Source organism: Limnohabitans sp. 2KL-1 (genome assembly GCF_003063435.1).
Taxonomy (GTDB): Bacteria; Pseudomonadota; Gammaproteobacteria; order Burkholderiales; family Burkholderiaceae_C; genus Limnohabitans_A.
In genome coordinates this window covers 1-57671 of the sequence record NZ_NESL01000004.1, presented here as the reverse complement: position 1 = coordinate 57671, position 57671 = coordinate 1, and the positions used below count along the sequence as shown (strand labels likewise).

Genomic DNA, 57671 nt, shown 5'->3' with positions numbered 1-57671 from the left:
TGTTCGGTGTGCCAGCGAGAAGCGCTGGCAACTTCAACTGCGCTGGCGCAGTGCCTCGTACAGGCACACACCACTGGCCACCGACACGTTCAGACTCTCTACCGCCCCGCGCATGGGGATGCTGACCAGCTCGTCGCAGTTTTTGCGGGTCAGCTGGCGCATGCCCGCGCCTTCGGCACCCAGCACCAGGGCTGTCGGCACTTTCAGGTCAGCTTGGTAAATCGTCCGGGGAGCGTCGTCACTGGTGCCCACGATCCAGATGCTGCGTTCCTTGAGCTCGCCCAAGGTCCGCGCCAGGTTGGTGACCATGAAATAAGGCATGGTTTCGGCCGCGCCGCTGGCCACTTTGGCCACAGTGGCATTGATGCCGGCCGCGTGGTCTTTGGGGGCGATGACGGCATGTGCGCCCGCGCCATCGGCCACGCGCAGGCAAGCGCCCAGGTTGTGCGGATCGGTCACACCATCCAGCACCAAGAGCAAAGGCGGGCCTTCGACGGTGTCCAGCAGGTCGTCCAGCGAATGGTTCTGCGGAATGGGCGCGACCATGGCCACCACGCCTTGGTGACCATGGCCACCAGCCAGCTTGGCCAGTCGCTCGCCATCGGATTCGATCAGGCGCATGCCCGAATCACGGGCCTTGTCGATGAACTGCCGCATGCGGGCATCGCGGCGCGTGACCTCGTAATGGATTTCAACAACGGATTGGGGGGCGATCTTGAGGCGAACGCCCACGGCATGAAAGCCGAACAGCACTTTATGGGATGACATCCGGGGATTATCGTTGGTCTGCCGATGCGCCCGACGCCTCAGACAGCCGCCCCGCCTGAATCACCAGGCTGCGCTCGCAACGCGCAGCCAACTGCCGGTCGTGCGTAACCAACACCAGGGTTGTGCCCTGCTCGCGGTTGAGCGCGAACATCAAATCCATGATGGCCTCGCCCGTGGCGTGGTCCAGGCTGCCCGTGGGTTCGTCGGCCAAGAGCAAGTCAGGTTGAACCACAAAAGCGCGGGCCAGGGCCACGCGCTGTTGCTCGCCACCTGACAGCACTTTGGGCAGGTGCTTGAGCCGTTCGCCCAAGCCCACGCGCTGCAGCATGGCCGTGGCGGTGCTGCGGGCGTCTGGGCGGTCGGCCAACTCCAGCGGCAGCATGACGTTTTCCAAAGCGGTGAGGTTGGGCATGAGCTGAAAGCTCTGGAACACAAAACCGACGTGCTGGGCACGCACCGCCGCACGTTCATCCTCCGACAAATCAAACAGCGATTGCCCGGCCAAAACCACTTGCCCGGCGCTGGGCGTGTCGAGGCCCGCCAAAATGGCCAGCAAGGTGCTTTTGCCCGAGCCGGAAGCACCGACAATAGAGGCTGTCTCGCCCGCGTTCAAAGAGAAATCGATGTCGCGCAAAATGTCCAGTTGCCCACTGGCATCTTGCACACTTTTTGAGACGCCACGCACGGCAATGATGGATTCAGGCATGCACAAACCTTTGTTAAGACGACGTCACTTTAACTGGACCCTGCTGGCCCTTGCCGGCTGGGGCTTTGTGGCACCCGCGCATGCGGTAACGCCTCAGCGCATTTTGGTGGTGGGTGACTCCCTGAGCGCCGAATACGGCTTGGCCCGGGGCACGGGTTGGGTGGCCTTGCTGCAAAAGCAACTGACCCAACAAAAGCCCGGCGTGGAGGTGATCAACGCCAGCATCAGCGGCGACACCACCTCGGGTGGCCGCTCACGCTTGCCCGCCCTGCTGCAAAAGCACCAACCGAGCCATGTCGTGATCGAGCTGGGCGGCAACGACGCCCTGCGCGGCCTGCCTATGGCCATGACCCAAGACAACTTGCAAGCCATGACACGCCAAGCCCAGGCGGCAGGTGCCCAAGTCACGCTGCTCGGCATGCAAATGCCCCCCAATTACGGCCCCGACATGGCCCGCCAGTTTGAAGCGGCCTATGCGCAGGTGGCCAAAAGCCAAAAAGCTGCGCTGGTGCCTTTCTTTTTGAAAGGCATTGGCGATGACCCGGAACCCCTCAAATGGTTCCAGGCCGACCGCATCCACCCCAATGAAGCCGCGCAACCGCGCATGCTGGCCAATGTCTGGCCCACTTTGAAGAAACAACTGAAATGAGCGTTCACCTGATCTCGGCCTTTGACGCCATGGCCAAACTCAACCAGTTTGACGCCATCCTGGACGCACGGTCTGAAGGCGAACACGCCGAAGACCACCTGCCGGGGGCCCTCAACTGGCCCTCGCTCAACAACGAAGAACGCATCCGCGTGGGCACGCTGTACAAGCAAGTCAACCCTTTTGAAGCCCAAAAAGTGGGCGCGGCGCTGGTGGCCAAAAACATCGCCCGCCACATCGAAACCCAGGTGATGGACAAGCCCCGCAACTGGCAACCGCTGGTGTATTGCTGGCGTGGCGGCAAGCGCAGCAACTCGCTGGCGCTGATCTTGGGTCAAATCGGCTTCAAGGTGCACCTGATCGAAGGTGGCTACAAGGCGTTTCGCAAAGAAGTGATGGAAGACACGCCGCGTCAGGCGCAGCGCCTGCAGTTTCAGGTGCTGTGCGGCCCGACCGGCTCGGGCAAAACCCGCTTGTTGCAGGCTTTGGCGCAAGAAGGCGCCCAGGTACTGGACCTGGAGGCCATCGCCTGCCACCGCAGCTCGGTGCTGGGCTTGATTCCGGGCACGCCGCAACCCACCCAAAAAGCCTTTGACACGCAAGTGTGGGATGCGTTGCGCGGTTTCAGCGCTGACCGCCCGGTGTTTGTGGAAGCCGAAAGCAAAAAAGTGGGCAACCTGACCGTGCCTGCCGAACTGATGGTGGCCATGCGAGCCAGCCCCTGCCTGCGGGTGGACCTGTCGCTGGACAACCGGGTGAATCTGCTGCTGGAAGACTATGCGTTTTTCACGCAAGACCGCGCCCTGTTTGCCGACCGGTTGGAGCGCTTGACGGCCTTGCGCGGCAAAGCCGTGGTGCAAGGCTGGCAAGAAAGAATCGAACGGGGAGAAATGCGCGAGGTGGTGACCGAATTGCTGTCAGGCCACTACGATCCGGGCTACGAAACCTCGACGGGGAATAACTTTGTGCATTACGCCCAAGCCCCCTTGATCACGCCTGCCAGCCACAGCATGGCAGACATGCTGGCACTGGCCCGCGAACTGGTGGAGGGCTCGCCTGGAAGCGGCCTATGAGCTTTCGGTGAGCGGTCGCAGCAGGCGTTCAGACGGTTGGCGTTAGACGGGAGGCGTTAGACGGGAGGCGTTTGCGCGTCAGCCGCATCGGGCGCGGCAACGGCGCTGTCGGCATCGTCGGCAACATCCGGGTCGGACCCGTCTTCGGGTAAGAGGCCTGATTTGCGGTCAGACTTGGCTTTGAGCTTGTCTTCTTTTTTGCGTTTCTTGGCCAATTCTTTCTGGCGCTTTTCGAATCCGTAGTTGGGTGTGGCCAAGATGGCTCCTTTAATTTGAGCTGCCCAATGTAACAGCTTCCGACGCGGTTTCTTCCCACTCGACGCTGCCACGGTAAGCGTGCCAACTGGCATGGCCCAACCAAGGCCCCACCACAATGATGCCCAAGGCCCATGGCCACAAGGCGGCCAGCACCAGAACGCTGAGCAACAAGCCCCACAAGAGCATCACACCGGGATGGGAAAAAACCACCCGCATGCTGGTGAGCACAGCCGATATCGCATCGGTGTCGCGGTCCAAAATCATGGGAATGGACACCACGGACAGCCCATAGACCAACGCGGCAAAGACGCCACCAACCCCGAGGTAGACCAGCAAAAATTCGATGTTTTGCGGATTGAACACGGCTTCGATCACACCGGTGGTCGAAGGCATGCCGGTGTTGAAGAACACCGCAAACACCACCAGCGAAGCCCTGCCCCACAGCAACTCCAGCACCATGAGCACCAGAATCAACATGGCCATGCTGCGGATGTGCTGGTCCCAGCACATCAGCGATGTGGCCATGTCGGGCACTTCGCCCCGCGCTCTTTTGCGGCTGACTTCGTACAGACCCATGGCCAAAAATGGTCCTACCAGCAGACAACCCGACACCAACGACAAGGTGTATTCGGGCTTGTGCTTGAACACCAGGGCCAACACTTGCGCCATGAACCAGAAGCTCAGGCCATAAAACAGCGCGATGCCCGGATGACGGATCAGGTCTTGCCAGCCTTGGGCCAGCCAACGAAAAGGATCAACCCAACCCAGTGGCCGCATGTGAGACTGCGGGCCTTTAGGCGGTGGCGGCACATAAGGTGCGGCCATGGTGGGCAAATCAGCGCTGTCGGCAGCGACTGGGGCAACGGACTTGGCGTCAGCGGTCATGGCAATCCGGAAATCTATGATGAGTTCAGATTACCCGGCCTGCTCTTGCTTGAACAGTCAGGAAACTACCAAGATGGTGAACAAATAGCAGGTATGGCCAGCCCGACAAAGGGCTTTGTGGCTCAGGCCAAGGGCAAGTGGGCTTGCGCAGATTGATGCAAGTCAAGAATCAAATCGTGCGCAGACTCCAGACCCGTCGAAAAACGCACCAAGGTGCCACGCTTCAAATGCGCAGGCCAGCTCTGGCGCATGGAGCCCAGGTCATAAGGCACGACCAGGCTCACCGGGCCACCCCAGCTGTAGCCAATTTTGAACAATCTCAAGTTGTCGCAAAACGCATCCACCTGCGCTTGGCTGTAGCGCGTATCGATCATGACGCTGAACAAGCCTGCCGCCAGGCCTGTACCGGGCGTGCGATCACACACCGCTTGCCAATGTGCGTGCCCGGGTGATCCCTCAAAAGCCGGGTGCAGCAACTGTGCGCATTGGGACTGAGCCTGCCACCACGCGGCCAACGCACGGGCAGTCTGGTCGTGTGCTTTGTAGCGCAAATCAATGCTGGGCAAAGAACGCAACACGGCTTCGGCATCGTTGGCCGCCACGCCCAAGCCCAAACGCATGTGGCACAGTTTGATTTTCAGATGCAACGCCGGGTCTTGGGTGATGATGCTGCCCATCAGCACATCGCCACCGCCGCTGGGGTATTTGGTGAGCGCATGGGCGCTGATGTCCACAGAAAGACTGCCCTGCCCGCCAGCGCCAAGCGCGTCCTCCAGCAAGTCAAAGGGCTTGAACGCCAAGCCCGCTCCCCAAGTGTTGTCCAGGGCGCACAGCACGCTTTGGGCCTGACAGATGCGCACCATCTCTGGCAAATCGGGAAACTCCATACTGACCGAGCCGGGTGACTCCAACCACACCAGGCGTGTGCGGGGGCTGATCTTGCTGGCCAGGTCTTGCGGACTCATCGGGTCATAAAACTGGTGCGTGATGCCGAAATGCCGCAACTCGCCTTCGGCCAGGGCCTTGTTAGGGCCATAGGCGTTGTCCGGAATCAGCAACTCATCACCCGTTTGCAACATAGCCAACGCCACCGTGGCCAACGCCGCCAGGCCACTGGGCACCAGCACGCACTGGCGACCGCCTTCGAGTGTGCACAAACGCTCTTCCAGGGTGTACGTAGTGGGCGTGCCGTGCAGACCGTAGGTATAGGCCGACTTGTCTTTCCATTCGCGCTGGCGCATGTCGGCCACCGTTGGAAAGTAGACCGTAGAGGCCTTGAAGACACCTTGCTGGGGCGCGTTAAAACCGGCGGGAGGGGTATAAGGATGGTGAATCAGGCCCGTGATGTGGTGAACGGGCGCAGCACTTTGAGGTTCGTCTTGCATCTGCACATCCTAATGCAAACAGCCTCCCAAAGGAGGCTGTTTGAAGGTCATTCAGGGTATGTCCGAAGGCGCTCAGACGCTCCACTTTTCCATCAGTTTTTCGGGGCGCATGCTGTCATACGGCTCGAAGGGCTGGTGAATCCAGGGGTTGGTCGGCAGGTCTTCGATCGAGTAATCGGGCTTGAAGGTGGACACGCCCTTGGTCCAGATCACGGCCGTGCGCAGTTCGGTGATCGGCGCGTAGTTGTTTTTGAGCTGGTCCACCACCGCACGCAGGGTGTGGCCGGTGTCGGCCAAATCGTCGACCAGCAACACGCGACCAGCGATTTCGCCTTTGGGCGTGGTGATGAAACGGGCGATGTCCAGGTGGCCCTGCACCGTGCCTGCATCGGCGCGGTAAGAGCTGGTGGACATGATGGCCAGTGGCTTGTCGAACACGCGCGACAGGATGTCACCGGGGCGCATGCCGCCACGGGCCAGACACAGGATGGTGTCAAACTGCCAGCCGGACTGGTGGATTTTGATGGCGAGTTTTTCGATGAGGTTATGGTACTCGTCGTAGCTCACGTACAGGTGTTTGCCGTCTTCGGTCAACATGGGGGGGCTCCGGTCAAAAAAGGGTTGAGGTCAGTGGGTTGGCGCTGAATCAGGCGCCAAAGGGGTTGTGCAGCAAGATCGTGTGGTCACGGTCAGGGCTGGTGGACACCACGTGCACCGGCACGCCGGTGACTTGCGCGATGCGCTCCAGGTAGCGCCGCGCTGTGGCGGGCAGCTTGTCCATGTCGGTCACGCCCACGGTGGTCTCGGTCCAGCCGGGAATCACTTCGTAGATGGGCTTGCAACGGGCAATCTCGTCCGCGCCCATGGGCAGGATGTCGATGATTTCACCGTCCAATTCGTAGCCAGTGCACAGCATCAGCTCTTTCAGGCCGTCGAGCACATCGAGTTTGGTGATGCACAGGCCCGACAAGCCATTGACCTGCGCGCTGCGCTTGAGCAAGGCCGCATCGAACCAGCCGCAGCGGCGTGAACGGCCGGTGGTCACGCCTTTTTCAGCGCCCACGGTGGACATGTGGTAGCCCGGTGTGCCGGGGGTTTCCCAGTCCAGCTCGGTGGGGAATGGGCCGCCGCCTACACGGGTGCAATAAGCCTTGGTGATGCCCAGGATGTAATGCAGCATGCCCGGGCCCACGCCGGAGCCTGCAGCGGCATTGCCCGCCACGCAGTTGCTCGATGTCACAAAGGGGTAAGTGCCGTGGTCCACGTCGAGCAAGGTGCCTTGCGCGCCTTCAAACAGCAAATTGGCACCAGCCTTGTTGGCCTCGTTCAGTTCACGCGAGACATCGGCCACCATGGGCAACAGCGCTTTGGCGTAGGCCATGGCTTCGTTGTAGGTGGCATCAAAGTCAACCGGCTCAGCGCCCAGAAAATTGACCAGCACCTGGTTGTGCAGGGCCAGGTTCTCGCGCAGCTTGGTGGCGAAACGCTCGGGGTATTTGAGGTCTTGCACGCGGATGGCGCGGCGGGCCACTTTGTCTTCGTAAGCTGGGCCAATGCCGCGACCGGTGGTGCCGATCTTGGCCGTTCCGGCTTTTTCTTTGGCGGCTTCACGGCCCACATCCAATGCTACGTGGTAAGGCAAGATGAGTGGGCAAGCTTCGCTCACGCGCAGACGCGAGCGCACTTCGACACCGGCTTTTTCAAGACCGGCAATTTCTTCGAGCAGCTTGGGCACCGACAGCACCACACCGTTGCCGATGTAGCACTTGACGCCTGCACGCATGATGCCGCTGGGGATCAGGTGCAAAGCGGTTTTGACACCGTTGATCACGAGGGTGTGACCGGCGTTGTGACCGCCCTGAAAACGGACCACGCCCTGGGCGCTTTCGGTCAGCCAGTCGACCAGTTTGCCTTTGCCCTCGTCGCCCCACTGGGTGCCCACGACGACCACGTTACGGCCTTGCGTCTTGTTCATGCTTGAAATCTTCTTTCTCAAAGAGCCTGTACCACCCACTGCCCGGCCGCTTCAGTCAGCTCGCGGTCGCAGTGGAATTCATCAACTTCGCTTTCATGGCCGGGCAAGACGCAGACCACGGTTTCGCCCCGGCGACGCAGCGCCGCAATGGCGGTGCGCAAAGTGGCCGAGTTGCCCCAAGGGGCCCGGATCGCTGCGCGCAAAGCCAATGGCTTGACGGCTGCGACCACTTCTTTCAAATCAAGGCTGAAACCCACCGCCGGACGATCGCGGTCGATGCGGTGACCGAACACTGCACCCACCCCGTCGTAACGACCGCCGCGGGCCAGGGCATCGGATGCCCCTTTGGCATAAATGGCAAAGCGCATGCCGCTGTAGTAGGCATAACCGCGGGAATCACCCAGGTCGAAACTGATGGCCGCACCCGGCACCTGCTCGGCCAGCCAGCGCAATTGCGCCAGCGACTGCGTGATTTCGGCCGTCGCAGGCAAGCGTGCAGCGGCTTCATCGAGCACATGCACATCGCCATAGAGCCCCACCAGAGCGCGCAGACCGTCACGCACGACAGGTGCAAAGTCAGACGTCAAGCGGTTCAGCGTACTGGCGTCCTTGATGGCCAAAGCCGCATGGATCTCGTGGCGCTGCGCCTCGGACGTGTCCTGGGCTTGCAACAAACTGGCCGGGATGCGGGCATCGGCCAGATCCACCTGCAAATCGCTCACACGGGCAACACTCAGGCAATCCAGGGCCAACTGCAACACTTCCAGGTCAGCCTCGGGGCCGGCATGGCCGTAAATTTCGGCACCCAACTGCAAGGGTTCACGCGTGGCGTGAGGCCGTGCCGGACGGGTGTGCAAGACGGGGCCGCAATAGCACAGGCGCGTCAGCGACGTACGGCCCAGCAGGTGGGCGTCGATGCGCGCCACCTGAGGCGTGGTGTCGGCGCGCAAGCCCAAGGTGCGTCCCGACAGCTGGTCCACCAGCTTGAAGGTTTGCAAATCAAGCGCTTCGCCCGTGCCGGTCAGCAAGGACTCCAAATGCTCCAGCAGCGGCGGCATGACCAGCTCGTAGCCATAGCCACGGGCGGTGTCCAGCAATTCGCGGCGGAGTTCTTCGATGTGACGAGCCTCGGAGGGCAAGACATCGGCAACGTGATCCGGGAGGACCCAAGCAGACATGAGGGATGGGGGAGACTGTTAAAAATGGGATTTTACCGGGTTGGCATGGCCATTTCCGGGAATGCGAAGGGCAAATCTGCCCCATGCCATTGAAAGTGCCTTTTTGGGTGGCACCTCGTGGCTTCAAGCCACGAGCCAAAACAAGACCAAACCAAGCAAAACCATGAACATGCCGAAGAAACGGATCTGTCCATCATCGAGTTTGAGAATTTTCTCAAACCATTGACGCCAGCTGCCGGGCGACAGCATGGGCATCAAACCCTCCAAGATGAGCATCAGTCCCAACGCCAGCAGGAGGGTGTCAAGCAAGGCTTACTTTCTGGCTGATGAACCTGTGCCTGCGCTGCGCATGCCTTTGAAAAACTCGGAGCTGCCCGGATCAAGCACCATCACGTCGTTTTTGCTGGCAAAACTGGCTTTGTAGGCTTCCAGGCTTCGGTAAAACTGGGCGAACTGAGGATCACGACCAAAGGATTCGGCATACAAGCGCGCGGCCTGAGCATCGCCCTCGCCTTTGATTTTTTGCGCATCCCGGTAGGCATTGGCCACAGCCACTTCCCGCTGACGGTCGGCATCGGCCCGGATTTTCTCGCCCTCGGCCCCACCGGTTGAACGCAATTCGTTGGCCACCCGCTTGCGCTCGGCTTCCATGCGTCGGTAGACCGACTCGGTGATGGTGTCCACATAGTCGGCGCGGGTGATGCGCACATCGACCACATCCACCCCCCAAGGCTTGGCACCCTTGACCACATCCAGAACGGCTTTTTTGACATCGTTCATCAGCTCTTCACGCTTGAGGGACAGCAGCTCCTTGACGGTGCGCTTGTTGATCTCCTCCTGGAAGGCGTTGCGCACCACCCGATTGAGCTGGTTGGTGCCGGCTTTTTCATCCAACCCCACGTTGCGAATGTAGGCCTGCGGATCGGTGATGCGCCAGCGCACGTACCAGTCGATCACCACCCGCTGTTTTTCTGCCGTGAGCATGGGCTCATTGTCTGGGCTGTCCAACGTCAGCAGGCGCTTGTCGATGTAGTTGACGTTTTGCAAAGGCGGCGGCAACTTGAAATGAAGCCCCGGCTCGGTGATGACTTCCTTGATTTGACCCAAGGCATAGACCACGCCAAACTGGCGCTGGTCCACGACAAACAGTGTGGAGCTGAGCAGCACAAACGCCACCAGCAAACTTGAAACCCACAATCCGATGCGATTCATTTTGTTTGTCCTTATCGTGGGTCGCGATCACGCGAACGCTGCAGGTCGCGTGAGCGTGTGTCGACGGCACCGGTGTTGGCGCCGTTGGTGTTGGCTGTTGAACTTGCGCTTGGCGTGTCCACGGCCGGAGGTGCCACCGCAGTCACCTGTTGCATGATTTTGTCCAGCGGCAAGTACAGCAGGTTCGACCCCTGTTTGCTGTCCACCAAGACTTTGGTCACACTGCTGTAAATTTGCTGCATGGCATCGGTGTACATGCGGTCACGCATGACTTGTGGGGCCTTTTGGTATTCGGGCAGGATGGTCTTGAACCGCTGCGCATCGCCTTCGGCCTGCGCCACAATCCGCTCGCGGTAAGCATCGGCCTCTTCCTTCAGACGGGCTGCGGCACCCACGGCGCGCGGAATCACATCGTTGGCATAAGCCTGCGCCTCGTTCTTGGCGCGCTCTCGCTCCTGACCGGCCTTGAGCACATCGTCAAAAGCGGCTTGCACCTGCTCAGGCGGACGCACGCCGCCTTGTTGCAAGTTGATGCTGACCACTTCAATGCCGACTTTGTAACGGTCCAGGATGGTCTGCATTTTTTCACGCACACGGGGCGCAATCTGGTCACGTTCTTCAGCCAGGGCCGAGTCCATCTTCATTTTGCCCACCACCTCGCGCACCGCTGTTTCGGCAGACTGCACCACGGCTTCTGTCGGGTTGCGGCTTTCAAACAGGTAAGCACGCGCGTCATTCAGGCGATACTGCACCGCGAATTTGATCTCAACAATGTTCTCGTCTTCGGTCAGCATGGCCGATTCACGCAGACCCGTGGCCTTGATGATGGTGTCGCGCCCAATATCCACCGAGCGGATCTGGGTCACAAAGACCAATTCATGGCGCTGAATGGGGTAAGGCATGCGCCAGTTGAAACCCGCCCCCACTGTGGAGTGGTACTTGCCGAACTGCGTGATGACCGCCTGCTGACCTTCTTGCACGATGAAAAAGCCCGTGCCCAGCCAAACCAGCAAGGCAGCGGCCAAGATCACACCCACACCCAGATTTTTGAAGAAAACAGGGATACCGGGTCCTCCAGAACCGCCGCCCGGGCCGCCAGAAACCGGGGGCTTTTGTTGGCCACCTTTGCCGCCAAAGATCTGGCCCAACTTGCGGTTGAAATCACGCCACAGTTCATCCAGATCGGGTGGGCCGTTTTGTTGTTGCTGTGAACCGCGCCCGGGCGGTTGTTGCCAAGCATCCGGCTTGGAACCTGGCGGCGCATCTCCTGCAGGCTTGTTGCCCGAGTCAGATGCAGATTTGTCGTCGTCCCGACCCCAACGTGGGTCATTCAGATTGAACATGCCTCGGATCTTTGCAGGAAGCAAGGACCATCTGAGGGCTGGCAGTTGAAAATTCATAGTGAAGTGTCTTTGTCAGAATGACGAATCTGCATTGTGCCGAATTCGGTTGAACTTCAATGCAGATCACCAGGATATTCCCGGGCCAAGTCACGGGGATCTGCGGCGTCTGGAGCCACAAGCGGCATGGCCGCTTTGACGATATCCGACAGTGCCGAACGCAACAGGTCCAGACCTTGGCCGGTTTGTGCACTCAAAAACACGCGGGGTGTGGCGAGACCGTCAAGCTCGTACTGATCCTGCATCTGCAAAGGATAGCGTTCGGCGTCCATCGCATCGAGCTTGTTGAACACCAGCAACTGAGGAACCGTATCGGCGCCAATTTCAGCCAGCACTTTTTGCACTTCGGCCATCTGCTCAGGAAAATCCGGGTTGGATGCATCGACCACATGCAGCAGCAAATCGGCCTCGGTCGCTTCTTGCAATGTCGCCTGAAAGGCCTCCACCAGACCGTGTGGCAAATCACGAATGAAACCCACCGTGTCAGACAAGGACACCGAACGCCCTGCTTCGCCCAAGTACAACTGGCGCGTGGTCGTGTCCAAAGTGGCAAAGAGCTGGTCGGCAGCATAAGCGCGGGCCTTCACCAACGCATTGAACAACGTCGATTTGCCCGCGTTGGTATAGCCCACCAGCGAAATATTGAAGGTGTCGCGCCGCTCGCGTTGGCGGCGCTGGGTGTTGCGCTGTTTTTTGACCTTGACCAGGCGTTCCTTGATGCGCTTGATCGAATCGTTGATCATCCGGCGGTCCAGCTCGATTTGCGTCTCGCCCGGGCCACCGCGCATGCCGATGCCTCCGCTTTGCCGTTCCAGGTGCGACCAGCGGCGCACCAAGCGGGTGCTCAGGTACTGCTGACGGGCCAGCTCAACCTGCAGCTTGCCCTCGTGGCTGCGTGCACGCTGACCAAAAATTTCCAGGATCAGCAAAGTGCGGTCGTTCACCGGCAAGCCGATGTGCCGCTCCAGATTGCGCTGCTGCGCCGGGCTCAGGGCTTGGTCAAACAAGACCTCGACAGCCCCGTGCATCAGAGCCAGTTCCTTGATTTCGTCGGCTTTGCCGCTGCCCACAAAAAGCGCCGGATCGGGTGCTTTGCGTTTGCAGGTCAGGCGGGCCACAGGCTTCAACCCACCCGATTCGGCCAGCAGCCCCAGCTCCTGAAGTTCGCCATCGAAATGCGGCAGCCCAAAGTCAACGCCGACCAATAAGGTCGGCGCGGGCTTGTTGGAAGATGTTTCAGACAATGTCAGCAACCTGCAGCGACGGGCTTGAACCCGCCGTTCGAAAAAAACCGCATCAAGCGGTGATTTCACCCGTTTCGGGTGTGCTGAAAGTCACAGAACGACCGGGAACGATGGTCGAAATAGCGTGCTTGTAGACCATTTGGGTCACGGTGTTGCGCAAGAGAACCACGTATTGGTCGAAGGATTCGATCTGGCCTTGCAGCTTGATGCCGTTCACCAGATAAATCGAGACAGGCACATGCTCTTTGCGCAGTGCGTTCAGGAAGGGGTCTTGCAAAAGTTGACCTTTGTTGCTCACGATATTCTCCGTGTTCAGAAGTTTTGAAGCCGTGACCTTACCACAGGGCAAGGTGCTGAGATTTGATAGAAACCGATTTCCTCAAATATCAACTGGATTCCTTGTCGGCATACGGGTTGGTGGATGTTTTCATCTCAATGCGCAAGGGCGTGCCCGACAAATTGAAGGCTTTGCGAAAGCGGCCTTCCAGAAAACGCTTGTAAGTGTCGGTGACGTGCTCCAGCGAATTGCCGTGGATCACGATGACCGGCGGGTTCATGCCCCCCTGGTGGGCATAGCGCATCTTGGGGCGGAACATGCCGCCGCGCTGTGGGCTTTGGAACTGCACGGCTTCGAGCAACAAGCGCGTCAGAATCGGGGTGCTCATCTTGCACATGGCCGATTTGTGGGCCTGGACGATAGAAGCCCAGACAGGGCCCAATCCCTGGCGTTTTTTGGCCGAAATGAAGTGCATGTTGGCAAAGCTCAAAAACGGCAAGCGGTTTTCAATCGATCGCTGAACCAACTGGCGCTGGTATTCTTCGATCGCATCCCACTTGTTAATGGCCAACACCATGGCGCGGCCACTTTCAAGAGCGTAGCCCGCAATGTGGGCATCTTGATCGGTCACGCCCTGCTCGGCATCGAGCAAAAGCAAGACCACGTTGGCCGACTCGATGGCCTGCAGGGTTTTGACGACCGAGAACTTCTCAATGGCTTCAAACACTTTGCCCTTGCGGCGCAAACCGGCGGTATCGATCAGTTCGAACTTCTGGCCTTGGCGCTCAAAGGGCACCGAAATCGCATCACGCGTGGTGCCCGGCATGTCAAAAGCGACCAGTCGCTCTTCACCCAGCCAGGTGTTGATCAAGGTGGACTTGCCCACGTTGGGACGCCCGGCCACAGCCAACTTGATGACCGAAGGGTCTTCCTCGGTCTCTTCCGGTTCGTCGGGCAGGTTGAGCAACTCGAAAGCCAGCTCCACCAGTCCGCGCGTGCCTTGGCCATGGGCTGCCGAGATGGCTATCACCTCACCCAGACCCAGCTCATAAAACTCGGTCAGCTGAATGCCTTCGAGCATGCCTTCGGCCTTGTTGGCCACCAGCAGGCAGGGCTTGCCGATCTTGCGCAAGTATTTGGCGATGTCATGGTCCTGGGCGGACAGGCCGCCCCGGGCATCGACGACAAAAATGACCACATCGGCCTCAGCCACCGCTTGCTGCGTTTGCTTGGCCATCTCTTTGTAGATGCCGCTGCTGGCGTCGGGCTCAAACCCCCCCGTATCGATCACGATGAATTCTTGACGACCTTGCTTGCCATTGCCGTAATGGCGGTCACGGGTCAAGCCAGCAAAGTCGGCCACGATGGCGTCCCGGCTCTTGGTGAGGCGGTTGAACAGCGTGGATTTGCCCACATTGGGGCGGCCAACGAGGGCCAGTACAGGTTTCACTTAAAAATTTTCCGATCCATCATTCAGGGCGAAATCCGAAGACGCCCCCGGTGCGTGTCACCACCACCAAAGTTTGGCCAGCGGCCACCGGTTTGCCCGTGATGGCACTGCCATCGGTCGAGATACGTTGCAAGGCTTGGCCATCCGAAGGCGACAGGAAATGCACCCAACCGTCCTGGTCGCCCACCACCAACGTGCGACTCCAAGCCAACGGCAGGCTCAAACCCCGAAAACGCAAGGCATCTTGAGTCCAAAGGGGCGCGCCTGTGGCACGTTGCCAAGCCAACACCTTGCTGTCCGACTCGACGCCCCACAAGGTTTGTCCGTCGCCGTCCAACCCCTGATGCCCCTGGGCTGAACGGCTCCAGGCCACCCGGCCGTTGAGACCATCCAGACAGGCCACCGAGGCCTGAAAAGCACGCACGCAAACCGAGTTGCCCGAGCGACTGACTCCGGCCACCAAATCGACCAAGCGTTCAACTTCATTGGTCCCCCGGGTGGTGCCGATCAGGGTCTCCCAGCGAACGGCACCCGTCAGCGGGTTCAGTGCCACCAGCCGCCCACCCCAGCCCACCAGCAATTGATCGCCCACGGGCATCAGCAAACCTGCTTGGCGCAACACCAGTGGGTCACCAGGGCGCTGTTGCGTCCAGAGTTTTTGGCCTGTTGCCCCATCAAAAGCAGTCACAGCCCGATCACCAGTCAGCACGAACACCCGCTCACCGGCCACCAGCGGCGGCGTGTAAGACAAAGCGGACAATGCCTGGCGCCAGATCACTCGGCCCGACTCGACAGCCACCAATTCGTTGTTTTGTGTGACCACGGCAAAACGCTGGCCATCACCGCCCACGCCAGCCTGAATGGGTGCACCCAAATTCAGACGCCAGACATCGCGCCCGCTGGACGCATCCAACAAAGCCAGCTGACCCGAGGTGGAGGCGACCGCCAGCTGCTGGCCATGCACCGAAGCGAAGAGGGGCGTATTAACCACGCCCACCTGATTCGACCAAACCTTTTGCACCTTGAACGCCCCACTCAGCGCAGGCAAAGGCGCAGGTTGGGGTTTTTCCGGCGCGCTGGAGCAAGCCGACAACACCCCGAGGCTGGCAATGGTCAACCAACGGGTCCAGGTGGGTAGGAACAAGGAATTCACTTGGTATTTCCAGTCGTGGCATCGGAAGCTGTGGCTTGAGGATCCACACCCAAGGCATTGAGTTTGGCTTCAACCACTCGGCGGTAATCCGCGCTGTCGGTCAGTTGTTGCCATGCCGTTTGGTACGCTGCAACGGCTTCGGTTTTTTGTCCTTTGGCCTGTAGCACATCACCTCGCAAATCGGCGGCCAATCCGGCCATGGCTGGCGTAAAGGGCAACGCCAGTTGAGCCAACGCGTCATCGTTCGAACCGGCATCGAGCAGCAAGGCCGACAAGCGCAAGCGCGCAATGTCACGGTAAGCGGCATCCGACGCACCATCGGCCACCCACTTCAGTGCTGCGCGGGCGGCATCGGCCTTGCCTTGAGCCTGCAAGCTCTTGGCGGCCAACAAACCGGCCTGGTGAGCGTAATGCGTGCCACCGAATTTGTCTTTCATGTCAGAAAAACTGCGCTCTACCCGGGCGATGTCTCCAGAGCCCACGGCACGCTCGACTTCGTCAAACAAAACCGCAGCCTTGCCCGCCTGATCACGTTGCCAATAGTGGTAACCATTCCAGGCCGCGTAACTGCCCAATACGGCAATCAAGGCCCACAAAATCAGGTTGCCATACCTTTTCCAGAAATGCTTGAGTTGGTCAAGTTGTTCTTGTTCTTCAAGATCGAGTGCATTCGCCATGGTGTGTTTACTGCTGTGGTCGCTTCAAAGCGTGGATTGTAGGCTGTGGGCCCAGTCGGCCACGGTGCTCAAAGACGCGGTGCGCTGGGCACCTTCGCCGTCGCGCAGTGACTTGATGGCCACCAGCCCCTGAGCCAGTTCTTCGGCCCCGAAAACCAGGGCAAAACGGGCACCCGAGCCATCGGCCTTTTTGAACTGGGACTTCATGCTGCCCATGCCTTCTCCGCTGCCAGCGTGCATTTGCGCCGACACGCCACAGGCGCGCAAGGTCTGCAGCACCTGCATGGCCACCGGCAAAGCAGCGGTTTCGGGAATGATGGCGTACACATCGGGGGTCAGATCGGGCAAAGCCTCGCCCTGCTCCTTGATGAGTTCGAGCACGCGCTCCACCCCCAGCGCCCAGCCTACGGCGGGCGATGGCTTGCCGCCAATTTGCTCAATCAGGTAGTCATACCGGCCCCCGCCGCAAATGGTGCCCTGCGAGCCCAGGCTGGTGGTGATGAACTCGAACACCGTGAGGTTGTAGTAGTCCATGCCCCGCACCAGACGCGGGTTGATGCTGTAGGCCACGCCGTTGGCATCCAGAATGGCCTTGACCGCATTGAAGTGCGCCAAAGACGCCTCCCCCAGAAAGTCGAGCAATCGGGGGGCGGCCTCGACCACGCTTTGCATGGCCGGGTTCTTGGTGTCCAGAATGCGCAGCGGGTTGCTGTGCAGGCGGCGCTTGGCTTCTTCGTCCAGCACATCGCTGTGTTTTTCCAGGTGGGCAATCAGCGCGGCGCGGTGGGCCTGACGCTCGGCAGGCTGGCCCAGGCTGTTGAGTTCCAGGCGCACATCCTTGAGACCCAGCACTTTCCACAGGTCGTTGGCCAACAAAATCAGTTCGGCGTCGACCTCAGCCCCGCCAAAACCCAGCACCTCGGCACCGATCTGGTGGAACTGGCGGTAGCGGCCGCGCTGCGGCCGCTCGTGGCGGAACATCGGTCCCATGTAGTACAGGCGCTTGCCGCCTTCGTACAGCAGGTTGTGCTCGACCACAGCGCGCACCAGACCGGCCGTGCCTTCGGGGCGCAGGGTCAGTTGCTCGCCATTCAAGCGGTCTTCAAAGGAGTACATCTCTTTTTCGACGATGTCGGTCACCTCGCCCAAGCCGCGCACAAACAGCGCCGTAGGCTCGACGATGGGCAAGCGCACGTTGCGGTAGGCGTAACGCGCCATCAAAGAGCGCACCTGGCCCTCCAGCCATTCCCAACGGGCGGAGTCAGGCGGCAGGATGTCGTTCATGCCCTTGACGCCGACCAGCTTCTGGGGCTTGGCGACCTTGTCGGCTTTCAGGGGGGCGTTTTCTTTCAGAGACTCGCTCATTTTTTCTCAGCAGATCCGGAACCAAAACGGTTCTCAATGTAGTTTTCAACCAGCACCTGAAACTCTTGCGCAATGCCTTCGCCGCGCAAGGTCAGGCGCTTTTCGCCGTCGATGAAGACCGGGGCCGCAGGCGCTTCGCCCGTGCCAGGCAAGCTGATGCCGATGTCGGCATGCTTGCTCTCGCCGGGGCCGTTCACGATGCAGCCCATCACCGCCACTTTGAGGTTTTCCACCCCGGGGTAGCGCACGCGCCAGACCGGCATCTGGGCACGCAAAAAGTCATCGATCTGTTTGGCCAGCTCCTGAAAGGTGCTGCTGGTCGTGCGGCCGCAGCCGGGGCAAGCCGTCACGCTGGGCACAAAAATGCGCAAGCCCAGCGACTGCAAAATTTCGGAGGCGATCACCACCTCTTGCGTGCGCGCTTCGCCCGGCTGGGGGGTGAGCGAGACACGGATGGTGTCGCCAATGCCTTCTTGCAGCAAGATGGACAAGGCCGTGGCGGAGGCCACTGTGCCCTTGGTGCCCATGCCCGCTTCGGTCAGGCCCAGGTGCAGCGGGTAATCGCAGCGGCGTCCCAACTCGCGGTAGACAGAAATCAGATCCTGCACGCCCGACACCTTGCACGACAAGGCGATTTGCGCGCCGTTCATGCCCATGGCTTCGGCGCGTTGCGCAGAGCTGATGGCCGAGGTGATCAAGGCTTCGTACATGACCTGCCGCGCTTCCCAAGGCTGGGCACGCTGGCTGTTGGTGTCCATCAGCTCGGCCAGCAGCTCTTGATCGAGGCTGCCCCAGTTCACGCCGATGCGAATCGCTTTGTCAAAACGCATGGCCGCTTCGATCATCTGACCGAACTGAACATCGCGTTTGTCGCCCTTGCCCACATTGCCGGGGTTGATGCGGTATTTGGACAGCGCTTCGGCGCATGCCGGGTAATCGGTCAGCAGGCGGTGGCCGTTGTAATGGAAGTCGCCGATCAAGGGCACATCGATGCCCATTTTGTCGAGCTGGTCGCGGATGTGCGGCACGGCCTCAGCGGCTTCAGGCGTGTTCACGGTGATGCGCACCATCTCGGAGCCAGCAATCGCCAGTTCCTTGACCTGGATGGCGGTGCCGATCACGTCCACCGTGTCGGTGTTGGTCATGGACTGCACGCGCACGGGTGCGCCACCGCCCACGGTGACCACGCGCGAACCCCAGACCACTTTGGACTGGCGGCTGGTTCGGACGGCAGGTCTGGCGATGGCAATCGCGGACATGGGCGTGGGAGCAGCGTCAAATGACATGGTCATTCCTTCACTTCAAAACGGGCAACAGTCACCTGCGTGTGGGGCTTGAGGTCAAAAGGCTGCCCCCGTAAAGTCACGTTGACCGCCTGGGCGCGGCCAATCACCACACTGACAGGCAAGGGACTCTGGATTTTGCTGGTTTCACCGGCCTTGAGCACCCCCATCCAGACCACGGCTTTTTGCGCGTTGCGCATTTCAAGCCAGCTGTCGTCCTTGGCGGTAAAAACCCAGTCAGAAACCTGCCCAGAAGCCATTGACGAAGCCGCTGCCGCGCCAGGTGCCGTTGGCACCGCCACAGGGGCCGTGGTCTTGGGCGTCTGCGCGGCCGAGGCAGACACGACGGGCATGGTCGCGACAGGACTCTGAGCCAGACTCACCACAGGGCTCATCGGCGCGCCAATCACCGTCTCATCCGAAGGAGGAGGTACCTGGGCTGCAGGCGGAGGCATCAACGTATCGGTCGCCAACGTGGCCACGGCCGCAGGCGGTGTGGGCACCACCACGGACGGCGTGGTCAGCTCGGACATCCTGGCTTTGGCAGCGTCCAGCCATGACCATTGGGCAGGCGCGGGCATCCAGACCAGTGCCCCGATCAATAACAGCATGGAGGCAGCCCCCCAAAACACCCGCGAGGACTGAAACCGCCGCAAACTCGGGCCACTGATTTTCAGCGTCCGCTCGGGCATGGACGGTCCAGCTGCAGTGTGGTACGGCTCGAGTTGCCCGCTGGGTTGCGGCAACAGGGCCAGAACCGGTGCCGGATCGGCATTCAAATGCCGACACACGCTGGAGGCCAACCCACGCAAAAACACAGCGCCTTTGGCAAGATCCAGCCGGTCAGCTTCCAAAGCCTCCAGCTGGCGCACGGGCACCTTCAAAGTCACCGACAAAACCGCCAGGTGAACGCCCGCCTTCAGGCGGGCTTCCCGCAACAACTGACCAGCGGTCTGCGGCTTGGCTGCGGCATCGGCGCTTTCCGTCATGGAGACAGGTTGATCATTCTGGTTTGTTGCGGTCATGACGAGGCTCTGGGTAGGACACGGAAGACACAGGCACCAGTGCAATGCTGCGTTGCTGGGCCATGCGGGATTGCACTTGCGTTCGGTCTTTCACATCACCGGCCAACTGACCGCAAGCGGCGTCAATGTCGTCACCACGGGTCTTGCGCACGGTGGTCACGAGGCCGGCATCCTGCAATTGCTTGGCAAAGGCCTGCACACGGGCATGGGGCGATCGCAGCAAGCCCGAAGCCGGGAAAGGATTGAAAGGAATCAGGTTGAACTTGCAACGCAAACCCTGACGGGCATGCCGTTGCACCAGATCAATCAGCTGACTGGCGTGCTCGGGCTGGTCATTGACGCCATCGAGCATGCAGTATTCAAAGGTGATGAAGTCGCGTGGCGCATGGGCCAGATAGCCGATGCAGGCTTGCATCAGCTCATCCAGCGGGTATTTGCGGTTGAGCGGCACCAGGTTGTCGCGCAAAGCGTCATTGGGGGCGTGCAAAGACACCGCCAAAGCCACCGGGCAGTCGGCCGACAGCCGCTCGATCATGGGCACCACACCCGAGGTGGACACCGTGACGCGGCGACGCGACAGGCCATAGCCATGGTCATCGAGCATGGCGCGCAAGGCAGGCACCAATGCCGAATAGTTTTGCAGCGGCTCGCCCATGCCCATCATCACCACGTTGGAGATGACGCGCTCCTCGGTGTTCAGGTGCTTGCGCAAAAAGTGCTCGGCAAACCACAGCTGGGCGAGGATTTCGCCGGTGGTGAGGTTGCGACTGAAGCCCTGATGACCGGTAGAGCAAAAACGGCAGCCCACAGCGCAACCGGCCTGCGAAGACACGCACAAGGTGCCCCGGTCGTCTTCGGGAATGAACACGGATTCGATGGCGTTGCCATCGCCCACATCGAACAGCCACTTGATGGTGCCGTCGGCCGAGATGTGTTGACTGATCACGGACAGCGCCGAAACGTGCGCGTGAGATTTGAGCTTTTGGCGCAAGGACTTGGCCAGATCGCTCATCTGATCGAAATCAGAAGCGCCCCGCTGGTGAATCCAGCGGAACAATTGGGTGGCTCGGAAGCGCTTTTCGCCCAGACCGTCACAAAAAACGGCCAGACCTTCCAGGTCAAATTCGAGAAGGTTGGCCGTCATGGTGTTCAAGGTCGCGCTGGAGCCGCGACGCGATCAGCGTGCGTAAACGTTCATGCCGGGGAAGAAGAAGGCAACTTCAGCGGCAGCAGTTTCAGGAGCGTCAGAGCCGTGCACAGCGTTGGCATCGATGCTGTCAGCGAAGTCAGCACGGATGGTGCCAGCAGCGGCTTTCTTGGGGTCGGTAGCGCCCATCAGGTCACGGTTCTTGGCGATGGCGTTCTCGCCTTGCAGGGCTTGAATCATCACGGGGCCGGAGATCATGAAATCAACCAGATCCTTGAAGAAAGGACGCTCTTTGTGCACTGCGTAAAACTGCTCGGCTTCGCCGCGCGACAGGTGAGCCATCTTGGCGGCGACCACTTTCAGGCCAGCAGCTTCGAAGCGGGCGTAGATCTGACCGATCACGTTTTTGGCGACAGCGTCGGGTTTGATGATGGAGAGTGTGCGTTCGATGGCCATGGTATTTCCTGTAACGAGGGTGTTTTAAAGCATTTTTGCCCTGCGGCAAAGCCCACTATTCTAACCTGAGCGAGACAACCACAAGGCCTGGAATGACCTCGCGAGCAAGGGGTGTAAGGCAGACCATCCGCGGGACGGCCTGCACACGCACTCAACGGCTGCGACCTGCGCCGCCTCGACCGCCACGTCCCGGGCCACCCGGGGCTTTTTTCAGACGGTTGAAACTTTCTGCGCCGATGTATTTGGCCTCGGTTTTCGGGGCATCTGACTTGGCGTGCAGGCCTGAACCTCCAGGGGCCTGGTTGGGTTTGGCGGCGGGTTTGGCACGCGGCACGGCCGAACCCGCCCTGCCCTGTCCGCCAGTGCGGGGACGACGGTCGTTGCGGTTGGTGCGTGCGGGATGGTCTGTGACGGGACGCGGGCGCTCGGCGGAGCCCGCTGCACGCATCAGCGAGCGGATGTCGGCTTCGTCCAGCTCCAGCCAAGCGCCGCGGCGCAGGCCGTGCGGCAGCACCATGGCACCGTAGCGTATGCGGATCAGGCGGCTGACGGCGTGGCCCACAGCCTCCATCATGCGACGGACTTCGCGGTTGCGGCCTTCGGAAATCGTGACGCGGTACCAACAGTTGGAGCCCTCGCCACCACCGTCCTCGATCGAGCCAAACTGGGCCGGACCATCGTCCAGCATCACGCCATCCAGCAGTTTTTGCTTTTCGTCCTTGCTCAAAGCACCCAACACGCGCACGGCGTACTCTCGCTCCAGGCCAAAGCGCGGGTGCATGAGCTGGTTGGCCAATTCGCCCGAGCTGGTGAACAGCAGCAGGCCTTCGGTGTTCAGGTCCAGACGGCCCACCGACTGCCACTTGCCATTTTGCAAGCGCGGCAATTTGCGAAACACCGAGGGACGGTTTTGCGGGTCGTCGTGACTGACGATTTCACCGGCCGGCTTGTGGTAGGCGATCACACGGGCAGGTGGCGGGTCAATGCGAATGCGAATGGGCTTGCCATCGACCTTGATCTGGTCACCATATTGAACACGCTGACCGACGTGGGCGGGTTCGTTGTTGACCGCGATGCGGCCTTCGGTGATGAGCTTTTCCATCTCCAGGCGTGACCCCATGCCGGCCTGAGCCAGCACTTTGTGCAACTTGGGCGAGTCCATCTGAGGGGCCAGCACGCGCTTGCCAAGGTCTTGCGCCACCGCCTCGGCGGCCTCTTCGTCATCGAACTGGCCGGACACCACATCCGCCAATGCAATCGCCTTGTAGGGGGCAGATGAAGCTGGCACCATCCCGTTTTTTCGGGATGCGTAGATGCCCGCAGATGCATCTTGGTCGTTTTGAGGTGTATCGGTCATGGGTTGAGGGGTTCTTCACCCTTGTGTGAGTTTGCGGGGTCCACATCCGGCAGATGGGGATGGGGCGGAATGTCTTGTTCGATTTCCTGCTCATCGCGAGCAGGCAACTCGGCCAGGGCTGCTTCCAGCGACAAGCTGCCCTGGGCCGGCACGTCGTCGAGCATGCCGGCCAGTGCCGACATGGGCGAATCAACCTGCGTAAGCAAGGGCAATTGGTCCAAAGAAGCCAGCCCCAGATCGTCCAGAAACTGGCGAGTGGTGGCAAAAAGGCTGGGGCGGCCGACGGTTTCGCGGTGGCCAATCACCTCAACCCAACCCCGATCTTCGAGTTGCTTGAGGATCTGCGAACCGATGGTCACACCGCGGATGTCTTCCATGTCGCCCCGGGTCACCGGCTGGCGATAGGCAATGATGGCCAGGGTTTCCAGCACGGCGCGGGTGTATTTGGGTGGTTTTTCGGGATGCAAGCGGTCCAGATAGGGGCGCAATTCCGGACGACTTTGAAAGCGCCAACCACTGGCAACTGTAGTGAGCTCCAGCCCTTTGGTGGCCCACTCCAGCTGCAGCTCCTGCAGCATTTGCCGCAAAGTATCTGATCCAAGCGCATCGTCAAACAAACTGCGCATGTCACGCAAGGACAAGGGCTGGCCTGCCGTCAGCAGGGCCGTTTCCAGGACACGCTTGGCTTGCGCCGTATTCATGGTGTCGGTCTTTCGGAAAAAAACGCCTCACGGCGTGTGGAGGAATAAAGGCAAAACCGAAGGATTGCCTCCAATGCGGCAGCAGCCACAAATGAGACCACTGATCCACAAAAAGAACAAGGCCAGATGGACTGGCCTCAGACTTGGGGGCTCAATTGTAACTGAGGCCCAAATTTTGCATGGCTTGGGCCATGTCCTCGGGTGGTGGGATGGTCAGATCAATGCTTTGGCCTGTGATCGGGTGCACGAAGGCCAGCCTCCAGGCGTGCAAAGCCTGACGGGTCATGCCCGCCAAAGGGGCCCCGCCGTAAACCGCATCCCCCAACAAGGGGTGACCCAGGTGTGCCATGTGGACCCTGATCTGATGGGTGCGCCCGGTGTGCAAGGTGCACTGCACCAAACAACAACGCTCTCCCTGAGCCAGCAATTGAACCGTGGTCGCTGCGGTCTTACCCGATTGGTGGCTCAGGTCCACCACAGCCATGCGCAAGCGATGGGTCGGGTCCCTGCCAATGGCCGCATCCACCGTGCGCGGCGATGGTCCGGTCCAGTTTTTGTGCGCCAAGGCCAAATACTGACGGTGCACGTCACGCGCGGCGATTTGGGCCACCAGCGCATCCATGGCCTGGCGCGTGCGGGCCACCACCATCAGGCCACTCGTATCCTTGTCCAGCCGGTGCACAATGCCCGCGCGGGGAACTTCGCTGGCCTGCGGGTCCAGGGCCAACAGGCCATTGAGCAGCGTGCCGCGCCAGTTGCCTGGTGCGGGGTGCACCACCAAGCCGGCTGGCTTGTGGATCACGCGCAAGTGTGCGTCTTCGAACACCACCTCGATGGGCATGGCTTCGGGCACAAACGCCGTCGACTGAGGCGTGGCCCGCAAAGTGATCTGCAGCTGATGCCCCCAGCGCACCTTGGCCGAAACCTTGGTTGTGACACGACCATCGACCAGGGCATCGCCTTGTTCGATCAATTGCTGAAGGTAGCTGCGCGAAAACTCGGGCACAAGTTGGGCAAAAACCCGGTCCAACCTTTGACCGTGCAAGGCCATGGGCACCGCCACCGTGCGCACCTCTTCCAGCGAAGCGTCTGCCAAGTGCTCAGCGTCCTCAGGCTGCTCGCCGGGGTCATGCATTTCGGGGTCGGTCGATATAATCAAAGCGTTCAACAATCAAGGTGTCACAGATGCGAAGCTTCAGATTATCGACGGTTCCAGCGGGCCTGGTTTTGGCCACGGGACTCTTTCTGAGCGGCTGCGCCACTACCCCCAAAGACCCGACCGCCGGCTGGAGCCCTGAAAAAATATACAGCGAAGCGCGTGATGAAGTGAACGCCGGGGCTTGGGACAAAGCGATTGGCTACTACGAAAAGCTCGAAGGCCGTGCTGCAGGTACCGCGCTGGCCCAACAGGCCCAGATCGACAAGGCCTTCGCCCAGTACAAAACCGGCGACAAAATCCAGGCCATTGCCACGCTCGACCGTTTCATCCGTCTGCACCCCACCAGCCCGGCGCTGGACTACGCGATCTACCTCAAAGGGCTGGTCAATTTCAACGACAACCTGGGCCTGTTCTCCTTCATCACGCGGCAAGACCTGTCCGAGCGAGATCAGAAAGCGGCCAAGGACTCTTACGAATCCTTTCGCGAGCTGACCACCCGTTTTCCAGACTCCAAATACAGTGCCGATGCGCGCCAGCGCATGACGCACATCGTCAACGCGCTGGCCGCCTATGAGGTCCATGTGGCCCGTTACTACGCCAGCAAAGGGGCGCATGTGGCGGCCGTCAACCGCGCTCAGCAAGCCATCGCCGACTACCCGGGTGTACCAGCGGTTGAAGAAGCCCTGGCCATCCTGGTCAGCTCTTACAAGGACATGGGCATGGGCATTCTCAGCAACGATGCCAAGCGCGTCCTCGAAAAGAACTTCCCCCAGTCAGCGTTCCTCAAAACAGAAGGCGCAGAAATCAAGCCTTCCCGCTGGTGGCGTCTGTGGTGAGCTGACGCAACGCGTCCAGAAAGGCAGCGTGGTCTTCCAGGCGGCGCATGGCAGGCAAGCCCCGCACCAAACGCCGGCCATAGGACATGGTGCTCAAACGGTTGTCACACACCACCAGAATCCCGCGATCGGTTTCACTGCGAATCAAGCGCCCTGCACCCTGTTTGAGTGACACAGCGGCCTCTGGCAAAGCGTGATCGGCAAACGCGCTCTTGCCCTGTTGCTCGATGCGCTGACTGCGCGCCTCGAACAAAGGATCTCCGGGTGGCGGAAAGGGCAATTTGTCGATGACCACGAGTTGCAAGGCATCACCTGGCACATCAAAACCCTCCCAAAATGAGGCCGAGGCCACCAGCACGCAGCCAGCACGCCCTTCGCCCCCGCCTTCCCGAAAACGCTCCATCAAGCGGCGCTTGGGACTTTGCCCCTGCACAAGCACCTCGATGTTCATGGCCGCATCGCATTGCGAATGAAGCTGCTCGCCAATGCTGCGCATGGCGTTCAAGGTGGTGGTCAGCACCAGCGTGCGCCCCCCCAAAATGGCCAGCGCTTCCATGACCAGCTGCCCCACCTGACGGGCATGTCCCGGATCGCCCGGACGCGGCAAATGCGGCGGCACATACAGGGCCGCTTGCTGCGCATAGTCAAACGGGCTGCTGACCTGCATGACCTGGGCCGATGTCAGACCACAGGGCTCTGTAAACCAGCGCAAACTCGGCTCATCGCCCAAGGTCGCCGAGGTGAAGATCCAGGCGCGCTGGCCCACGCCTTGCTCGGGTGATGACTCAGAGGGTGGCGAGTCCATTTGATCGGCCATGCGCGGCGCAAGCCACTCAAGGCCCTCCACATGATCCACCGGGGCATCCAGTGCGTTCAGTGCGTTCCGAAACAACGCATTGGCCTGCTCTTCGGACGAATCAGAAATCACAGCGGTGTCAACGGGCGGCAAGCGCTTGGCAGGCAAAGGCCGTGTCAGCGCTTGAAAAGTCTGCGCGATGTCCAGCGGTGCCTCCACCAGCCGCAGCTGCGCACTGACCTCGGCCCAGCGCACCCCTTCCGGGTTGGGCGCTTGGGCAAACAAGGCGCTGCGCTGGGAAAGTTCACGGGTGCGATCGGCCAGGCGCTGAAAGTCAGGGGCCAGCTCGCTGACCGTGTCCAAGCCGTTTTGCATCTGCAGCAATGCCGCAGACACAGCCTGCAATGCGTCAGCCCATTCAAAGGCATCCACCCCTTCTGGCTGCGAACCGGTCCAGCGCAATCGCACCGAACCTCGGTGCATGCCGGCAGCCAATCGCCAATCTCGGGCCGCTTTTTCCAGCTGGGCAGACAAGGCTTGCCAATCCACCAGGCCTCTGGCCAATTGCAAACCCGTGGCCAGCACATCGCGGCACAACTCGTGCAATTGCACCGTGGACAGCTGCTGGCCCAGAAAATTCACGCCGATCTCGTTGAGTTGGTGCGCCTCATCAAAAACAGTCACACGCACCGTCGGCAACAATTCGGCCACGCCCGACTCTCGCACCGACAGGTCGGCAAAAAACAGGTGATGGTTGATGACGACCACATCTGCGGCCATGGCCTCCTTGCGGGCCAGATTGACGTGACAAGCGCGGTAGCGCGGGCAAGTCGAGCCCAAACAGTTGTCACGGGTAGAGGTGACCAGCGGCCACAGCGGTGAACGCTCGTCCAGCCCGCTCAGTTCCGCCATGTCGCCCGTGCGGGTGGACTGAGCCCACGTCTCGATCTTGGCCAAGGCCCGCTGCGCGCCGGGTTGCGCCGATTCTGGGCTGTGGCGCGCCTGCTCCATGCGATGCAGACAAAGGTAATTGGACCGCCCCTTGAGCAAGGCCACCCGAATGGGCAGGCCGAGCACCTCGACCAGGCGCGGGATGTCACGGGAAAACAGTTGATCCTGCAACGCCTTGGTCGCGGTGGACACCAAAGCCCGCTGACCGCTGAGCAAAACAGGCACCAGGTAGGCATAGGTTTTGCCTGTTCCCGTGCCCGCCTCCACCACCAGCTGCCCCCCCTCCTGCACCGTCTGGCTGACGGCCATGGCCATGTCGGTTTGACCCTGCCTGGGCTGAAAACCCGGGACCGTCTGGGCCAGCACCCCATGGCCCGACAAGGTCTCGGCGACTCGCTGATCGAGCAAACTCAAGCGGGCTCCTTCGGTGCCAGCTGACGCTGCAGCTGGACCATCTGGTCCCGCAATGCCAGGCGGCGTTTTTTCATTCTGCGCAGGCGAAGTTCGTCCACCGTGCCATTCAAGGCACCCGCTTGATCAATCAGGGCATCCAGATCGGCATGCTCAATTTGCCAATCGATCAGCTGACGCTGGGGTGAACGCAGATCCTGGGGCCACTGCACGGGCTGGTCAGCGTTCATGGCCGCCCTGTCTGATCGGCCTGCTTGCCTTGCAAGCGCAGCTCGCGCTGCTCGGTACGCCAGGCACGCTCTTGGGCGTTCAGAGCCAACTCTTGCTGCCTGACCGGGTCCAAAGCTTGCCTGCGCGCACGGCGGGCCTCGGTCAGACAGGCATTGACTGCAAATTTTTGCCAGCAGGCCTGTTGCTGCTTTTCATACGCCACCAGTATCTCTTGGCGCTGCAGGGACAGCGCCTGTCTTTGACGGGCAAACTCTGCAGGAAGACCTGCCTCAAAAGTCGGCACAGCGCCTGCGTCCACGGGCAGCGATGCAGCCTGTGCCAGGAGCGGGCTTTGCGCCAAGCCAGCGAATCCGGTTTGTGCATGCAGGTTGTGCCCGGCCAGGCCGGCACCCCATAAAACCATCCAAAAAAGCCGCTGGCGTGTCATGTGATGTGTGTGTCCACAGTGCGATGCTCGAGCGCCAAAAACTCACTGGACTGCATTTCGTGCAGGCGCGAAACCGTTCGGGGAAATTCGTGCGACATGGGGCCCGATGTGTACAGCCCCTCGGGCGGCACCGCAGCCGACATGATGAGCTTGACGCGGCGGTCATACAGCACATCGATCAGCCAGGTAAAGCGCCGCGCCTCGGAGGCCATGCTCACAGGCATGTGCGGCACGTTGCTCAATAGCACCGTGTGGTATTGCGTGGCGATTTCGAGGTAATCGTTTTGCGAGCGGGGACCGCCGCAGATGGCCCGGAAGTCAAACCAAACCACATCACCGGCGCGGCGTTTGGCCATGATTTCGCGCGCCTCAATGTGCAACACCGGGTCTTCGTCCGGGCCCGTAGCCAGGCGGTTGAAGGCATCGTTCATCTCGGCGTCGGCCTGCTCGCCCAGCGGCGAGTGATAAAGCTTGACCATCTCCAGCGTGCGGCGGCGGTAATCGGTGCCGTTGTCCACATTGAGCACCTGCATCCGCTCGTTGAGCAAGGCGATGGCAGGCAGGATGCGGTCACGGTGCAGGCCGTCCGGGTACAGCCCATTGGGCTCGAAGTTGGACGTGGTGACAAAGCCCACGCCGTTGTCAAACAGCGCCACCAGCAAGCGATGCAGGATCATCGCGTCGGTGATGTCGGCCACATGGAACTCGTCAAAGCAAATCAGGCGGTATCGCTTGGCCATGCGCTTGCCCAACTCGTCCAGCGGGTTAACGGTCCCCTGAATGGCCGTGAGTTCGCGGTGCACTTCGCGCATGAACTCGTGAAAATGCAAACGAGTCTTGCGCTGAATGGGCACCGCTGCAAAAAAGCAGTCCATCAAGAAGCTTTTGCCTCGCCCTACCCCGCCAAACATGTACACCCCTTTGGGAATGGCGGGCCGACTCAGGAATTTACCAAGAAGACCGGAGCGTTTGGACTTGTACGCTGCCCACTCGCTGGCGCAGCGCTCCAGCGCCTCAATGGCGCGCAATTGAGCGGGATCGCTCTGGTAACCACGCTTTAAGAGTTCTTCTTCGTAAACGGCACGAACGGACATGGGTGGCTTGCTCTTCTATTCAAAACAAAACCCGGGACCAGGCCCGGGTTTTCACGGATGCAGAACTTTAACGCAACTGACCCGACACCGCAGTGCCGGGCATGTCTTGGGCTTAGAAGTTCAAGGTGCGCTTGTCCACCGCCAATGCGGCTTCCTTGGTGGCTTCGCTCAAGCTGGGGTGCGCGTGGCAGATGCGGGCGATGTCTTCGGCGCTGGCGCGGAACTCCATCGCCACCACCGCTTCTGAGATCAACTCGGACACCTGTGGGCCCACCATGTGAACGCCCAGGATTTCGTCGGTCGTGGCATCGGCCAGGAACTTCACCATGCCGGTGGTATCGCCCAAAGCGCGGGCACGGCCGTTCGCCAGGAACGGGAAGGTGCCGGCTTTGTAAGCCACGCCGTCGGCCTTGAGCTGCTGCTCAGTGCGGCCCACCCAAGCGATTTCGGGGCTGGTGTAGATGACCCAAGGGATGGTGTTGAAGTTGACGTGACCGTGTTGGCCAGCGATGCGCTCGGCCACGGCAACGCCCTCTTCTTCGGCTTTGTGCGCCAGCATCGGGCCACGCACCACGTCACCCACCGCCCAGACGCCGGGCAGGTTGGTTTTGCAATCAGCGTCCACCACGATCGCGCCGCGCTCGTCCAGCTGCAAGCCCACGGCTTCGGTGTTCAACCCGATGGTGTTGGGCACGCGGCCAATCGACACGATGAGCTTGTCAGCGTCGAGCACAATGGCTTCGCCTTTGGCGTTGGTGTAGTTGACGGTGACGCCTTTTTTGCCGTTGACGATCTCGCCGACTTTCACGCCGAGTTCGATCTTGAGGCCCTGCTTGTCGAAAGCCTTCTTGGCTTCTTTGGCGATTTGCTCGTCCACCGCGCCGAGGAATGTCGGCAGGCCTTCGAGGATGGTGACTTCTGCGCCCAGACGACGCCAGACCGAGCCCATTTCGAGGCCGATCACGCCAGAGCCAATGAGGGCCAGCTTCTTGGGCACAGCGCCCACGCGCAGTGCGCCGTCATTCGACAACACATTGACTTCGTCAAACGGGGTGCCAGGCAAAGCGCGGGCATTGGAGCCGGTGGCGATGATGACTTGCTTGGCCGTGATGGCCTCTTCGGTCTTGCCCGCCACGTTGATGGTGTAGCCGCCTTCGGCCTGGCCCGCAAAGCTGCCGCGACCGTGGAAGAACGTGACCTTGTTTTTCTTGAGCAGGTACAAAATGCCGTCGTTGTTTTGCTTCACAACGCTGTCCTTGCGGGCAATCATCTTGGCCACATCCATCTTCACGTCCTTGGCGGTGATGCCATGGTCTGCGAAGTGGTGGTTGGCATGCTCAAAGTGCTCGCTGGACTGCAACAAGGCTTTGGACGGGATGCAACCCACGTTGGTGCAGGTGCCGCCGGGCGCTGGGCCACCGGCAGCGTTTTTCCATTCGTCGATACAGGCGACCTGGAAACCGAGTTGTGCAGCGCGGATGGCTGCGATGTAGCCACCGGGGCCACCGCCGATGACAACGACGTCGAATTGTTTGCTCATGGTATTTGTCTTTTGGATGAAAAACGCCCCCTGTGCAGGGGGCATTCAAAACAAGGGAGTTTAGATGTCGAACAAGAGGCGGGCTGGGTCTTCCAGCGCTTCCTTCATCGCCACCAAGCCCAAGACGGCTTCGCGTCCGTCAATGATGCGGTGGTCATACGACATGGCGAAGTAGTTCATGGGGCGAACCACGACCTGGCCGTTTTCCACCATGGCGCGGTCTTTGGTCGCGTGAACGCCCAAAATCGCGGACTGGGGTGGGTTGATGATGGGGGTGGACATCATTGAGCCGAAAGTGCCACCGTTGGAGATGGAGAAGGTGCCGCCGGTCATCTCTTCGATGCCCAGCTTGCCGTCTTTGGCCTTCTGGCCGAATTCGGCGATCTTCTTCTCGATGTCGGCAAAGCTCATCTGGTCAGCGTTGCGCAAAATCGGCACCACCAGACCGCGAGGCGAGCCCACAGCGATACCGATGTCGAAGTAGCCGTGGTACACGATGTCGTTGCCGTCCACCGAGGCGTTGAGCACAGGGAATTTCTTCAGGGCATGCACAGCGGCCTTGACGAAGAAGCTCATGAAGCCGAGCTTGACGCCGTGTTCCTTCTCAAAACGCTCTTGCATGCGCTTGCGCATGTCCATGACCGGGGCCATGTTGATTTCGTTGAAGGTGGTCAGGATGGCGTTGGTCGACTGCGATTGCAGCAGACGCTCGGCCACGCGGGCGCGCAGACGGGTCATGGGCACGCGCTGCTCAGGGCGGTCACCCAGAGCAACAGCAGGCGCGGCCACCTGGGGCAAGGACTTGGTCGGTGCGCCTGTTGGGATGACAGCGGCAGTGGACTTGACGCCACCAGCCACAGCCGACAGCACATCGCCCTTTGTCACGCGGCCATCTTTGCCAGAGCCTGACACCGAGCCTGCGGCCAAGTTGTTGTCGGCCATCAGCTTGGCGGCGGCGGGCATGGCCACGCCAGCCATGTGGCCACCGGTGGCGGCCGCAGCGGCCACAGGTGCAGCGGCTGGGGCAGCAGCAGGCGCAGCTGCTGGAGCAGCAGCCACAGCACCGGCTTTGCCTTCGGTGTCGATGCGGGCAATCAGCTGCTCGGCCGCGACGGTGCCGCCATCGGCCACGAGGATTTCCGAGATCACGCCGGCCGCAGGGGCTGGCACTTCGAGCACCACCTTGTCGGTCTCGATTTCGATCAGGATTTCATCGGCTGCGACGGCTTCGCCGACTTTCTTTTTCCACTGCAGCATGGTGGCTTCGGCCACGGACTCGGAGAGTTGAGGAACTTTGACTTCTACGATCGCCATTTTGAATTCTCTTTAAAGGTTAAACGCAAGGTTGTTCTGGAAGATCACTTGGTCAGCACGAAGCCTTTGAGCTTGGCAAATGCCGCTTCGATCAGTGCTTTTTGCTGGTCCTGATGCAGGTGTGAATAACCCACCGCTGGCGATGCGGACGCTGCGCGACCGGCATAACCGAGCTTTTGACCTTCGAGCATGTTCTCGTGGATGTTGTGCTGGATGAAGAACCAGGCACCCTGGTTCTGTGGCTCGTCCTGGCACCACACGATGTCGGTGGCGTTGGGGTACTTCTTGATCTCGGCTGCAAAGGCCTTGTGCGGGAACGGATAGAGCTGTTCCACACGGATGATCGCGGTGTCGTCCGCGCCCTTGGCTTCGCGCTGCTTGACCAGGTCGTAATAGACCTTGCCCGAACAGGCGATCACGCGCTTGACCTTGTCGGCCTTGAGCGGCTTGTTCTCGGGGATCACGGTCTGGAAGCTGCCCTTGGTGAACTCGGACACAGGGGAAGTGGCGTCTTTGTTGCGCAGCAGCGACTTGGGCGTGAAGATGACCAAAGGCTTGCGCAGGTCGCGCACCATCTGGCGACGCAGCACATGGAAGATCTGGCTGGCCGTGGTCGGCTGCACGATCTGCATGTTGGTGTCGGCAGCCAGCTGCATGAAGCGTTCCACGCGGGCCGAGCTGTGCTCAGGGCCCTGACCTTCGTAGCCGTGCGGCAGCATCAGGGTCAGGCCGTTCACACGGCCCCACTTGACTTCGCCGGAGGCGATGAACTGGTCGATCACAACCTGCGCGCCGTTGGCGAAATCGCCGAACTGGGCTTCCCAGATCACCAGGGTGTTGGGGTCGTTCGAGGCATAACCGTATTCAAAGCCGAGCACGGCTTCTTCGGACAGGATCGAGTCAATGACGACGAACGGGGCCTGCTTGTCGGAGACGTTTTGCAGAGCGACGTACGTGCCGGTGTCCCACTTCTCACGCTTTTGATCATGGATCACGGCGTGGCGGTGCGTGAACGTGCCACGGCCGCAATCTTCGCCCGACAAACGCACGGGGTAGCCGCTGGCCACCAGGGATGCGAAAGCCATGTGCTCGCCCATGCCCCAGTCCACGGGAATGTCGCCACGACCCATGGCGGCGCGGTCGTCATAGACCTTCTTGACCAGTTGGTGCGGTGTCACCGATTCTGGGATGGTGGTGATCTTCTCGGCCAGACGTTTCCAGTCGGCCAGCGGGATCGAAGTGTCACCGGCATCAGTCCACTTCTTGCCCATGAAAGGTGCCCAGTCCACGGTGAACTTGGTCTTGAAGTTGGTCAACACCGGCTCGGTGGTGTTCTTGCCCGCATCCAAAGCAGCGCGGTAGGCCTTGGCCATGTCGTCACCGATGGTCTCGCCCAGGCCTTGCGTGGCCAGCTTGTCGGCAAACAGCTTGCGGGTACCGGGGTGTGCGCTGATCTTCTTGTACATCAGCGGCTGGGTCAACGCAGGCGTGTCCTGCTCGTTGTGGCCCAACTTGCGGAAGCACACCACGTCCAGCACCACGTCCTTGCGGAAGGTCATGCGGTATTCCAGCGCCAGCTGGGTGGCCAGCACAACGGCCTCGGGATCGTCACCGTTGACGTGCAACACAGGCGCTTCGACCATCTTGACGATGTCCGTGCAGAACACGCTCGAGCGCATGTCACGCGGGTCAGAGGTGGTGAAACCGATCTGGTTGTTGATGATGATGTGCACGGTGCCGCCAGTGGAGTAGCCACGGGTCTGCGCCAGCGCCAAGGTTTCCTGGTTCACGCCCTGACCGCCGAAAGCGGAGTCACCGTGCACCAGCACGGGCAGCACTTGCTGGCCCAGCGGGTCGTTGCGGCGGTCCATGCGGGCACGCACCGAGCCTTCAACCACAGGGTTGACGATTTCCAGGTGCGAAGGGTTGAACGCCAGCGAGAGGTGAACCGGGCCGCCGGGGGTGTTCACATCCGAGCTGAAACCTTGGTGGTATTTCACGTCACCGGCAGGCAGCTCTTCGGGGGCGGTGTGGTCGAACTCGGCAAACAGGTCCGCAGGCAGCTTGCCCATGGTGTTGACCAGCACGTTCAGGCGGCCACGGTGGGCCATGCCGATCACGACTTCCTGCACGCCTTGAGCACCGGCTTGCTGGATCAGCTCGTCCATCGCCGCAATGAAGCTTTCGCCGCCTTCGAGAGAGAAACGCTTTTGGCCGACGTACTTGGTGTGCAAATAACGCTCCAGGCCTTCGGCAGCCGTCAGGCGATCGAGGATTTGCTTTTTCTTGTCGGCACCGAAGTTGGACTTGCTGCGGATGCTTTCAAGCTTTTGCTGCCACCAGCGCTTTTCAGCCTGCTCGGTGGTGTACATGTACTCAGCGCCCAGCGTGCCGCAGTAGGTTTCGCGCAGCGCATTGAGCAGCTCGCGCAAAGACATGTTGTTTTTGCCGAAGAACGTGTTGCTGGTGTCGAACACGGTTTCTTGGTCGGCATCGGTGAAACCGTAGAAAGCGGGGTCGAGGTCAGGAATATTGGGGCGCTCGGTGCGCTTGAGCGGGTCCAGATCAGCCCAGCGTTGACCGACGTTGCGGTAAGCGGCAATCAGCTGCTGCACGGCGGTGCGCTTGCGGCCCATTTCGACGTTTTCGCTGGCCATGACGACCTTGGTGCCGCCGGCTTTGGCGCGCTCTGCGAAAGCGTTGATGACGGGCAGGTGCGGCACGTCTTTGGCATTGGAGCCGTCGACTGCGGGAACGTGTTGGAGGGCGTCGAAGTATTCGCGCCAGGAGTCAGGCACGCTGCCTGGGTTGGCCAGGTAGTTCTCATACATCTCTTCGACGTATGGGCCGTTACCTCCGAAAAGGTGGGTGTTGCCTGAATAGGCAGCGTAGACGGAATTAGTCTCGCTCATATTTCGCTGACCTCCGTTTCCCTCTGGGAAACATAAGTTGGTTGATTTTTACCTTCCGCGACACGGCTGAACCGGTTGGCGGATGCGACTGTGGCAGGGGAAGGGCCTGAGTACAGCGCGCATTGTGCCATGGCTTGTCCGATGTCTAACTTACAGGTTCAAGAGGTGACGGTGAAAAAAGACCCCGCCAATGGCGAGGTCCTGATGTTTTAGCCTTTGATCAGATCGACGATCTGCTGCAACGCAGCCGGATCATCCATCGTGGTCAGGTCACCGGGGTCGCGGCCTTCGGCCACCGCCTGAATGGCCCGGCGCAGCAGTTTGCCGCTGCGCGTCTTGGGCAAGGCCGAGACAAAGAACACCCGAGATGGCCGGGCCACCGCGCCCAGCTGTGAGTCCACCACCTTCATGACTTCGCCTTCGAGCTTGAGGCGCGCTGCCGCATCCGTCAGCCCCGAAGTGTCTTTGGCAATCGCAAACGCCATGGCCACCTGCCCTTTGAGCTGATCGGCCACACCGACCACCGCCACTTCGGCCACATTGGGGTGGCTGGAGATGCTTTCCTCGATCTCGCGGGTGCCCAGGCGGTGACCGGCGACGTTGATCACGTCGTCGGTTCGGCCCAAGATGAAGTAATACCCGTCTTCATCGCGCACAGCCCAGTCGAAGGTGCTGTAGACCAGTTTGCCCGGCACGGCCTTCCAGTAGGTTTTGACGAAACGATCGTCGTCGCCCCAGATGGTTTGCAGGTTGCCGGGGGGCAGTGGGCCCTCGATGGTCAAGACGCCCTTCTGGTTGGCCCCGGTCAGCTCTTCGCCGGTCTGGTCATCGACCAGTTTGACGTTGTAGCCATAAATGGCTTTGCCGGGAGAGCCGAACTTACTGGGCGCTTTTTCTACGCCGTTGCAGATGCTCAAGATCGGCCAGCCGGTTTCGGTCTGCCAATAGTTGTCGATGATGGCCTTGCCGTTGAGGCCTTCGGAAATCCACTTGGCGGTGGGCTCGTCGAGCGGTTCACCGGCCAGGAACAGCGCCTGCAGGCTGGACAGGTCGTATTTAGAGAGCAGCGCCGGGTCCTGCTTTTTGAGCACGCGTATGGCCGTGGGCGCGCTGAACATGACGTTGACCTTGTACTTTTCGACCAGGCTCCACCAGATGCCGCCATCGGGACGGATGGGCAGACCCTCGTACATGATGGTGGCCATGCCACCGATCAACGGACCGTAAATGATGTAGCTGTGGCCCACGACCCAGCCGATGTCGCTGGTGCAGAAAAACGTGCCGCCGGGCTTGCCCTGAAAGATGTGCGGCATGCTGGCCGCCAACGCCACGGTGTAGCCGCCGGTGTCGCGCTGCACGCCTTTGGGTTTGCCGGTGGTGCCGGAGGTGTACAAGGTGTAGCTGGAGTGGGTGGACTCAACCCACTCGCAAGGCACCACAGTATGAATGTGCTTGGCGCGCTCGGTGGCGTAATCCACATCGCGGCCGGCCACAGGCGTGAAAGCGGCCAATTGGCGGTCCACCATGATCACGTTGGCAGGCTTGTGGGCCGACAACTGGATGGCTTCGTCGAGCAGCGGCTTGTAAGGCACGCCCTTGCCGCCGCGCGAGCCGGCATCGGCGCTGATGATGACCTTGGGCGAAGCGTCTTCGATGCGGGTGGCCAGCGAATGGGATGCAAAACCGCCGAACACCACCGAATGGATGGCCCCCAGACGGACGCAAGCCAGCATGGCGAATGCGGCCTCGGCAATCATGGGCATGTAAATCAGCACACGGTCACCCTTGACCACGCCCAGGTCTTTCAAGATCGCCGCCATGCGCTGCACTTCGGCATGCAGGTCACGGAAAGTGTAGATTTTTTCCTGATCGGTTTCGGTTGAGACGAAGATCAGCGCAGGCTGGTCGGCACGCTCGGCCAGGTGGCGGTCCACCGCGTTGTGGCACAGGTTGGTCTGGCCACCCACGAACCACTTGGCAAACGGTGGGTTGCTGTAGTCGCAAATTTGCTGGGGCGGGACTTTCCAGTCCACCAGCTTGGCCTGCTCGGCCCAGAAAGCGTCGCGGTCGTTGATCGAGCGTGTGTGAAAGTCAGCAAAGCTGCCCATGAAAGTCTCCTGAAAACCCAGAAAAAAGAACCCTTGAGAGAAGGCGATGTCAAAACACCCGCACACTCTTCTGAATTCATAATTATGGGCAAAGGACTTGCAACAAGCTGACTCTGAAAAACCCCAGACAAACCGTCAACACCGGGACAGGCAGCGCCCTGCCCGCCGGTCAAACCCTCACTTGAACAGGCTTTGCAACAGCTTGAAATCCGGGTGCTCGGCCGTGCGAATCCACTCGAAGGCCACCATCTCGGCGGTCACCAGCTCGGCACCGGCTCCGGCCAGACGGTCATAAGCCGCATCGCGGTTGCGCTCGGTGCGCGAGCTGCAGGCATCGGTCACCACCCACACCTCAAACTCGTCTTCCAGCAAATCCAGCGCTGTTTGCATCAGGCAGATGTGGGCCTCGCACCCGGCCAACACAATGGTTTTGCGCTCTTCGGCCCCCGCTTGGGGCTTTTGCAAATGGCGCGGCAAGCTGCGGGCATTGCCACGCGGGGCCTGAGGAGGCTCGGGCTGCAGCCATTCGCCAAGGCCCTCTTCGACCGCACTGAACTGCATCTTGGCCAGAACCTGGCGGCAATGGCCGCGGATTTCAGCAGGCATCTCGCCCAGACGCGAAGGATTTTGCTCAGTGCCCCAAACCGGCATGCCCAAGGCTGCGGCCAGCTCGGCCAGACGGGCAGCATTGGCCCAGGCGGCATCGGCTTCAAACATCGCAGGCTTGAGCCGTGCCTGGAAATCCACCAACACCAACTGACTCTCTTCAACATCGATCAACATAAGCACCCCATTTCAGATGGCCCCGATTGTCGCAGGCGCGAGCAAGCCTACAGACAAACAGTTACCCATCCAAGTGGTTCAAAAGGGTTCAATTCACAAGGATCAGGTATGCTTGCCCGCTTATGCGTTTGTTGATCATTTCATTTCTCTGGTTTGCCCTGTCATCTGCGGCGCAAGCCGCCCCGCAGGACGAGGACGTCACCAAGTCGGCGGCCGACAAAAGCATGGTCTCTCATTTGACCGACCAACTCTATGGCGCCAAGGACAAAGCCAGCGACAAAGCCACGGGTCTGATCACCCAAGCCATGGGTTTGTTGGGGGTGCCCTACAAACGCGGCGGCAGCAGCGAGGCCTCCGGCTTTGATTGCAGCGGCTTTGTGCGCCACCTCTATGAAAAATCGGTGGGTCGTTTGCTGCCCCACCGCGCAGAGGAGCAGGCCCGGTCCACTGAGGTGATCGATCGCAGCGAACTTCAACCCGGTGACCTGGTGTTTTTCAACACCATGAAGCGCACATTCAGTCACGTCGGTATTTACTTGGGCGATGGCAAATTCATCCATTCGCCCCGCACTGGCAAATCGGTCAAAGTCGAAGACATGCGCAGCGCCTATTGGCAACAACGCTTCAACGGTGCCCGGCGGGTCCCGCTGGACACTGAATCCGGCAAACCATGAAAACACAAATCGACCATCTGGTGGTCATGGCCTCGTCCCTCGAAGCGGGCGTCGAGTGGTGTGAAAACACTTTAGGCATCACGCCCGGCAGCGGTGGAGAGCATGAAAAGTACGGCACCCACAACCGACTGTTCAAGATCGCCACGCCTGCCTACCCACTGGCCTACTTTGAAATCATCGCCATCAACCCCAAGGCCTCAATACCCCCGCGCGCACAGGTGACGCGCTGGTTCGACATGGACGACAAGGTCTTGCAAAAGGCGGTGGCGCAAGAGCCCCGGTTGATCCACTTTGTCAGCAGCACCGACGACATCAAAGCTGCACGGCATGTTTTGCGGACCCAGGGCATTGAACGCGGCCAGGTGGTCCATGCCAGCCGAAAGTCCGGCAAGGGCACACTTCATTGGCAAATCACTGTGCGCGAAGACGGGGAGCGGCTGTTCAACGGCACCTTGCCCACCTTGATCCAGTGGGGCAAGCCCGATGCCTCCGACCCACTGCGCCTGCACCCGCGCAACAGCTTGCCCCGCTCAGGTGTCTCTTTGCAAAGCCTGACGGTCAGCCACCCCAGTGCAGACAAACTGCAAGCCGCTTATGACGCCATCGGCCTGAGTGGTGTGCAAATTGAAACGGGGCCGAACTACATCACCGCCACACTGCAAACCCCCAAAGGCCTGATTCAGCTGCACAGCCAAGGCTTGTGATCACGCCTCTTCGGGCAAAGTGGCCAGCAAGGCCATACCGATCAACATCACCAAAGCCGTCAGCCAAAGCGCTCCTTTGAAGCTGCCCGAAGCCTGCGCCATGGCCCCAGCGACCATCGGTGCCAGCATTTGGGCTGCCCCGTAACTCAAAGTCAAACGTGCCATGGCTTTGCCCGGGTTGCTGGGTGCGCGGCGTCCAACCAAGGCCAACGTCAGGCTGACAATGCCAATGAAAGTGGCTCCGTAACCCAACGCAGCCCCCAGCGCTGCCGCCAGCGAGCCGGACAAGGCGGGCAGCACAATGGCCACCGTTTGCAGACCGTAAGCGAACAACAAAGCGCGTATGTCGCCCACGCGCCGAGCCACTAGATCCCATACAAAAACAGCCGGCATGGCAGCCAGCCCCACCAGCGCCCAAACCCAAGGCCCGTGGCTGGCCAAAGCCGGTTCGCGCTCAACAATGGTCACGGTGAAAGTCGCGCTGATCACAAACCCCCAGCCGGCGGCGAAATAACTCAATGCCAGCGTCCACATCCAGCGGCGTGATATCGGAGGCATCCCCTGCGCAGCGGCCGTCAAACCTGACGCTGGAGGCACCGGAGGGCGCCATCGCCAAGCTGGCACGAAAAAAACCAATCCCAATGCCGCAAAAGCGAGCCATTGATCGGACCATGACGACCAAAGCCTCGACAAGGCCAAGACGCCCAAAGCCGTCACGACAATGCCCAGCCCAATGCCCATGAAAAAAATGCCCAGCTCAGGCCTGCGGCCTTGCCGCATCAGCCAGCCCAGCACCAGGCCCGAGCCCAGCAACATGCCCGTGGCACCACACAGACCGCCCAGGAAGCGCCACAGCATCCATGAGGGCAACCAGTTCGACAATGCCATCGCCGCCGTGGTGAGCAAGGCCATCCACAAACCCATGCTGTAGAAGCGATGCCGCCAATGCACATCGTCCATCCACGCCGCCACCAAGGCTCCGGCGATGTATCCGGCGTAATTGACGGCGGCAAGCGCACCGGCTGCAGCATCACTCAAACCGGTTTGTTGCTGCAATGCAGGCAACATCGGTGTGTAGGCAAAACGTGCCAGTCCGATGGTCAACACCAGACCACAGATGCCGCCCAGCACAACTTGCCAGGGGTGCAACGGACGAACTTGAGCAGGGTTGCTTTGAGACATTTCAGGCTCAAGTATCCACGCAATGTGAGCAGTGAACCGGCTTTCCTCTTCAGCCGGTGACACCTTGGCAACAGACTTCGAAGTACACCGCCCTATCCCACCTCGCTCACGGACAAAGGGTTTTCACCCTCCCGTTGCAGCGCGTTGACCCCTAAAGTGAAATCTCAAGGAGATCCTATGCCAGCTCGTTTTGCCTTTCACTGTTTTGCGGGCTCGACAAAGCCAGGCCTCATCGCATCCGCACTGCGACACCAGGTCGGCCTGTTGCTGTTGGTACTGATGGCCTTGCTCACCACCTCGACAGCAGCCCAAACGTTTCCCGTTAAACCCTTGCGTTTGGTGGTCACCTTCCCCTCCGGCGGTGCACCCGACATCCTGGCACGCTTGTTCAGCGAAAAAGCCCAGCTCGGTTTTCCGGTCGTGGTGGACAACAAACCCGGCGCTGGCGGGAACATTGGTGCCGATATCGTGGCCAAGTCACCCAACGACGGTCACACCATCGTCATGGGCACGGTGGGTACACACTCGATCAACGGCGCGCTTTACGAGAAGATGCCCTACGACATGGTGAAAAATTTTTCACCGATCTCCCTGGTCGCTTCGGCCCCCAATCTGCTGGTGGTGAACAACGACTTGCCCGTCAAGACCGTGCCCGAGCTGATCACCTACATGAAGGCCAATCCCAACAAGCTGTCGTTTGGCTCCCCCGGTGTGGGCACCTCGGTGCATGTGTCGGGTGAATTGTTCAAATCCCTCACGGGCACCAGCATGACGCATGTGCCTTACAAGGGTCGGCAATATGCCATTCCAGATCTGATTGGGGGCAGCATCCAGGTCATGTTTGACAACATGCCCTCGGCTTTGCCCATGGCCAAAGAAGGCAAGATCCGGGCGCTGGCGCAAACCACCGCCACCCGCTCACCGGCTGCGCCTGACGTGCCCACCGTGGCCGAATTTGTGCTGGGATTTGAGGCCACCACCTGGTTTGCCATGTTTGCCCCGGCGAATGTGCCCCGCCCCATCATCGACCGGCTGCATGCCGAAGTGCTGCGCGTGTTCAAGCTGCCCGAGGTTCAGGAGCGGCTGAAAACCCTGGGCCTGGACCCCGTGCTGTCCAGCCCTGACGAGCTGGCCCGCTACCAAGCCACAGAGATCACCAAATGGGCCAAAGTCGTGAAAGAGTCTGGCGCCAAGGCCCAATAAAACCCAACAGACGCTGCAGCGATTTCAGCGTCGCCCGCGGCCTGGCTGCTCAAATTCGGCGTCCACCCAGGCTTGGGCTGACTGCCGATTGAGCTTGAACCCCGCATCCACCTTCAACTCGGCCAAGGCATCGCCGCCCTCGTCTTGCGCACCCAGTACCGCATAGGGGTTGTCGTCATCGGGCACGATGTCCAGCAACACCGTCACGCGACCTGAAGGGCCATTCACTGTGACCGACTGGTGCAGCGTAGCGTGCCATTGCTGTTCACTCCGGCGCACAAATTCGCTGGCGGTTTTGACCAAGGTGATGAAGGCCGTTCCATCCAACGGCTTGGGGTTCTTTTTGTCGCGGCCCATGGTCCAGGGCCCGACCAGCGCAGGCTCGGACTCACCCTGCTTGAACATGGCCACCGCCCAACCGTCGTCATCTTCGTTTTTGATGACCTTGGCAGTCCAGCGTTCGTCCTGCCACAAGCGGGGTTGTTGGATGAGCAAGGTGTCTTGGAGGTCGTCGGTCATGGATCAAGGGTGATAAAGAAGAATTTGGCTGCCAGAGGTCGGCCAACGCTGAACGGGGTCTTCGGCTCAGGCAGCGTCACGCACACACAGCCGCAAAGGCAAGGGGCTCATCCGCGTCATCAAGACCCGAAGCCAGCCAGCTGCACAGACCGGCCCTTGTCATGGCGATGTGCGCGCGTGAAGCGATCAACGCAACTCACGCAGAGGATGCGCCTGCGGTGGCCAAGGACTGACAAAAAATGCGGCCACTTCCGAGGCATTCACGTCTTCTGCTCTCGCAGGCTGCCATTTCGGCTGGTGGTCTTTGTCCACCGCCAAAGCCCGAATGCCCTCCACCGTTTCGCTGTGGGCCACAGGGCGCAGCGCAAAGCAATGGCGCACCAGATCACGCTCCATGCGCAGGTCATCGGCCAGGCTGAGCGTGCGCGCACGACGTATCTGCTCCAGCACCACGTGCAGCATGAGGGGCGAACGTGTGCGCAAAGTTTGCGCCGTGTGCCGAGCCCACTCGTCTGCGGCCAACTCCAGCCGCTCCAGGATCTCGACCACACTGGCTTGCGCGAACGTGGCGTCCATCTCGGCACGGTGATCCAGTCCGGTTTTCTGCAGGCGCTCAAACTGCGTGGCGACCCAGCGCTCGACAGCTTCACCATTTTCAAACGGTGTTTCAATCAGGGTCTGCCACAGGTGAGGCAATTTGCCCGAAGAGATGCAGCCATCTGCCAAGCCTGCATGAACAGCCTCTTCGCCCTGAAGCATGTGCCCCGTGAGGCCCAAGTATTCGCCCAGATGACCGGGACAGCGGCTCAGGAAATAACCGCCACCAACATCGGGAAACAAGCCGATGTTGGTTTCGGGCATGGCCATCTTGCTGCGCTCGGTGACAACACGCACACTGGCCCCCTGGCTGATGCCCATGCCCCCACCCATGACGATGCCATCTATCAAGGCCACATAGGGCTTGGGGTAGGTATGAATCAAATGGTTCAGTCGGTACTCTTCGGTGAAGAAATCTTCCAGACGGGGATCTCCCGCTGTGGCCGCCTGGTGAAAAAACCGGATGTCCCCCCCCGCACAGAAGGACCCGAAAGGCCCCTCCTTGCCCATGCCACGCACCGCCACCGCCAGCACCTGAGGGTCGTTTTGCCAAGTCAGCAAAGCGGCGGTGATCTGACGCACCATATCCAACGACAAGGCATTGAGTGCCTTGGGTCGGTTCAGTGTGATGCAGCCGATGCGGCCTTCAATTTGCGCGATGACATCAGACATTGTTTTGTCTCCAGCCTAACCATTCATTGAGAAGCAAGGCACCCAAAACCAGGGCACCTCCCAAGAGTACGCTCAACTGAGGGGCTTCGTTGGCACCCCACCAAGCCAGTGCGATACCAAAAACGATTTCGAGCAAGGCCAGCAAAGCCACTTCAGGCGCTTTGAGCACCCGGGCGCACACCACGGACAAAGCGCAAGGGATGGCCAGTTGGAACAAACCGAGGATGGCCAACCAACCCACATCGTGGCTTGACGCCTGAAACGGCATGGACAAGGGCAAGGTCAGCAAAGTCGACAAGATGGCACCCAACAAGACCGAGGGCACGAGGTCCAGGTTTTGGCCCTCGCTCTGGCTTTTTTGCACCAAGGTCCATTGCACCGAACCTGCGATGGGCACACACAAAGCCACCAAGGAGCCGATCAGGAAATTCGGATCGCCCAAGCTGAGCTGTGAGCCATACATCCAGCCAATGCCGATGCCTGCCAACACAATGGCCAGCCAGGTCCGTGCGGGCAACCGATGGCCCAAAAACACCCGGGTGATCAAGGCCGTGAGCAAAGGCCCCACCGCCATGGTGATCAGCACATTGGCCACCGCCGTCAAGGTGAGCGCCACCATGAACGCAGTGAACATGATGCTCCAGCACAAACCGGAGAACCAAAAGTAACGGCTGCGCAAAGGCAGCCGTGTCCAGACACTTCGGCCCTGCCACACAGGCAGGATGACCAGCAGTGAGACCACCGTGAAGAAGCTGCGCCAGAAGGTGACTTCAAAGCTGCGGGCTTGCTCCAGGTGCCTTGTCACCACCCCGGCCATGGACCACAGGGCGGTGACGCCCACCATGGTCCAGACGGCCATACCGTGCGTCAAACGCATGATCGTCAGCCGATCACTTGTTGCGCTTGCGGTCGCTTTCCTTCAGGAAACGCTTGCGCAGACGCACGCTCTTGGGCGTGATTTCGACCAATTCGTCGTCCTCGATGAACTCGACGCCGTATTCCAGAGTCAGGTCAATCGGGGGCGTGATCTTGATCGCGTCTTCCTTGCCGGAGACACGGAAGTTGGTCAGCTGCTTGGTACGCGTGGCGTTGACCACCAGATCGTTGTCACGGCTGTGGATACCCACAATCATGCCCTCATACACCGGATCGTTCGCCTTGACGAACATGCGACCACGGTCGTCCAGCTTGCCCAGAGCGTAGGTGAAAATTTCACCATCGTCCATCGAGATCAGCACACCGTTCTTGCGGCCGCCAATGTCACCCTTGTGGGCTTCGTAGCTGTCGAAGATGTTGGAGATCAGGCCGGAACCACGGGTCAAGTTCAAGAATTCGTTGGTGAAACCGATCAGGCCACGGGCAGGAATGCGGTATTCCAGACGGACACGACCACGGCCATCGGGTTCCATGTTGACCAGTTCGCCCTTGCGCTCGCCCAAAGCTTGCATCACGCCGCCCTGGTGTGTTTCTTCGATGTCGGCAGTCACCAACTCGATGGGCTCATGGCGCTCGCCGTTGACATCACGGAACACCACGCGTGGCTTGGACACGGCCATTTCGTAGCCTTCGCGGCGCATGTTTTCCAACAAGATGGTCAGGTGCAATTCACCACGGCCCATGACTTCAAAGATACCTTCTTCGTCGGTTTCTTTGACGCGCAGCGCCACGTTGTGTTGCAGTTCTTTTTGCAGGCGGTCCCAGATTTGACGGCTGGTGACGAACTTGCCTTCGCGGCCAGCCAAGGGGCTGGTGTTCACGCAGAAGTTCATGGTCAGAGTGGGCTCGTCCACCTTCAGCATCGGCAGCGGTGCGGGGTTGGCCGGATCGGTCACGGTCACACCGATGTTCAATTCGGCAATGCCGTTGATCAACACGATGTCGCCAGGACCGGCTTCGGTCACCTGCACACGGTCCAGACCTTGGAACTTGAGCACTTGGTTGACGCGGCCTTTGATGGCTTTGCCGTCCGGGCCTTCCATGACCACCACGTCCATTTGGGGCTTGATGGTGCCTTGGCTGATGCGGCCCACGCCGATGCGACCGACGAAAGTCGAGAAATCGAGTGCGGAAATTTGCAACTGCAGTGGTGCGGCTGGATCGCCTTTTTGTGCAGGCACGTGCTTGAGCACGGTGTTGAACAGGGCCGACATGTCGGGGCCCCACTGCTCGCCAGGTGCGCCTTCTTCGAGCGAAGTCCAGCCGTTGATACCGGAGGCATACACCACGGGGAAGTCGAGCTGCTCGTCGTTGGCACCGAGCTTGTCAAACAGGTCAAAAGCGGCGTTGACCACTTTGTCGGGGTTGGCACCGGGCTTGTCGACCTTGTTCACCACCACGATGGGCTTGAGGCCCAAGGCCAAAGCCTTCTTGGTCACGAAACGGGTCTGAGGCATGGGGCCTTCTTGCGCATCGATCAACAGCACCACGCCATCGACCATGGACAAAGCGCGCTCCACTTCGCCACCGAAGTCCGCGTGACCGGGGGTGTCCACGATGTTGATGTGGGTGCCTTCCCAGCTCACGGCGCAGTTTTTGGCCAGGATGGTGATGCCGCGCTCACGTTCGATGGCGTTGTTGTCCATCACGGTGTCCACGATTTTTTCGTGGTCAGCGAATGTGCCCGATTGGCGCAGCAGCTGGTCAACCATGGTGGTTTTGCCATGGTCAACGTGGGCGATGATGGCGATGTTGCGGATTTGCTTGGTCATGCTTTCTCTTCCTTTAAACCTGCTCGGCCAGCAACGGCTCGGTGGCAGGTGATTTTTCCAAAATCTGTTGAATTTCGATCGGGCTCAACAATCGACCCGGAATCAGTTCGCCGCCATGCACATGCGCTGTTCCCAGCAAGGCACGAGGATGTTCTCCATACACCACGACTTGATCACAATCAACCCAAGGGCCGCGTCGGCGCACCCCACTCAAAAAACGTCCCGCGTTGTCGCTGTCCAGGCTCACTTCGGTGTAGCCCGGCAACAAAACATCGACAGGCAGCAAGGCACCAAGGCGGCTGGCTTCGTCCATCGCTTCCAGCTGCTGCAGCGTCACGCACTGTGACGCCTCAAAAGGCCCCGTCACCACGCGGCGCAAGGCGCTCAGATGACCACCACAACCCAGGGCCTCGGCGATGTCTTCGCCCAGCGTCCGGATGTAAGTCCCTTTGCTGCAACGCACACGCAAACGCAAAAAAGGCGCATCGCCTTGCAGTTGCATGTCCAGCAGATCCAGGTCATGGATCACCACGTTGCGCGCTTCGCGCTCAACGGTTTCGCCCTCGCGGGCATATTCGTACAAGGCCTTGCCGTCCTTTTTCAAGGCGCTGTGCATCGGTGGCACTTGGCTGATCGGCCCCATGAACCGGTCCAGCACTTCCACAACCCTACCCGGCGTGCATGACACTTCACGCGTTTCAATCACTTCGCCTTCGGCATCGGCTGTGCTGGTTTTCAGCCCCAGTCTGACCGTGGTCTCGTAAGTCTTGTCGGCATCCAGATGCTGCTGACTGAACTTGGTGGCCGCACCAAAACACAAAGGTAAAACGCCCGTGGCCAACGGGTCAAGCGTCCCGGTGTGCCCTGCTTTCTCGGCCCGCAGCAACCACTTGGCTTTTTGCAAAGCCTGGTTGCTGGAAAGACCCAGCGGTTTGTCGAGCAACAGCACCCCGTGCACAGGGCGCCGCTGCACCCTGGTGCGTGGCGCGTTCATGCTCAGTCCTCTTGGGCGCGAGACGACACCGCCTTGGCGATCAATGCGTTCATGTCCGATGCACGCTCTGTGGTGCGGTCAAACAAAAAATGCAAAGTCGGCACGGTGTGGATGTGCAAACGCTTGAACAACCCATTGCGCAGGAAGCCCGCTGCCGCATTCAGGCCTTCGGTGGCTTCTTCGGGGTTGCCCGTCAAAACACTGAAATAGACCTTGGCATGGGCGTAATCGGGCGTGACCTCGATCGCATTGAGCGTGATCATGCCCACGCGCGGGTCTTTCAACTCGCGCGCGATCAACTCGGCCAGATCGCGCTGGATCTGGTCGGCCACGCGGAAACCGCGGTTCGGTACGGACGATTGCTTCTTACGCGCCATTTACAGCGTTCTCGCAATTTCCTTGACGTCGAAGAATTCGAGCTGATCGGCTTCTTTGATGTCGTTGTAGTTCTTGAGCTTGATACCGCACTCAAAGCCTTCTTTGACTTCGCGCACATCGTCCTTGAGTCGCTTGAGCGAGTCGAGCTCACCGGTGTAGATAACCACGTTGTCGCGCAGCAAGCGGAACTTGGCATTGCGGTGGACCATGCCGGAGGTGACCATACAGCCCGCGACCGTACCGATTTTGGACGCCACGAACACGGTGCGGATTTCGGCCGTACCGATGACTTCTTCGCGCTGCTCGGGGGCCAGCATGCCGGACATGGCGGCTTTGAGTTCATCCACAGCGTCATAAATGATGTTGTAGTAATGAACGTCAACGCCGTTGCCTTCGGCCAACTTGCGGGCACCGGCGTCGGCGCGCACGTTGAAACCGATCACGATGGCCTTGGAAGCTATCGCCAGGTTGATGTCCGACTCGCTGATACCACCCACACCGGAGTAGACCAGCTGCACTTTGACTTCGTCGGTTGACAGCTTGAGCAAGGACGAGCCCAGGGCTTCTTGCGAACCCTGCACATCGGCTTTGATGATGATCGGCAGCATCTTGACTTCGCCCGCAGACATGTCGGTGAACATGTTTTCGAGCTTGGCCGCTTGTTGCTTGGCCAACTTGGTGTTGCGGAACTTGCCCGCGCGGTAGGTGGCGATTTCGCGGGCACGGCGCTCATCGGTCATGACCATGAACTCGTCACCGGCTTGCGGCACTTCCGTCAAACCCTGAATTTCGACCGGGATCGATGGGCCTGCTGACTTGATGGCTGCACCGTTTTCGTCCAGCATGGCGCGCACGCGGCCAAAGGTCTGGCCTGCCAACACCACATCACCGGTGTTCAAAGTGCCGGACTGCACCAGGATGGTGGCGACAGGACCACGGCCCTTGTCCAGACGGGCTTCGATCACCAGACCCTTGGCGGCAGCTTGCACCGGTGCCTTGAGTTCCAGCACTTCGGCTTGCAAGAGCACTTGCTCCAGCAAATCGTCAATGCCCATGCCGGTTTTGGCCGACACGGAAACGAAAGGCGCATCGCCACCGAATTCTTCGGGCACGACTTCTTCAGAAATCAGCTCGGCACGCACGCGTTCGATGTTCGAGTCAGGCTTGTCCATCTTGTTGATGGCGACCACGATCGGCACACCTGCAGCTTTCGCGTGCTTGATGGCTTCCTTGGTCTGGGGCATCACGCCATCGTCACCGGCCACCACCAGGATGACAATGTCGGTGGCTTGTGCACCACGGGCACGCATGGCCGTGAAGGCCTCGTGACCGGGGGTGTCCAGGAAAGAGATCATGCCGCGAGGCGTTTCAACGTGGTACGCACCAATGTGCTGCGTGATGCCACCGGCTTCGCCCGAGGCCACTTTGGCACGACGAATGTAGTCCAGCAACGAGGTCTTACCGTGGTCAACGTGACCCATGACGGTGACCACAGGGGCACGCGGCAAGGATTCGGCATGCTGGTCCGACACCTCGTCGTCGGTAAAGGCTTCTGGATCGTCCAATGCGGCGATCACGGCCTTGTGACCCATTTCCTCCACCACGATCATGGCGGTGTCCTGGTCCAGCGGCTGGTTCATGGTGGCCATCTGGCCCAGCTTCATCAGGTGCTTGATGACCTCAGAGGCCTTGATGGCCATCTTGTGGGCCAACTCGGACACGGTGATCGTCTCAGGCACGTGCACTTCGAGCACACGCACTTCGGCCGGGGCCTGTTGCGCATGGCCGTCGTCACGATCGCGTTCATTGCCACGGCGGCCGCGTGGGCCTGCGCGCCAGTTGTTGCGGCCGACACCACCACTGCTGTCGCCACGGGTTGGGATGGCCTTCTTCTTGGCGGGATCACCGGCCCAGCTCGACGAGAGCTTGGCAGATTTGACTTCCTTGTTGCCACCTGGCGCAGCAGGTGCAGCGGCTTGTGCAGCTGCAGCACGTGCTCCGGGTGCTGGCGTACCAGCAGGTTTGTGCAAGGTGCCCTTGACCGCCGCTTTCGGCTCAACCTTGGGCTCTTCCTTCTTGGCAACCAACACCTTCTTGGGGGCGTTCATCATGGCGCGAATGGCTTCAGCCTCGGCCAGCGCCTTGCGTCGACGCGCATCCAGATCCTGGGCGCGCGCAGTTTCTTCATCGGCCTTGGCCTTGGAGTCGGCAGCCGCTTTTTGTGCGGCCGCTTCTCGGGCTTCCTGCTCTGCTTTTGCCTTGGCTTGCGCCATTTCAGCGGCTTGCGCTGCTTTCAGAGCCTGCTGGTTCTCGACAGGTGCCGGCGCTGCAGGCTTGACCTGCGCAGCGGCATTGATGCTGGCGGCCTCGGCCCGAGCACGTTGCTCGCGTTCTTCACGACTGAGCTGAGGTTTGGCCGCTGGCACCTGGGCAGCGGCACTCAAAGCCCTGGCCTCGGCTTGTGCGGCGGCCTCGGCTTGTGCCTTGGCTTCCTGAACAGCCAACTCTGCGCGTTGGGCTTCTTCCTGAGCTTCGCGTAAACGACGCTTTTCGGCCAACTCTTCTTCTTGTCGACGAATCAGCTCTGCCTGACGACGGGCTTCTTCCTCTCGACGCGACAACTCTGCATGGTCAATCGCGGGCTCGGGAGCCTCTTCTGGCTGCGAAACCGGCTCGTCATCGCGCTTGATCAAGGTGCGCTTTTTGCGCACCTCCACCTGAATCGTGCGGGCCTTGCCTGACGCATCGGCTTGTTTGATCTCGCTGGTTGATTTTTTGACCAACGTGATTTTCTTGCGGTCTGCGGTCACCGTGCCGTGACTGGCTTGCAGATAGCTGAGCAACTTTTGCTTGTCAGCATCGTTCAGCGTATCGCTGTGCGAGGTTTTGGCTACGCCTGCCGATTGCAATTGATCGAGCAAGACATCGGCAGATTTTTTGAGTTCATTGGCGAACTCGGCAACAGTGGTACTGGACATAATTTTGTTCAAGCCTCCATCAGACTTCAGGCCTGGCCAGCGAACCAATGTTCGCGGGCTTTCATGATCAGGGCGGTCGCCTCTTCAGCTGTCTGAGCAGTGATGTCAGACAGTTCGTCGGTGGCCAGGTCAGCCAAATCGTCACGGGTATGGATACCCGCTTCAACCAGCTTGGAAATCAGCTCAGGCGTCAAGCCTGGCAAGTCACGCAAATCCTGAGAAACGTCTTCAACGCTCTCTTCGCGTGCAATTTCAAGAGTCAGCAACGCGTCTTTGGCGCGAGTGCGCAACTCGTTGATGGTGTCTTCGTCGAAGCTTTCGATCTCCAGCATTTCCTGAATCGGCACATAAGCCACTTCTTCTAGGCTGGCGAACCCTTCGCCGATCAGGATGTCGGCAATTTCCTGGTCCACATCCAGCTTTTCCATGAACAACTGGCGAATGCCGGTGGTTTCCTCGGCCTGCTTTTGGGCAGACTCGGCAGCGTCCATGATGTTGATCTTCCAGCCCGTGAGGTCAGAAGCGAGACGCACGTTTTGACCACCACGGCCAATTGCAATCGCGAGGTTTTCTTCGTCCACCACCACGTCCATGGCGTGCTTTTCTTCGTCCACCACGATCGACTGCACATTGGCCGGTGCCAAGGCACCGATCACGAACTGAGCAGGGTCTTCGCTCCACAAGACGATGTCCACGCGCTCACCGGCCAATTCGTTGGTCACGGCGTTGACACGGGTGCCGCGCACACCGACGCAGGTGCCGATGGGGTCCACGCGCTTGTCATGCGAGAGAACGGCGATCTTGGCACGCGAGCCAGGGTCACGGGCGCAGGTCTTGATCTCCAGCAGGCCTTGTTCGATTTCAGGCACTTCCTGACGGAAGAGTTCGATCATGAATTCTGGTGCAGAACGCGACAGCAAGATCGGAGCGCCACGCAAAGTCAAGTCGACTTCCATGATCATGGCGCGCACGCGGTCACCGCTGCGCAGGTTTTCCTTGGGAATCATTTCGCTGCGACGCAGACGGCCTTCTATGCGGCCAGACTCGCAGATGATGTCGCCCTTGTCCATGCGCTTGACAGTGCCAACAAAGATTTTTTCGCCACGCGACATGAAGTCGTTGAGCAGCATTTCGCGCTCTGCATCGCGGATCTTTTGCAAGATGACCTGCTTGGCTGCCATGGCACCAATGCGGCCAATGGGCAAGGATTCAATGGGTTCTTCGATGTACTCATCGACTTCGATGTCAGGGATTTGCTCTTTGGCTTCAAACAGCAAAATTTCCTGCTCAGGCAACTGCAGACCGGCCTCATCGGGCACCACATGCCAGCGGCGGAAAGTTTCGTAATTGCCACTGTCGCGGTCCAAAGCCACGCGAATATCCACTTCACCGGCGTACAGTTTTTTGGTGGCTTGCGCCAAAGCGGCTTCCACAGCCCCAAACACCACGTCGCGCTCAACGTTCTTTTCACGTGAGATGGCTTCGACCAACATCAACATTTCGCGATTCATGACTCGACTCTCCTGTTCCACTGGGTCTACAGCACAGACCCGATATAAATGCTCAAAACCGGACACTCAGGTCAGGCTTCAACCTTAGGCTTGCGCCCTTTGAAATCCACCACGGGCGCCAAACGGGCCTCGCGCAACTCGTCCAATGTGAAACCCAGCGCATGCAAGGGCGCAGGGGCTCGCTTTTTACTGATTTTCTGCCCGGGTTTCACGGCAGGGGCATCGCTCCAGACGATTTGCCAGCCTTGATCCGTGGCGTCACGCTCCAGCGTGCCGCGAAATTTTTTGCGGGTCGGGTTGACCATGCCTGCGGCGTTCTCGCCCATCGGGGCCTTGAGGGTGATGTCAATCAATTCACCCACAAAGCGCTCAAAATCTTTTTCATGACGCAAGGGACGGTCAATGCCGGGTGAAGACACTTCAAGCCTGTTGTAGGCAACGCCTTCGACTTCCAGCGCAAACTGAAGTTGACGGTTGACTTTTTCGCAATCTTCCACGTTGATGAACAACTCAGTACCGGGCTGCCACGGCCAGTCGATGGTGATGCGCAACAAGCCGCCCGCAGTGCGGTCAATCTCAACCAGGTCATAACCCAGTCCAGTCACGGTTTCTTGAACAATTTGCTGCAATGCCACAGAGCTTCGGAATATCAACGTTAAAAAAGAAAGACCCAAAAAAAACGGGCGGTGAAAACCCGCCCGTTTGGTCGTGAAGCCAGTATTCTAGCCGAAAAACGTGCTAAGTGCGTGATTTTGAAGGAAAACGTAGGGCGTGTTCCCCCTCGGTGGGCTCACGCATCGGGAAAGGCCGCCAGCAAACTTCGGGTGTAGTCGTGCTCGGGCCGGTACAACACCTGCTCAGCTGGCCCCTCCTCCAGCATCCGTCCGTTTTGCAAAACCATCACCCGATGGGCCATCGCCCGCAAAACGTCGATATCATGGGTAATCAATAAATAAGCCATGTTTCTGCTTTTTTGCAACGCCTGCAGCAATTTCAGTATCTGCTTTTGCACCGTGACATCGAGCGCACTGGTCGGCTCGTCCAGCACGAGCAACGCCGGATCCACCACCAAAGCACGGGCCAGCGCAATGCGTTGCCGCTGTCCCCCTGAAAAAGCATGGGGGTAGCGGTTGAGCAGGTCCGGAAAATCGGCCGTGGTCAAGCCCACCTCAGCCAAGGTGGCCACCACCCGCGCTTCTATATCGGGCTCGGCCAAGTGCGGCTGGTGCAATCGCAAACCTTCCGAGACGATTTCGCCCACCGTCATGCGAGGCGACAAGCTGCCGTAGGGGTCCTGAAAAACGACCTGCACCTTCTGGCGCAAGGCTTTGTCGCGACCGGGAACACCTTGCCAGGTCTGTCCACCGAAGGACAGTTCGCCGCCAAAGGGGATCAGGCCCAAAACGGCCTGCGCCAGACTGGATTTGCCAGAGCCCGACTCGCCCATGATGCCCAGTGTCATGCCCGCTGAAATGCTGAAGTCAGCCCCGTGCAAGGCCGTGAAATGGTGTTGCCGGAACCAGCCGCGAAAACCGGGCACGTTCATCGGGTAACGCACTTGCAGGCCCTTGGCCTGCACCAAGGGTGCCCCGGCTGGGTAAATTGTCGCCAAGCCATCCCGGGTGGGCCGACTGTCCAGCAGCTTTTGGGTATAGGGATGCTGGGGGCGTGAGAACACATCGGCCAAAGCGCCCTGCTCCACCAGATGGCCTTTTTCCATCACCGCCACCCGGTCGGCAAAGTGACGCACCAAGGCCAAATCGTGGGTGATCAGCAGCACGGCCATGCCGGTTTTTTGCTGCAGATCGGCCAGCAGCTGCAACATCTGCAGGCGCAAGCTGGCGTCCAGCGCCGTGGTCGGCTCGTCGGCCAGCAGCAGCTTGGGCTCTGACGCCAGCGCCATGGCCATCATGGCGCGTTGGCGTTGGCCGCCCGACAACTGGTGCGGGTAGGCCCCAAAACGGCGCTCGGGGTCATCGATGCCGGTTTCAGCCAGCAAATGCACGGCACGAGCGTCGGCCTCATGACGGGACAACAGCTTTTTGAGTTGCAGCACTTCCGAGATCTGCGCGCCCACCGTCATCAAGGGGTTGAGCGCTGTCATCGGCTCCTGAAAGATCATGGCGATCTCGTCGCCACGGATGCGTTGCATCTCGGCTGGCGTTTGCCCCAGCAAGTCCTGACCTTGCCACAGCACCTGGCCCGACAGCTCGGCCGATTCCAGCAAGCGCAACACCGACAGCGCGGTGACCGATTTGCCCGAACCCGACTCGCCCACCAAGGCCACGCGCTCACCCGCCTGGACGCTCAGATTCACGCCGTGCACCACGGCCTGGCCGCCAAAGGCAATGCGCAGGTCTTTGAGTTCCAGCAAAGCTTGCGGCGCGTTCATGCTTGGGCCTTTCGCGGGTCCAGCGCGTCACGCAAGGCGTCGCCCATGAAGGTCAGCAGCAACAAGGTCACCACCAGCACCACAAAGGTGGACATCGATATCCACCAAGCGTCGATGTTGTTTTTGCCCTGGGCCAACAACTCGCCCAAAGAGGGGGTGCCCGGCGGCACACCCAGACCCAGAAAGTCCAGCGAGGTCAGTGCCAAAATGGCCCCACTCATGCGGAACGGCAAAAAGGTCACCACCGGGGTCATGCTGTTGGGCAGCACATGCCGCCACATGATTTGCCAATGCCCCAGACCCAAGGCCCGCGCCGACTTGACGTAGTCCAGCTGGCGGTTGCGCAAAAACTCGGCCCGCACATAGTCGGACAGACCCATCCAGCCAAACAGGCCCAGCAGCAAAAGCAACAAGCCCACGCTCGGCTCGAACACGGCCGAGAAAATGATCAGCAAATACAGCTCGGGCATGGCGCTCCAGATTTCGATGAAGCGCTGAAACACCAGGTCGGTCTTGCCCACAAAAAACCCTTGCACGGCCCCAGTCAGCACGCCCAGGAACACGCCGAATAAGGTCAGGGCCAGCGCAAACAGCACCGACACCCGAAAGCCATACAGCAAACGCGCCAGCACATCGCGGCCCCGGTCGTCGGTGCCCAACCAATTGCGGGCGGTGGGCGGCGCCGGGTTGGGCAAGGGGGCGAAGTAGTCGAGCGTGCTGTGGTGGTAAGGGTTGGGGGCCTGCAGCGCCCAGTTGCTGCCTTTGTGCAGCTGCTGCTGAATGAAGGGGTCCAGGTAGTCGGCGGGCGTCTCGAAATCACCGCCAAAAACTTTTTCGGGCAAGGTTTGCACCACCGGGAAGTACCACTGCCCCTCAAAGCGCACGACCAGCGGCTTGTCGTTGGACAGCAACTCGGCCCCCAGGCTCAGGATGAACAGGGTCGCGAAAATGATCAGGCTGCCGAAACCCAAGCGGTTGCGCCGGAAACGCTGCCAGGCCCGGGCCGAAGGAGACGTTTGGTGCGGTAAAGCGGTGGTGGTGGTGGCAGCTGTCATTCGTCAAACTTCACGCGAGGATCCACCCAGAGGTAGCACAGGTCACTGATCAGCTTGGTCACCAGCCCGATCAGGGTGAACAAATACAAGGTGCCCAGCACCACCGGGTAATCGCGCCGGATCACGGCTTCATAACTGAGCAAGCCCAGGCCATCGAGCGAGAACAGGGTTTCGATCAGCAGCGAGCCCGTAAAAAACGCCCCGATGAAGGCCGCCGGAAAACCCGTGACCAACGGGATCAGCGCGTTGCGCATGACATGGCGATACAGCACCCGGTTTTCGCTCAGGCCTTTGGCACGGGCTGTCAGCACATACTGCTTGCGGATTTCTTCCAGAAACGCGTTCTTGGTCAGCATGGTGATGACGGCAAACGAGCCCATCACACTGGCCGTGACCGGCAAAGCGATGTGCCACAAATAGTCCGCCACTTTGGCCCCCCAGCTCAGCTGCTCCCAGTTGGACGAGGTCAGGCCGCGCAGCGGGAACCACTGCAACTGTCCGCCAAAGATCACCAGCAAGGCCACACCCAGCACAAAACCCGGGATGGCATAGCCCACCAGCACCAGCAAACTGGTGAGCGTGTCAAAACGCGTGCCGGCACGCACCGCCTTGGCGATGCCCAGCGGCACCGAGACCAAGTAGCTCAGGAAAAAGGTCCACAAGCCCAGGCTGATGGACACAGGCAGCTTCTCCTTGATCAGGCTCCAGACGTCTTTGGGGTAGAAAAAACTCTTGCCCAAGTCAAACCGCGCAAACTGCTGGAGCATCATCCAAAAACGCTCGGCGGGCGGCTTGTCAAAACCGTAGAGCGTTTTGATTTCGGCAATGCGGGCGGCATCCACACCCTGTCTGCCCCGGTAACCGCTGCCTGATGCCGCAGCGCCCTCCCCGCCCGTGTCCCGGCCTTGCAGCTGGGCCACCATTTGCTCGACCGGACCACCGGGCACAAACTGAATCACCACAAAGGTCATCAACAACACCCCGAACAAGGTCGGGACCATCAAGAGCAAGCGTTTGAAAATGTAGGCCAGCATGGCTCAGCGGCCCTTTCCCGGTGCGTTGGACGCAGCAGCGGCTTGGGGTGACCACCACACGGTGGTCACCAGCGCTTCAGGCTGGTAGTAGCGAGGCAACTGGGCAGGACGCTCAAAGGCCGACGCCCGCCAGGACACCCGGTGCACCGCGCCGTACCAATGCGGCACCACGTAATGGCCGTGGCGCAGCACCCGGTCCAGCGCACGCAAGCTGGTCACCAGCTGCGGCCGGGTGGTGGCACTCACCACCTTGTCCAGCAAAGCATCCACCGCCGGGTCTTTCAGACCCAGCACATTGCCCGAGCCCTCCACGTCGGCCGATCGGCTACCGTAGCGCTCCAGCAACTCGGTGCCGGGCGCTTCGCTGCCCACAGTGCGGTTGCTGATGATGTCAAAGTCGAACACGTCCATGCGTTTTTGCAGCAAGGCAAAGTCGATCACCTTGTACCGGACCTGGATGCCCAGTTTTTCCAGGTTCTTGGCAAAAGGCGTGACGACGCGGCCCATCGAGCCCGAACTGTCAAGAAACTCGATGCTGAGGGCTTGCCCCTTGGCATTGCGCAAAGCGCCATCGCGGTAGGTCCATCCGGCGGCCTGCAGCAGATCACGCGCCTGGCGCAAGTGGTCGCGCAGCGTATGGCCCGAGGCGGGGTCGAGCGCGGTTTGGGGCGGTTGGGGCACATCCTGCTCGAACACAGCAGCAGGCAGCTGACCCCGCAAGGGTTCGAGCAAGGCCAACTCGTCTGGACCGGGTCGGCCTTTAACGTGAAAGAACAACAACTGCAGACAAGCCTGTGCCTGGCCTCGGCGAAGGCCAGCGCCGTTGACCGCCACGTGTTCTGATCAGATTGGCCTGGTTATGAATTCGTGTTTGACCAACATTTGTA

At 60.2% G+C, this 57671-nt stretch carries 53 protein-coding genes; 6 read left to right on the top strand and 47 right to left on the bottom strand.

The features are described 5' to 3' along the window. Positions 1-33: 33 nt before the first annotated feature. Positions 34-768, bottom strand: coding sequence for a 23S rRNA (guanosine(2251)-2'-O)-methyltransferase RlmB (gene rlmB / locus B9Z47_RS10785; RefSeq protein WP_108286948.1), 735 nt, complete (start codon positions 766-768; stop codon positions 34-36). Between the two features lie 7 nt (positions 769-775). Beyond that, positions 776-1474 (bottom strand): ABC transporter ATP-binding protein, encoded by a 699-nt coding sequence (locus tag B9Z47_RS10780; protein WP_108313301.1) that lies wholly within the window; start codon positions 1472-1474, stop codon positions 776-778. On the opposite strand from B9Z47_RS10780, the gene B9Z47_RS10775 reads away from it, so the two are divergent. Continuing rightward, positions 1473-2123: an arylesterase gene (locus tag B9Z47_RS10775; RefSeq protein WP_108331444.1), complete on the top strand. Its 651-nt coding sequence runs from the start codon at positions 1473-1475 to the stop codon at positions 2121-2123. The two genes, B9Z47_RS10780 and B9Z47_RS10775, sit on opposite strands and share 2 nt — an antisense overlap. Continuing rightward, positions 2120-3193: a tRNA 2-selenouridine(34) synthase MnmH gene (gene mnmH / locus B9Z47_RS10770; protein ID WP_108331268.1), complete on the top strand. Its 1074-nt coding sequence runs from the start codon at positions 2120-2122 to the stop codon at positions 3191-3193. The genes B9Z47_RS10775 and mnmH overlap by 4 nt, the downstream gene beginning before the upstream one ends. 56 nt (positions 3194-3249) lie before the next feature. Here the strand turns inward: mnmH and B9Z47_RS10765 are convergent, their stop codons facing one another. From B9Z47_RS10765 to B9Z47_RS10660, 22 genes are all read right to left on the bottom strand, one after another. Next, entirely contained in the window at positions 3250-3450 is a 201-nt protein-coding gene (locus B9Z47_RS10765; protein ID WP_108331267.1) for a hypothetical protein, read from the bottom strand. Between the two features lie 10 nt (positions 3451-3460). Beyond that, positions 3461-4336: a DUF2189 domain-containing protein gene (locus tag B9Z47_RS10760; protein ID WP_369912114.1), complete on the bottom strand. Its 876-nt coding sequence runs from the start codon at positions 4334-4336 to the stop codon at positions 3461-3463. Between the two features lie 122 nt (positions 4337-4458). Then, entirely contained in the window at positions 4459-5721 is a 1263-nt protein-coding gene (locus B9Z47_RS10755; RefSeq protein ID WP_108331266.1) for a PLP-dependent transferase, read from the bottom strand. A gap of 72 nt (positions 5722-5793) precedes the next feature. After that, positions 5794-6318: a phosphoribosyltransferase gene (locus B9Z47_RS10750; RefSeq protein WP_108331265.1), complete on the bottom strand. Its 525-nt coding sequence runs from the start codon at positions 6316-6318 to the stop codon at positions 5794-5796. A gap of 49 nt (positions 6319-6367) precedes the next feature. Then, a complete protein-coding gene (locus tag B9Z47_RS10745; protein ID WP_108331264.1) occupies positions 6368-7696 on the bottom strand; it encodes an adenylosuccinate synthase in 1329 nt (442 codons plus the stop codon). A gap of 17 nt (positions 7697-7713) precedes the next feature. Beyond that, entirely contained in the window at positions 7714-8874 is a 1161-nt protein-coding gene (locus tag B9Z47_RS10740; protein WP_108331263.1) for an ATP phosphoribosyltransferase regulatory subunit, read from the bottom strand. A gap of 123 nt (positions 8875-8997) precedes the next feature. Further along, positions 8998-9183, bottom strand: a complete 186-nt coding sequence (locus B9Z47_RS10735) for a DUF2065 domain-containing protein (protein WP_108331262.1) — start codon at positions 9181-9183, stop codon at positions 8998-9000. Positions 9184-9186: 3 nt separating this feature from the next. Beyond that, the gene (hflC, locus tag B9Z47_RS10730) at positions 9187-10086 is read right to left on the bottom strand and encodes a protease modulator HflC (protein WP_108331261.1); all 900 of its coding nucleotides are present in this window, start codon (positions 10084-10086) and stop codon (positions 9187-9189) included. A gap of 11 nt (positions 10087-10097) precedes the next feature. Further along, entirely contained in the window at positions 10098-11486 is a 1389-nt protein-coding gene (hflK, locus tag B9Z47_RS10725; RefSeq protein WP_108331260.1) for an FtsH protease activity modulator HflK, read from the bottom strand. 56 nt (positions 11487-11542) lie between these two features. After that, positions 11543-12730 carry a GTPase HflX gene (hflX, locus tag B9Z47_RS10720; protein WP_108331442.1) on the bottom strand — a complete coding sequence of 396 codons (1188 nt, stop codon included), beginning with the start codon at positions 12728-12730 and terminating at the stop codon, positions 11543-11545. A gap of 52 nt (positions 12731-12782) precedes the next feature. Further along, a complete protein-coding gene (gene hfq, locus B9Z47_RS10715; RefSeq protein ID WP_040506060.1) occupies positions 12783-13046 on the bottom strand; it encodes an RNA chaperone Hfq in 264 nt (87 codons plus the stop codon). Between the two features lie 70 nt (positions 13047-13116). Continuing rightward, positions 13117-14457: a ribosome biogenesis GTPase Der gene (gene der, locus B9Z47_RS10710; protein WP_108331259.1), complete on the bottom strand. Its 1341-nt coding sequence runs from the start codon at positions 14455-14457 to the stop codon at positions 13117-13119. Between the two features lie 19 nt (positions 14458-14476). Further along, complete coding sequence (gene bamB / locus B9Z47_RS10705) at positions 14477-15601, bottom strand: outer membrane protein assembly factor BamB (RefSeq protein WP_108331441.1); 1125 nt, start codon at positions 15599-15601, stop codon at positions 14477-14479. 5 nt (positions 15602-15606) lie between these two features. Continuing rightward, positions 15607-16287 carry a tetratricopeptide repeat protein gene (locus tag B9Z47_RS10700; protein WP_108331258.1) on the bottom strand — a complete coding sequence of 227 codons (681 nt, stop codon included), beginning with the start codon at positions 16285-16287 and terminating at the stop codon, positions 15607-15609. 24 nt (positions 16288-16311) lie between these two features. Continuing rightward, a complete protein-coding gene (gene hisS, locus B9Z47_RS10695; protein ID WP_108331257.1) occupies positions 16312-17652 on the bottom strand; it encodes a histidine--tRNA ligase in 1341 nt (446 codons plus the stop codon). Further along, on the bottom strand, positions 17649-18944 hold the full coding sequence (ispG, locus tag B9Z47_RS10690) for a flavodoxin-dependent (E)-4-hydroxy-3-methylbut-2-enyl-diphosphate synthase (RefSeq protein WP_369912108.1): 1296 nt from the start codon (positions 18942-18944) through the stop codon (positions 17649-17651). The genes hisS and ispG overlap by 4 nt, the downstream gene beginning before the upstream one ends. After that, positions 18941-19960: a helix-turn-helix domain-containing protein gene (locus B9Z47_RS10685; protein ID WP_108331256.1), complete on the bottom strand. Its 1020-nt coding sequence runs from the start codon at positions 19958-19960 to the stop codon at positions 18941-18943. The genes ispG and B9Z47_RS10685 overlap by 4 nt, the downstream gene beginning before the upstream one ends. Further along, entirely contained in the window at positions 19938-21104 is a 1167-nt protein-coding gene (gene rlmN / locus B9Z47_RS10680) for a 23S rRNA (adenine(2503)-C(2))-methyltransferase RlmN (RefSeq protein ID WP_108331255.1), read from the bottom strand. Before rlmN ends, B9Z47_RS10685 begins: the two co-directional genes overlap by 23 nt. A 33-nt stretch (positions 21105-21137) precedes the next feature. Continuing rightward, the gene (ndk, locus tag B9Z47_RS10675) at positions 21138-21563 is read right to left on the bottom strand and encodes a nucleoside-diphosphate kinase (RefSeq protein ID WP_108331254.1); all 426 of its coding nucleotides are present in this window, start codon (positions 21561-21563) and stop codon (positions 21138-21140) included. Between the two features lie 151 nt (positions 21564-21714). After that, positions 21715-22920: a pseudouridine synthase gene (locus B9Z47_RS10670; RefSeq protein WP_108331253.1), complete on the bottom strand. Its 1206-nt coding sequence runs from the start codon at positions 22918-22920 to the stop codon at positions 21715-21717. After that, complete coding sequence (gene scpB / locus B9Z47_RS10665; RefSeq protein WP_108331252.1) at positions 22917-23621, bottom strand: SMC-Scp complex subunit ScpB; 705 nt, start codon at positions 23619-23621, stop codon at positions 22917-22919. Before scpB ends, B9Z47_RS10670 begins: the two co-directional genes overlap by 4 nt. A gap of 151 nt (positions 23622-23772) precedes the next feature. Further along, entirely contained in the window at positions 23773-24756 is a 984-nt protein-coding gene (locus tag B9Z47_RS10660; RefSeq protein WP_108331251.1) for an RluA family pseudouridine synthase, read from the bottom strand. Positions 24757-24806: 50 nt separating this feature from the next. On the opposite strand from B9Z47_RS10660, the gene B9Z47_RS10655 reads away from it, so the two are divergent. Next, positions 24807-25616: an outer membrane protein assembly factor BamD gene (locus B9Z47_RS10655; RefSeq protein ID WP_108331250.1), complete on the top strand. Its 810-nt coding sequence runs from the start codon at positions 24807-24809 to the stop codon at positions 25614-25616. Here the strand turns inward: B9Z47_RS10655 and B9Z47_RS10650 are convergent. The 9 genes from B9Z47_RS10650 to B9Z47_RS10610 form a co-directional block, all read right to left on the bottom strand. Further along, the gene (locus tag B9Z47_RS10650; RefSeq protein ID WP_108331249.1) at positions 25585-27777 is read right to left on the bottom strand and encodes an ATP-dependent DNA helicase; all 2193 of its coding nucleotides are present in this window, start codon (positions 27775-27777) and stop codon (positions 25585-25587) included. The genes B9Z47_RS10655 and B9Z47_RS10650 overlap by 32 nt on opposite strands. After that, complete coding sequence (locus tag B9Z47_RS10645) at positions 27774-28004, bottom strand: DUF465 domain-containing protein (protein ID WP_108331248.1); 231 nt, start codon at positions 28002-28004, stop codon at positions 27774-27776. Before B9Z47_RS10645 ends, B9Z47_RS10650 begins: the two co-directional genes overlap by 4 nt. Continuing rightward, positions 28001-28432 carry a hypothetical protein gene (locus B9Z47_RS10640; protein ID WP_108331247.1) on the bottom strand — a complete coding sequence of 144 codons (432 nt, stop codon included), beginning with the start codon at positions 28430-28432 and terminating at the stop codon, positions 28001-28003. Before B9Z47_RS10640 ends, B9Z47_RS10645 begins: the two co-directional genes overlap by 4 nt. Then, positions 28429-29526 (bottom strand): cell division protein ZapE, encoded by a 1098-nt coding sequence (zapE, locus tag B9Z47_RS10635; protein ID WP_108331246.1) that lies wholly within the window; start codon positions 29524-29526, stop codon positions 28429-28431. The genes B9Z47_RS10640 and zapE overlap by 4 nt, the downstream gene beginning before the upstream one ends. 112 nt (positions 29527-29638) lie before the next feature. Then, on the bottom strand, positions 29639-31066 hold the full coding sequence (gene lpdA / locus B9Z47_RS10630) for a dihydrolipoyl dehydrogenase (protein ID WP_108331439.1): 1428 nt from the start codon (positions 31064-31066) through the stop codon (positions 29639-29641). Positions 31067-31126: 60 nt separating this feature from the next. After that, entirely contained in the window at positions 31127-32380 is a 1254-nt protein-coding gene (gene odhB, locus B9Z47_RS10625) for a 2-oxoglutarate dehydrogenase complex dihydrolipoyllysine-residue succinyltransferase (RefSeq protein WP_108331245.1), read from the bottom strand. 44 nt (positions 32381-32424) lie between these two features. Continuing rightward, on the bottom strand, positions 32425-35292 hold the full coding sequence (locus tag B9Z47_RS10620; RefSeq protein ID WP_108331244.1) for a 2-oxoglutarate dehydrogenase E1 component: 2868 nt from the start codon (positions 35290-35292) through the stop codon (positions 32425-32427). 209 nt (positions 35293-35501) lie between these two features. Next, a complete protein-coding gene (locus tag B9Z47_RS10615) occupies positions 35502-37400 on the bottom strand; it encodes a propionate--CoA ligase (protein ID WP_108331243.1) in 1899 nt (632 codons plus the stop codon). Positions 37401-37577: 177 nt separating this feature from the next. Beyond that, positions 37578-38183 carry an isochorismatase family protein gene (locus B9Z47_RS10610; protein ID WP_108331242.1) on the bottom strand — a complete coding sequence of 202 codons (606 nt, stop codon included), beginning with the start codon at positions 38181-38183 and terminating at the stop codon, positions 37578-37580. 122 nt (positions 38184-38305) lie between these two features. On the opposite strand from B9Z47_RS10610, the gene B9Z47_RS10605 reads away from it, so the two are divergent. After that, positions 38306-38857: a C40 family peptidase gene (locus B9Z47_RS10605; protein WP_108331241.1), complete on the top strand. Its 552-nt coding sequence runs from the start codon at positions 38306-38308 to the stop codon at positions 38855-38857. After that, positions 38854-39561: a VOC family protein gene (locus B9Z47_RS10600; RefSeq protein WP_108331240.1), complete on the top strand. Its 708-nt coding sequence runs from the start codon at positions 38854-38856 to the stop codon at positions 39559-39561. Before B9Z47_RS10605 ends, B9Z47_RS10600 begins: the two co-directional genes overlap by 4 nt. On the opposite strand, the gene B9Z47_RS10595 is transcribed toward B9Z47_RS10600, so the two are convergent. Continuing rightward, positions 39562-40743, bottom strand: coding sequence for a YbfB/YjiJ family MFS transporter (locus B9Z47_RS10595; protein WP_108331239.1), 1182 nt, complete (start codon positions 40741-40743; stop codon positions 39562-39564). A 279-nt stretch (positions 40744-41022) separates the two neighbouring features. Here B9Z47_RS10595 and B9Z47_RS10590 point away from each other — a divergent pair, with 279 nt between their 5' ends. After that, the gene (locus B9Z47_RS10590) at positions 41023-41946 is read left to right on the top strand and encodes a tripartite tricarboxylate transporter substrate binding protein (RefSeq protein WP_199226373.1); all 924 of its coding nucleotides are present in this window, start codon (positions 41023-41025) and stop codon (positions 41944-41946) included. Positions 41947-41970: 24 nt separating this feature from the next. On the opposite strand, the gene B9Z47_RS10585 is transcribed toward B9Z47_RS10590, so the two are convergent. From B9Z47_RS10585 to B9Z47_RS10525, 13 genes are all read right to left on the bottom strand, one after another. After that, positions 41971-42465: a hypothetical protein gene (locus B9Z47_RS10585; protein WP_108331237.1), complete on the bottom strand. Its 495-nt coding sequence runs from the start codon at positions 42463-42465 to the stop codon at positions 41971-41973. Positions 42466-42651: 186 nt separating this feature from the next. Further along, a complete protein-coding gene (locus tag B9Z47_RS10580) occupies positions 42652-43734 on the bottom strand; it encodes an enoyl-CoA hydratase/isomerase family protein (protein WP_108331236.1) in 1083 nt (360 codons plus the stop codon). Next, a complete protein-coding gene (locus tag B9Z47_RS10575; protein ID WP_108331235.1) occupies positions 43727-44611 on the bottom strand; it encodes a DMT family transporter in 885 nt (294 codons plus the stop codon). Before B9Z47_RS10575 ends, B9Z47_RS10580 begins: the two co-directional genes overlap by 8 nt. A 13-nt stretch (positions 44612-44624) precedes the next feature. Further along, positions 44625-46442, bottom strand: a complete 1818-nt coding sequence (typA, locus tag B9Z47_RS10570; RefSeq protein ID WP_108331234.1) for a translational GTPase TypA — start codon at positions 46440-46442, stop codon at positions 44625-44627. A 13-nt stretch (positions 46443-46455) separates the two neighbouring features. Then, entirely contained in the window at positions 46456-47436 is a 981-nt protein-coding gene (gene truB / locus B9Z47_RS10565) for a tRNA pseudouridine(55) synthase TruB (RefSeq protein WP_108331233.1), read from the bottom strand. 2 nt (positions 47437-47438) lie between these two features. Further along, entirely contained in the window at positions 47439-47813 is a 375-nt protein-coding gene (rbfA, locus tag B9Z47_RS10560; RefSeq protein ID WP_108331232.1) for a 30S ribosome-binding factor RbfA, read from the bottom strand. Next, complete coding sequence (gene infB / locus B9Z47_RS10555) at positions 47814-50792, bottom strand: translation initiation factor IF-2 (protein WP_108331231.1); 2979 nt, start codon at positions 50790-50792, stop codon at positions 47814-47816. Positions 50793-50818: 26 nt separating this feature from the next. Beyond that, positions 50819-52303, bottom strand: a complete 1485-nt coding sequence (gene nusA, locus B9Z47_RS10550; protein WP_108331230.1) for a transcription termination factor NusA — start codon at positions 52301-52303, stop codon at positions 50819-50821. A 71-nt stretch (positions 52304-52374) separates the two neighbouring features. Then, positions 52375-52938 (bottom strand): ribosome maturation factor RimP, encoded by a 564-nt coding sequence (gene rimP / locus B9Z47_RS10545; protein ID WP_108331229.1) that lies wholly within the window; start codon positions 52936-52938, stop codon positions 52375-52377. Positions 52939-53093: 155 nt separating this feature from the next. After that, positions 53094-54695 (bottom strand): ABC transporter ATP-binding protein, encoded by a 1602-nt coding sequence (locus B9Z47_RS10540; RefSeq protein WP_108331228.1) that lies wholly within the window; start codon positions 54693-54695, stop codon positions 53094-53096. Next, positions 54692-55750 (bottom strand): ABC transporter permease, encoded by a 1059-nt coding sequence (locus tag B9Z47_RS10535; protein ID WP_108331227.1) that lies wholly within the window; start codon positions 55748-55750, stop codon positions 54692-54694. Before B9Z47_RS10535 ends, B9Z47_RS10540 begins: the two co-directional genes overlap by 4 nt. Beyond that, positions 55747-56784, bottom strand: coding sequence for a microcin C ABC transporter permease YejB (locus tag B9Z47_RS10530; protein ID WP_108331226.1), 1038 nt, complete (start codon positions 56782-56784; stop codon positions 55747-55749). The genes B9Z47_RS10535 and B9Z47_RS10530 overlap by 4 nt, the downstream gene beginning before the upstream one ends. Positions 56785-56787: 3 nt before the next feature. Further along, positions 56788-57618: an ABC transporter substrate-binding protein gene (locus tag B9Z47_RS10525; protein ID WP_233253763.1), complete on the bottom strand. Its 831-nt coding sequence runs from the start codon at positions 57616-57618 to the stop codon at positions 56788-56790. Positions 57619-57671 lie beyond the last annotated feature (53 nt).

Excerpts from the sequence above, each read along its gene's own strand:
- rlmB (WP_108286948.1), bottom strand. The coding sequence starts at position 768 with ATGTCATCCCATAAAGTGCTGTTCGGCTTTCATGCCGTGGGCGTTCGC.
- B9Z47_RS10775 (WP_108331444.1), top strand. The coding sequence starts at position 1,473 with ATGCACAAACCTTTGTTAAGACGACGTCACTTTAACTGGACCCTGCTG.
- B9Z47_RS10780 (WP_108313301.1), bottom strand. The coding sequence starts at position 1,474 with ATGCCTGAATCCATCATTGCCGTGCGTGGCGTCTCAAAAAGTGTGCAA.
- mnmH (WP_108331268.1), top strand. The coding sequence starts at position 2,120 with ATGAGCGTTCACCTGATCTCGGCCTTTGACGCCATGGCCAAACTCAAC.
- B9Z47_RS10760 (WP_369912114.1), bottom strand. The coding sequence starts at position 4,336 with ATGACCGCTGACGCCAAGTCCGTTGCCCCAGTCGCTGCCGACAGCGCT.
- B9Z47_RS10755 (WP_108331266.1), bottom strand. The coding sequence starts at position 5,721 with ATGCAAGACGAACCTCAAAGTGCTGCGCCCGTTCACCACATCACGGGC.
- B9Z47_RS10750 (WP_108331265.1), bottom strand. The coding sequence starts at position 6,318 with ATGTTGACCGAAGACGGCAAACACCTGTACGTGAGCTACGACGAGTAC.
- B9Z47_RS10745 (WP_108331264.1), bottom strand. The coding sequence starts at position 7,696 with ATGAACAAGACGCAAGGCCGTAACGTGGTCGTCGTGGGCACCCAGTGG.
- B9Z47_RS10740 (WP_108331263.1), bottom strand. The coding sequence starts at position 8,874 with ATGTCTGCTTGGGTCCTCCCGGATCACGTTGCCGATGTCTTGCCCTCC.
- hflC (WP_108331261.1), bottom strand. The coding sequence starts at position 10,086 with ATGAATCGCATCGGATTGTGGGTTTCAAGTTTGCTGGTGGCGTTTGTG.
- hflK (WP_108331260.1), bottom strand. The coding sequence starts at position 11,486 with ATGAATTTTCAACTGCCAGCCCTCAGATGGTCCTTGCTTCCTGCAAAG.
- B9Z47_RS10700 (WP_108331258.1), bottom strand. The coding sequence starts at position 16,287 with ATGGCGAATGCACTCGATCTTGAAGAACAAGAACAACTTGACCAACTC.
- hisS (WP_108331257.1), bottom strand. The coding sequence starts at position 17,652 with ATGAGCGAGTCTCTGAAAGAAAACGCCCCCCTGAAAGCCGACAAGGTC.
- ispG (WP_369912108.1), bottom strand. The coding sequence starts at position 18,944 with ATGACCATGTCATTTGACGCTGCTCCCACGCCCATGTCCGCGATTGCC.
- B9Z47_RS10685 (WP_108331256.1), bottom strand. The coding sequence starts at position 19,960 with ATGACCGCAACAAACCAGAATGATCAACCTGTCTCCATGACGGAAAGC.
- rlmN (WP_108331255.1), bottom strand. The coding sequence starts at position 21,104 with ATGACGGCCAACCTTCTCGAATTTGACCTGGAAGGTCTGGCCGTTTTT.
- ndk (WP_108331254.1), bottom strand. The coding sequence starts at position 21,563 with ATGGCCATCGAACGCACACTCTCCATCATCAAACCCGACGCTGTCGCC.
- B9Z47_RS10670 (WP_108331253.1), bottom strand. The coding sequence starts at position 22,920 with ATGACCGATACACCTCAAAACGACCAAGATGCATCTGCGGGCATCTAC.
- scpB (WP_108331252.1), bottom strand. The coding sequence starts at position 23,621 with ATGAATACGGCGCAAGCCAAGCGTGTCCTGGAAACGGCCCTGCTGACG.
- B9Z47_RS10660 (WP_108331251.1), bottom strand. The coding sequence starts at position 24,756 with ATGCATGACCCCGGCGAGCAGCCTGAGGACGCTGAGCACTTGGCAGAC.
- B9Z47_RS10655 (WP_108331250.1), top strand. The coding sequence starts at position 24,807 with ATGCGAAGCTTCAGATTATCGACGGTTCCAGCGGGCCTGGTTTTGGCC.
- B9Z47_RS10645 (WP_108331248.1), bottom strand. The coding sequence starts at position 28,004 with ATGAACGCTGACCAGCCCGTGCAGTGGCCCCAGGATCTGCGTTCACCC.
- B9Z47_RS10640 (WP_108331247.1), bottom strand. The coding sequence starts at position 28,432 with ATGACACGCCAGCGGCTTTTTTGGATGGTTTTATGGGGTGCCGGCCTG.
- zapE (WP_108331246.1), bottom strand. The coding sequence starts at position 29,526 with ATGTCCGTTCGTGCCGTTTACGAAGAAGAACTCTTAAAGCGTGGTTAC.
- lpdA (WP_108331439.1), bottom strand. The coding sequence starts at position 31,066 with ATGAGCAAACAATTCGACGTCGTTGTCATCGGCGGTGGCCCCGGTGGC.
- odhB (WP_108331245.1), bottom strand. The coding sequence starts at position 32,380 with ATGGCGATCGTAGAAGTCAAAGTTCCTCAACTCTCCGAGTCCGTGGCC.
- B9Z47_RS10620 (WP_108331244.1), bottom strand. The coding sequence starts at position 35,292 with ATGAGCGAGACTAATTCCGTCTACGCTGCCTATTCAGGCAACACCCAC.
- B9Z47_RS10615 (WP_108331243.1), bottom strand. The coding sequence starts at position 37,400 with ATGGGCAGCTTTGCTGACTTTCACACACGCTCGATCAACGACCGCGAC.
- B9Z47_RS10610 (WP_108331242.1), bottom strand. The coding sequence starts at position 38,183 with ATGTTGATCGATGTTGAAGAGAGTCAGTTGGTGTTGGTGGATTTCCAG.
- B9Z47_RS10605 (WP_108331241.1), top strand. The coding sequence starts at position 38,306 with ATGCGTTTGTTGATCATTTCATTTCTCTGGTTTGCCCTGTCATCTGCG.
- B9Z47_RS10600 (WP_108331240.1), top strand. The coding sequence starts at position 38,854 with ATGAAAACACAAATCGACCATCTGGTGGTCATGGCCTCGTCCCTCGAA.
- B9Z47_RS10595 (WP_108331239.1), bottom strand. The coding sequence starts at position 40,743 with ATGTCTCAAAGCAACCCTGCTCAAGTTCGTCCGTTGCACCCCTGGCAA.
- B9Z47_RS10590 (WP_199226373.1), top strand. The coding sequence starts at position 41,023 with ATGGCCTTGCTCACCACCTCGACAGCAGCCCAAACGTTTCCCGTTAAA.
- B9Z47_RS10585 (WP_108331237.1), bottom strand. The coding sequence starts at position 42,465 with ATGACCGACGACCTCCAAGACACCTTGCTCATCCAACAACCCCGCTTG.
- B9Z47_RS10580 (WP_108331236.1), bottom strand. The coding sequence starts at position 43,734 with ATGTCTGATGTCATCGCGCAAATTGAAGGCCGCATCGGCTGCATCACA.
- B9Z47_RS10575 (WP_108331235.1), bottom strand. The coding sequence starts at position 44,611 with ATGCGTTTGACGCACGGTATGGCCGTCTGGACCATGGTGGGCGTCACC.
- typA (WP_108331234.1), bottom strand. The coding sequence starts at position 46,442 with ATGACCAAGCAAATCCGCAACATCGCCATCATCGCCCACGTTGACCAT.
- truB (WP_108331233.1), bottom strand. The coding sequence starts at position 47,436 with ATGAACGCGCCACGCACCAGGGTGCAGCGGCGCCCTGTGCACGGGGTG.
- rbfA (WP_108331232.1), bottom strand. The coding sequence starts at position 47,813 with ATGGCGCGTAAGAAGCAATCGTCCGTACCGAACCGCGGTTTCCGCGTG.
- infB (WP_108331231.1), bottom strand. The coding sequence starts at position 50,792 with ATGTCCAGTACCACTGTTGCCGAGTTCGCCAATGAACTCAAAAAATCT.
- nusA (WP_108331230.1), bottom strand. The coding sequence starts at position 52,303 with ATGAATCGCGAAATGTTGATGTTGGTCGAAGCCATCTCACGTGAAAAG.
- B9Z47_RS10540 (WP_108331228.1), bottom strand. The coding sequence starts at position 54,695 with ATGAACGCGCCGCAAGCTTTGCTGGAACTCAAAGACCTGCGCATTGCC.
- B9Z47_RS10535 (WP_108331227.1), bottom strand. The coding sequence starts at position 55,750 with ATGACAGCTGCCACCACCACCACCGCTTTACCGCACCAAACGTCTCCT.
- B9Z47_RS10530 (WP_108331226.1), bottom strand. The coding sequence starts at position 56,784 with ATGCTGGCCTACATTTTCAAACGCTTGCTCTTGATGGTCCCGACCTTG.